The following is a 55,074-nucleotide window of genomic DNA, read 5'->3' on the forward strand; positions in this document are numbered from 1 at the left end:
GACATGAACCGCAAGCAGCGGCGTGCCGAGGCCGAGGAACTGCTCGAGATCGTCAAGGTCGGCCGTCAGCGTGTGCGCTCCTTCCCGCACGAGCTCTCCGGCGGCATGCGCCAGCGCGTCATGATCGCCATGGCCCTGGCGCTCCGTCCGCAGCTGATGGTCATGGACGAGCCGACGACCGCGCTCGACGTGCTGGTGCAGCGGGAGATCCTCAAGCAGATCTCTCAGCTGCGGCACGAGTTCGGCTTCTCGGTGATCTTCATCACCCACGACCTTCCGCTTCTGCTGGAGATCAGCGACCGGATCGCGATCATGCGCGAAGGAGAGATCATCGAGCTCGATACGGCAGAGCGCATCTGGACGCAGCCGGAGCACGAGTACACGAAGACGCTGTTGTCGTCGTTCCCCCGGCTCACCGGGGAGAGAGGGGTGCTGGTGCGATGACCACCCTCGAGTTCCGCAATGTCACGAAGGCGTACAACGTCCGAGGCGCCGGGCAGATCAAAGCCCTCGACGACGTGAGCTTCACCCTGACGTCCGGCCAGACGATCGGCCTGGTCGGCCAGTCCGGCAGCGGCAAGTCCACGATCGCGAAGATCCTCACCCAGCTCGAGACCCCGACCAGCGGCGAGGTGCTGCTCGACGGCAAGCCCATCCCGCGCCGCGGCAGGGGCCTGCGGAAGTACCGCCAGCAGTTGCGCATGGTGTTCCAGGACCCGTTCGCCTCGCTCAACCCGTACCACTCGATCCGCTACCACCTGGAGCGTCCGATCCGCCTCGACGACGTGGTGCCGAAGAAGGAGACCGAGAACGAGGTGCGTCGGCTCCTCGACCGGGTGCGCCTCGATGCGGACGCGGTGATCGACCGCCGCCCCCACGAGCTGTCGGGCGGCCAACGGCAACGCGTTGCCATCGCCCGTGCCCTGGCCTCGCGTCCCTCGCTCCTCGTCGCCGATGAGCCGGTGTCGATGCTCGACGTCTCCATCCGGCTCGGCGTGCTGAACCTGCTCGCCGATCTGCAGCGCGAAGAGGGACTCGGTGTGCTCTACATCACGCACGACCTGGCGACCGCCCGGCACTTCAGCGACGAGATCATGGTCCTCAACCAGGGGCGCGTGGTCGAGTACGGAACCGCCGACGATGTGATCCTCAACCCGCAGGATCCGTACACCCGCGAGCTGCGCGCGGCCTCTCCCGATCCGGAGAAGCACTTCGCTGCAGCGGCATCGAACGGAGGCGCGCTGTGAGCTCCGCTCTCCCCCAGCTCGACGACAACGACCTCGTCGCCCGCGATGCCCTCGAGGTCGGCACCACGGCGACCACGGCAGAGCGCACCAGGCGGCCGGTGCCATGGCGCTTCTTCGCCGGTCGCGCGGCGTTCTACCTGTTCACACTGTGGGCGGCGATCACGATCAACTTCTTCCTGCCCCGCCTCATGAAGGGCGACGCGGTCAGCTCGTACCTCGCGCGCAACCGCAACGTGAGCCCCGAGGCGGCAGACGCGCTGCGCGTGCTGCTCGGCATCGACACCGACAAGTCCATCTGGCAGCAGTACCTCGAGTACTGGGGGATGCTGCTGCGCGGCGACCTCGGCATCTCGACCCTGCACGGCCTGCGGCCGGTCGCCGAGGTGCTCGCCGCCGCCCTGCCCTGGACGCTCGGGCTGGTCGGCATCGCGACCATCATCTCCTTCGCGATCGGCACGCTGCTCGGAGCCGTCGTCGGATGGAAGCGGGGCAGCAGGCTCGACGCGATCATCCCGGTGACCACGTTCTTCAACACGATCCCGTACTTCTGGCTCGGACTCATCGCGATCGCGATCTTCTCCTCGACCCTGAAGTGGTTCCCGTCATCGCATGCCTACGACAAGGGGCAGTCGCCGGAATGGAGTCTCGACTTCATCGGCCAGGTGATCATGCACGGCACGCTCCCGGCGCTGACCATCGTGGTCGCCTCGCTCGGCGGATGGGTGCTCGGCATGCGCAACATGATGCTGACGGTGCTCGACGACGACTACATCACGGTCGCGCAGGCGAAGGGCATGCCCAACAAGCGGGTGCTCTGGGGCTATGCCGCTCGCAACGCGGTGCTGCCGCAGATCCAGAGCTTCGCGCTGTCGATCGGCTTCATCGTGGGCGGCACGATCGTGATGGAGATGGTGTTCAGCTATCCGGGTGTCGGCAAGCTGCTGCTCGACGCGACCAACGCCAAGGACTTCGCCCTCATGCAGGGCGTGTTCCTCGTGATCACGCTGTCTGTGCTCGTGGCCAACATCCTCGCCGATGTCGTCTACGCCTACCTCGACCCGCGCACGCGCCAGATGGAGTCCTGACATGACCGTTCCCACCACTGCAGCGACCACAGCGCCCGACGGATCGGCCGTCGTCTCCGGCATGCCCGAGACCGCCACGCTGCGCACCCCGTCGACGGGAGCGCCGCCGCGCAAGACGTTCTGGTCGCAGCTCGCGCAGGCGTTCGCGATGTTCCGCAACCCCAAGTCGATCGCCGGGCTCATCATCCTCGGGGTGTTCGTGCTCATCGCGATCCTCGCTCCGTGGATCGCCCCGTACGGGCCGACCCAGAAGGACCGCACGGCGCTGCGTCAGCCGCCCTCCTGGGAGCACTGGCTGGGCACGACGCACATGGGCGAAGACGTGCTGAGCCAGATCATCTACGGCACCCGCGGTGTGATCGTCGTCGGATTCCTCGCGGCCTTCATCGCCACGATCATCGCGATCACGATCGGTGTGATCGCCGGCTACGTGCGCGGCTGGAAGAGCGAGTCGTTGTCGGCGCTGACCAACGTGTTCCTGGTGATCCCCGGCATCCCGTTGATCATCATCATCGCCTCGCAGTTCGAGAACCCGCCGCTGATCGTGATCGCCGCGGTGCTGGGGATAACCGGGTGGGCGTGGGGCGCCCGCGTGCTGCGCGCGCAGACCATGTCGCTGCGCAACCGCGACTTCATCCAGGCCGCGCGCGCGAACGGCGAGCCGCTGCGCCGCATCATCACGGTCGAGATGCTCCCGAACCTCATGGCGCTCATCGCCTCGAGCTTCGTCGGGACCGTGACGGCGGCCATCCTCGGTCTCACGACGCTGGCCTTCATCGGGGTGATCCCGGTGAGCAACCTCAACTGGGGGACCATCCTGTTCTGGGCGCAGCAGAACGGTGCGTTCCCGCGACTGTGGTGGTGGTACGTGCCGGCCGGGCTCTGCATCGCGATCATCGGCGTCGCGCTCTCGCTCATCAACTTCGGCATCGACGAGTACGTCAACCCGCGACTGCGTTCGGCGGGCGAGCGGGCCAGGGCGATGAAGAAGAAGGGGCTGAACGTGAACGACGCCGTCACCGCCGTCCGCAGCGTGCCCCTGCCGAAGAAGGCTCCCGATCCCGTAACGTCGGCGACCTCGTCCGACCCCTCCGGGCCCGGCGACGCCTCGACGACCCCGACACCGAACACGAACCAGAACACGAAGTGATGACCTCTCAGACTCTGACCACGCAGCTCCCGTACCAGGACCCCGCTCTCTCGATCCCCGAGCGCGTGGCCGACCTCCTCAGCCGCATGACGCTGGAGGAGAAGGTCGGGCAGATGCTTCAGCTCGACGCTCGCGACGACATCGACGACCACATCGCGCGGCGCCATGCGGGCTCGATCCTGCACACCTCGCCCGAGCGCATCCTGCGAGCGAACGAGCTCACGGCGCAGACCCGGCTCCGCATCCCGCTCCTGGTGGGGGAGGACTGCATCCACGGGCACTCGTTCTGGCCGGGGGCGACGATCTACCCGACGCAGCTCGGCATGGCCGCGTCGTGGGACTCCGCGCTCGTCGAACGCGTCGCCCGTGCGACGGCCGAGGAGGTCGCGGTCACCGGCATACACTGGACGTTCTCGCCCGTGCTGTGCATCGCCCGCGATCTGCGCTGGGGTCGCATCGACGAGACCTTCGGTGAAGACCCGTTCCTGATCGGCGAACTGGCTTCGGCCATGGTGCGCGGCTATCAGGGTGACGGACTCGACGACCCCACGGCCATCCTCGCGACCGCCAAGCACTTCGCCGGGTACTCCGAGACCCAGGGCGGGCGCGACGCGAGCGAGGCCGACATCTCCCGCCGCAAGCTGCGCTCGTGGTTCCTGCCGCCGTTCGAGCGCGTCGCCCGCGAGGGCTGCCGCACGTTCATGCTCGGCTACCAGACCACCGACGGCGTGCCGATCACCACCAACGACTGGCTGCTCAGCGACGTGCTGCGCGGCGAGTGGGGCTACACCGGCACGCTCATCACCGACTGGGACAACGTCGGTCGCATGGTGTGGGAGCAGCGGATCCAGCCCGACATCACGCACGCGGCCGCGGCTGCCGTGCGGGCGGGGAACGACATGATCATGACCACGCCCGGCTTCTTCGAGGGAGCGCTGGATGCCGTGGCGAAGGGGATGCTCGCCGAGGACGCCTTCGACGCCGCCGCCGCCCGCATCCTGACGCTGAAGTTCGAGCTGGGGCTCTTCGAGAACCCGCGCCTTCCTAGCACCGCGCTCGACACCGTGGTGGGCAGCGTGGAGCACGCGGAACTGAACCTCGAGGTCGCCCGCCGCTCGCTCGTGCTGCTCGAGAACGACGGCGTGCTGCCGCTAGACCCCGCGTCCGCGCTGAAGGTCGCGGTCACCGGCCCCCTCGCCGACGATGCGCAGACGCAGCTCGGCGACTGGGCCGGCGGCTCCGGTCAGGCGGGATGGCTCGACGGTCAGCCTCGCGAGATGATCACGACCGTGCTCGACGGCCTGCAGACGATCGACGGCTGGAGCGTCACCCACGCCCGCGGTGCCGACATCCTCACGCTCGAGGAAGACCCGCAGGGTCCGTTCTTCCCCGACAAGCAGCCGCGTCCGCCGGTGGTGAGGGCCTGCGAGCCCGACGCCGCTCTGATCGCGGAGGCCGTCTCGGCCGCATCCGACTCGGACGTCGTCGTGGCGGTCGTGGGCGATCGGATCGAGCTCGTCGGCGAGGGCCGCTCCACTGCGACCCTCGAGCTCATCGGCGGGCAGAACGCCTTGATCGATGCGCTCATCGCGACCGGGAAGCCCGTCGTGATCGTGCTGCTCGCCTCGAAGCCGCTCGTGCTCCCGGCGTCCGCATCGAAGGCGGCAGCGGTGATCTGGGCGGCGAACCCCGGCATGCAGGGTGGGCGCGCGCTGGCTGACATCATCTCCGGGGCAGCAGAGCCGTCCGGGCGCCTGCCGATCTCGTTCGCCCGCCACGTAGGCCAGCAGCCGACGTACTACAACCAGATCCGCGGACAACACGGCGACCGCTACGCGGACCTCACGCAGTCGCCCGCCTGGGCGTTCGGAGAAGGTCTGTCGTACACCACCGTGGAGTACTCCGACCTCGTGCTGGAGGAGACCTCGCTGGCGGAGTCCGACACGATCGTCGGGCACGTCACGGTGTCGAACACGGGGGTACGGCCTGCACGCGAGACGGTGCAGGTCTACGTGCGCGACTCGGTGACGAGCGTGAGCTGGACCGACAAGGAGCTCAAGACCTTCCGTCAGGTCGACGTCGCCCCGGGGGAGTCCGTACGGGTGCGCCTGGAGCTGCCGGTGTCCGACTGCACGATCGTCGACGCCGCGGGCACGCGTCTGGTCGAGGCCGGTACGTTCGAGCTGCTGGTGGGCCCGAGCTCCCGCGACGAGGTGCTCCTCTCCGCGGACTTCGAGGTCCGCTGACCCGCTCCCTGTCGAGACCCACTCTCCTCGCCCAGACCCACTCCCGCCGGCGCATGCGGCGATGGGTCTCGGCGGCGGGAGTGGGTCTCGCGGCGTTCGCAGGCGAGTGGGTCAGTCCTGCAGGCGGTGCGGGCCGGCGCCCTGAGTGCCGAGCGCGTCGTCGGGGTTGAGCAGGCCGCAGGCCTTCATCGACAGGCAGCCGCAGCCGATGCATCCGGTGAGTTCGCGTTCGAGCCGTTCGATGCCTTCGCGGCGTTTCTCCAGCTCGCGCTTCCAACGTCGGGAGGCCCGCTGCCAGTCCTCGTGGCTCGGGGTCTCGGTCAGTGGCACGTCGGCGAAGGCCGTCTGCACGTCGGAGAGCGGGATGCCGAGGCGCTTCGCGACCGTGATGAGCGAGACGCGGCGCAGCATGTGCCGTGCATAGCGGCGCTGGTTGCCCGGCGTGCGGGTCGACGCGATGAGGCCGAGGCCCTCGTAGAAGTGCAGCGCGGAAGCGGCGACCCCCGTGCGTCGGGTCATCTCGCCGATCGTGAGCGGTTCGTCGGGTGCATGCGGACTCATCCGGCCGCCTTTCCTTCGATTTGACCTCAAGTGTACTTGAGGTTTTACGGTAGTCATGTGGCCCGGCAAGGGCTGATCGACCCGAACGAGGACAGCGTGACCCGAACGAAGACCCTGCGATGACCTATGTGATCGCCCTGCCGTGCGTCGATGTGAAGGACAAGGCCTGTATCGACGAGTGCCCTGTCGACTGCATCTACGAGGGCGAACGCTCGCTCTACATCCACCCCGACGAGTGTGTGGACTGCGGCGCCTGCGAGCCGGTGTGCCCGGTCGAGGCCATCTTCTACGAAGACGATCTGCCCGATGAGTGGCAGGACTATTACAAGGCCAACGTCGAGTTCTTCGACGAGATCGGGTCTCCCGGCGGTGCCGCGAAGACGGGCACGCTGACGTTCGATCACCCGATCATCGCCGCGCTCGCGCCCCAGGGGGAGCACACATGACCGCCGCCGGATCACCCCCCGTGGAGCCGCGCATCGCCATCGTGGGGGCGGGCCCTGCGGGTATCTACGCCGCTGACATCCTGCTCGACCGTGTCCCCACCGCAGCGATCGACCTGTTCGAGAAGCTCCCCGCGCCCTACGGTCTCGTCCGCTACGGCGTCGCGCCCGACCATCCCCGCATCCGGAAGATCACCGACGCCCTGCACGAGGTGCTCGTGAACCCACGCATCCGGTTGCGGTGCAACGTCGAGATCGGCCGTGACGTCGAGATCGACGAGCTGCGTGCCGCATACGACGGAGTGATCGTGGCGACGGGTGCCGACCTCGACGTCGCGCTCGACATCCCCGGCATAGATCTCCCCGGCTCGTTCGGCGCCGCCGACTTCGTCGCCTGGTACGACGGGCACCCCGATGCACCGCGCACCTGGCCGCTCGCCGCCGAGTCGGTCGCCGTGCTCGGGGCCGGCAACGTGGCGCTGGATGTCACGAGGATCCTGGCCAAGCACGCCTCGGCGCTGACCCACACCGACACCCCTGATGCCGTGCTCGACCAGCTCGCGGCCAGCCCGTTGCGCGATGTGCACCTCTTCGCTCGGCGAGGACCGGCCGACGTGCGCTTCTCGGCCATGGAGTTGCGCGAGCTCGCCGAGCAGGACGACGTCGATGTGATCGTCGACCCCGAAGAACTCGCTCTCGACGAGCACGCCGAGCGGATGGTCGCGCAGTTCTCGCAGCGGCGCATCATCGTGCGCACCATGACCGAATGGGCCGCCGTCGACCCCGCGACGCGCACGGCCTCGCGCCGCATACACCTGCACCTGCGGCAACGCCCGGTGCGGCTGCTGGGGACCGACTCCGTGACCGGCATCGAGATGGAGCGCACCGCGTCAGACGAGCTCGGTCGCATGGTCGGCACCGGCGAGCTGCTGCACTACGACGTCGGAGCGGTCTACCGTGCCGTGGGATATCGATCGACGCCCGTGCCTGGGATGCCGTTCGACACTACGCTCGGAGTCGTGCCGCACATCGAAGGTCGAGTCGTCGACGCGGAGGGCGTCCCGATCCCCCGGCTGTACGCCACGGGCTGGATCAAGCGCGGGCCGGTCGGACTCATCGGCTCGACCAAGTCGGACGCCGCGCAGACCATCGGCCACGTCGTCGACGACCTCGGATCGGTCGAGCTGGAAGCGCGTGACGACGATCCGATCGCCCACCTGTCGCACGCGGTCGACCTCGATGGCTGGCTGCGGATCGATGCCGCGGAGCGTGGGGCGGGAGCAGCCCGTGGCCGTGAGCGGACGAAGATCGTCGAGCGCGAGGAGATGCTGACGCATGCGAAGCAAGAACAGATGATGGAGGCCGGTCGATGACCGCGACACCCGTGCCCACCCCGATCGGCGAAGGGCTCAAGGCCGCGTTCCGCACGCATCCCGCCGGCGTCGCGATCATCACCGCGAGCACTCCGGACGGGCCGGTCGGCCTCACGGCGTCGAGCGTCGCCTCGGTGGCGGTCGACCCCGCGGCGATCGTGTTCTCCGTGACCAGGGCGACGGGGTCCGCGGGAGCGATCCTCGGAGCGGACACCTTCGTGGTGCATCTGATCGACGACGAGCACTCCGACCTCGCGCAGAGCTTCGCGGTCAGCGGCTCCGAGCGCTTCACCCCCGAGCAGGGGTGGGCGACGCTGCCGACCGGAGAACCGCACCTCCCCGAGGCCAGGGCGGCGCTGCGGTGTCGCACCATCGAGACCGTCGCAGTGGGGTCGTCGACTGTGGTCATCGCCGAGGTCATCGAGGTGCTGCCCGGTCCGTCCGGGCGTCCTCTGGTCTACCTCGACCGCCGATTCCACTCGCTCCCGCACGACCCCGAGCACTGATCCGCACCCACCGATAGCACCATCGAAAGGAAGCACAATGTCCACTCTCTACACGCTCCCCGAGCTCCCGTACGACTACTCCGCGCTCGAGCCGCACATCTCCGGCAAGATCATGGAGCTGCACCACTCCAAGCACCACCAGGCGTACGTGACCGGCGCGAACACCGCGCTCGAGCAGCTCGCCACCGCACGCAGCGCCGGCGACCTCGCGAACGTCAACAAGCTCGAGAAGGACCTCGCGTTCAACCTCGGCGGCCACATCAACCACTCCGTCTTCTGGCAGAACCTCTCGCCCGAGGGCGGCGGCGCTCCGGAGGGCGAGCTCGAGGCCGCGCTCGTCGACGCATTCGGATCGATCGATGCGTTCCGGGCGCACTTCACCGCGACCGCGCTCGGTGTGCAGGGATCGGGCTGGGCCGTGCTCGCCTGGGACAGCGTGGGCGCCCGCCCCGTGATCTTCCAGCTCTTCGACCAGCAGGGGAACGCACCGCTCGGCGTGACGCCGCTGCTGCAGCTCGACGTCTGGGAGCACGCCTACTACCTCGACTACCTCAACGTGCGCGCCGACTACGTCAAGGCGTTCTGGAACCTCGTGAACTGGCCTGACGTGCAGCGCCGCTTCGAGGCTGCTCGCACGGCGACCGAGGGCCTCATCGTCGCGAGCTGATCGGTGACGACGGCTCGCCTCGACCTACAGGAGGCGGGCCGTCGTCCCGCGCACGTTCAGCTCGTACGGAAGTGCAGACGGGATGTGCACGGCATCCGGGGTGGCGAGCTTGGCAAGCACCGCATCCGCTGCCCGCTCGCCCTGCCCGAGCGGGAACTGATCGACCGTGGTCAGGCGGAAGAACTCGCCGAGCTCGTGCCCGTCGATGCCGACGATCGACAACTCCTCCGGCACGTTGAAGCCGAGGTCGCGCGCGGCGAGGATCGCCCCGATCGCCATCTCATCCGACGCCGCGAAGACCGCGGTCGGGCGGGGGCCCGGCCTGCCGAGCAGCTGTTTCGCCGCCCGGTAGCCGCCCTCCACCGTGAAGTCGGCTGGTTCGAGGAAGGCGTGGTTCAGCGGGATCCCTGCCGTGGCGAGTGCCTTCTCGAAGCCCAGACGGCGGTTGGTCGGGATGTGGAAGTCGATGTCGAACTCGGGGTTGGCTCCGATGTGCGCGATGTCGGTGTGGCCGAGGCTGATCAGGTGCTCGGTGGCCAACTGCGCGACGGCGACGTCATCGACGGTCATGGTGTCGAGCTTCGGGTTCGGACCGCCGATCGCGATCACGGGGAGTCCGAGGTCGAGCAGGTACTGCGTCTCGTCCTCGTCGAGCTCGATCGACACCGCGATCACGGCGTCCACGCGCTGCCGTCGCAGGAAGGTGTCGAACACGTGTCGGCGCACGTCCTTGTCGGCGGTGATGTTGTACAGCGTGATGTCGTAGCCCTCGCGCATCAGTGCGGCCGAGACGCCGGAGAGCACCGTGCTGAAGAACCACCGGTCGAGGAACGGGACGATGACCCCGACGTTGCGGGTGCGACCCGATGCCAGGCTCGACGCACGGGACGACACCACGTAGCCGAGAGTCTGCGCTGCGGCCTGCACCCTCTCCTTCGCGGATTCGGACACGTGGCCGCGACCGCTCAGTGCGCGCGAGACGGTCGCGGTGGAGACTCCGGCGAGCCGGGCGACCTCATCGATGCTGGCCATGGTTCCTCTGTCGAAAGGCTCCGGTCGCGGTGTGTGTCGCTTCACGCAGGCGTGGGCGACGACAACCGCGACCGGAGGGTGTCAGGCGTGGGTCGCGGTGGTGTACCAGACGGCCGTGTCGACCGGGATCGCGGCTCCTTCAAAGGGCTGGCTCTGCAGCAACACCAAGGCGTCTGCCGGCAGCTCGACGGGGGCGGTACCGAGGTTCGCGACCACGTGCACGTCACCACGGCGGAACGCGACCGCCTCGGGACCGGCGTCCTCCCACACCAGAGAGCCGCTGCCGAAGCCGTGCTCACGCCGTCCGGCCAGCAGGCGCTTGTACAGCGCGAGCGTCGACGCCGGGTCGACCTCTTCCACGTCGCGCGCGTAGGTCGCCCAGTCGGCGGGCTGGGGAAGCCACGACAGTCCGGTGTCGTTGAAGCCGAAGGCCGGAGCCTCTGCGTTCCAGGGCAGCGGCACGCGGCACCCGTCACGTCCGTAGCGTGCGCCGTTCGTGCGGAACCACGTCGGGTCCTGACGGTACTCGTCCGGGATCTCCATCGCCTCGGGCAGCCCGAGCTCTTCGCCCTGGTAGAGGTAGGAGGAACCGGGCAGAGCCAGCATCAGGGTCGTCGCAGCGCGAGCGCGAGCCAGTCCGGTCGCGGTGTCCGGCTTGTCAGGGGTGTTCGGTCCGATGCCCTCGCCCTGGGGGTTGTCGGAGGTGAGTGCGAGGCGCGTCGCGTGGCGCACCACATCGTGGTTCGACAGCACCCACGTGCTCGGGGCGCCGACCTCACCGAACGCGTCCAGCGACTCGCGGATCACGTCGCCGAGCTTCTTCGCGTCCCACTCCGTCATCAGGTACGGGAAGTTGAAGGTCTGGTGCATCTCGTCCGGGCGCACCCAGAGCGCGGTCTGCTTGAGGGTGGGCATCCAGGCCTCGCCGCACAGGGCGCGGTCGCCGTCGTACTCGGCGAGCACCTTGTGCCAGTCGCGGTAGATCTCGTGCACGCCGTCCTGGCCCCAGTACGGCACGTTCGACTCGCCGCCGCCCATGGAGTCCGCGTCGGTCGGGGGCGTGTAGTCGGGCAGGCCCTCGGTCTTGATCATGCCGTGGGCCACATCCACACGGAAGCCGTCGACACCGCGGTCGAGCCAGAAGCGCAGGATCGAGCGGAACTCCTCTTGCACCTCCTCGTTGTTCCAGTCGAAGTCGGGCTGCGTCGCGTCGAAGATGTGCAGGTACCACTGGCCGGGGGTTCCGTCGGCCTCGGTCACGCGCTGCCACATGCCGCCGCCGAACACCGACTCCCAGTTGTTCGGCGGGAGCTCGCCGTTCTCGCCCTTGCCGTCGCGGAAGATGTAGCGCGCGCGCTCGGGGCTGCCAGGTGCGGCCTTCAGTGCCTCCTGGAACCAGGGGTGCTGGTCGGACGAGTGGTTGGGGACGAGGTCGACGATCACGCGGATGCCGCGGGCGTGCGCAGCCTCGAGCATGTCGTCGAAGTCGCCCAGCGTGCCGAACAGCGGGTCGACGTCGCGGTAGTCGGCCACGTCGTAGCCGGCGTCGCGCTGCGGGCTCGTCATGAAAGGACTGAGCCAGATCGCGTCGACGCCGAGCTCCTGCAGGGCATCGAGCCGGCTCGTGATGCCCGGCAGGTCGCCGATGCCGTCGCCCGAGGCGTCCGCGAAGGAGCGGGGGTAGATCTGGTAGATGACGGCGCTGCGCCACCACTCGGAACCGGGGGCTGCGATCTGCTCAAGCTGTGCCATGGGAACAGGCTAGTGCAAACGCTTACATTCATGCCAGGGCGGGGATCGAATCGGTTCGGCGTGCCCGACTTCCCTGGATCGCCCTGGCCGTTTGCATGACCGTTCCCCGCGTGCATGAGCGTCCCGGCTGTCCGAGTCATGCATCCGTCACAGGATCATGCAGGTGCCACCCGCACTTCCGCCCGTCCCGGGAGTATGGTGAGGCATCCGACGAGTGGAGGCTGTCATGGTTCCCGAGATCAACTACTGGGCGGTCCTGCTGGCCACCGCATCGAGCATGGTCGTCGGCTCGATCTGGTACGCGCCGAAGGTGTTCGGCACACGCTGGTCGAAGCTCGCGAACGTCGACATGGACCGGCCTGCCGCGACGGCGGTGTGGCCCATCGTCACCACCGTCATCGTGAGCTTCATCACGGCCTGGGTCCTCGCCGGTGCCTCGTCGATCGCCTGGCACTTCTACGGCGGATCCTTCTTCTGGGGAACGATCGTCACCGCGGTCACGCTGTGGGCCGGGTTCACGGCCGCACGCTTCATCACCCATGACGCTTTCGAGGGGCGATCGACCCGACTCACCACGCTCAACATCGCGCATGAGCTGGTCACGGTCGTGGTCATGGCACTGCTCATCGGCGTGTGGCCGCCGGCCCTCGCCTCCTGATCGCCCTGAGCGTCACGGGGTCGGCATGCCGCCGTTCACGTTCAAGGTCTCCCCGGCCACGTAGCTCGACTCCGCCGAGGCGAGGAACACGTATGCGGGAGCGAGCTCGGCCGGCTGTCCCATGCGCCCGAGGGGTGTGTCCTTCCCGAACTCGGGGAGCTTGTCCTGCGGCTGTCCGTCGCTGGGCTGCAGGGGCGTCCAGATCGGCCCCGGTGCCACGGCGTTCACGCGGATGCCCTTCGGCGCGAGCTGTTCCGCGAGGCCCTTCGAGAAGGCGTTGATCGTGGCCTTCGTCGAGGCGTAGTCCACCAGGATGCCGGAGGGCGAGTAGGCCTGGATCGAGGTGGTGTTGATGATCGTCGAGCCCGCGGGCAGATGAGGCAGGGCCGCCTTGGTGATCCAGAACATCGCGTAGACGTTGGTCTTGAAGGTGTCGTCGAACTGCTCGTCCGTGATGTCGGTCAGCGACTCCTGATACACCTGCTTGCCGCCGTTGTTGACGACGACGTCGAGGCCGCCCAGCTTCTCGACCGTCTCGGCGACGAGGGCACGGCAGTACTCCGGGTCGCGCAGGTCGCCGGGGATGGTGGCGACCGTCGCGCCGGCCTCCCGCAGGATCTCGGCGATCCGGCTCGCGTCCTCTTCCTCCTGCGGCAGGTACGAGATCGCGACATCGGCGCCCTCACGGGCGAACGCGATCGCGGTGGCAGCGCCGATGCCGGAGTCGCCGCCCGTGATCAGGGCCTTGCGTCCGGTCAGGCGCCCGGTGCCGCGGTAGGACTCCTCGCCCAGGTCGGCGCGCGGGGTGAGATCCGCGTCGAGTCCCGGCTCCGGCATGTGCTGCTTCCGCGGTTCGATGTCGGAGTAGAGCGCGGACGGGTCGGTGAAGGTGTACTGGTCGCGGGACATGGGCGATCCTTTCGAGGCTGTTCGGGGGCGGGGTGACCATGCTGAGCGCCGGGCCTGGATCGCGCAAACGCCTTGCACGGGGATGACCCGTGCGCTACGAGAGGCGGGCATCGTCATCCGGTGGCGAAGTGTGGCCGAAAGGCACTTCACCGATCGACCGCTGTCATGACAGGCTACGCATCGTCCCCCGTATCACCCGTGCGTCCCGCCCGCGGGGGCTGTCGCCTTCGAGAGGTCACGATGTCCGGTTCTGCCCGCCGATCCGCCCCCTGGGTGACCGTCGCCGCGCTCGTCGTCGGCGCCGTGCTCGTGGGTGCTGCGCCTGCGGTGTCGGATGCCTTCGCGGCGCGAGCCGACACCCCGGCGGACCCGGTCGCGGACCCGGCAGCCTCGGTCGCGCTGGCGTACGAGTTCCTGGACGCGCGCACCGACGAGTTCTGCGACGGGGATGGCCGCTGTCTGCCGCGCAGCTACGAGGGTGGCTTCTTCACGACTCCGACCTGGGATTTCACGCCCTCCTTCGTCTACGACGACGCCCTCGTGATCATCGCCTACACCGCCCGCGGCCTTCCGGACGACCTCCGGCGCGCACGGGCGATCGGCGACGCCCTCCTCTTCGTGCAGGAGAACGATCCGATCGGCGACGGGCGCACCAGAGCGTCGTACGAGCCGCACGGCATCCGTCAGGGGCGGGTGGAGATCACGGGAGCCGGCGCCTTCACCGGAAACCAGGCCTGGGTCGGGCTGGCCCTCGCCCGTCTCGCACACGCGACAGGGGACTCCCGATATCTCGACGGCGCGGTTCGGATCGGTGAATGGATCCAGGACCACACGGCGGACATGACCAGGGCGCCCTACGGCTACACCGGCGGTCAGCTCGAAGACGGCACTTCGCTGACGTGGAAGTCCACCGAGCACAACAGCGACATCGCCGGTTTCTTCACCCAGCTCGGCCAGCTCACCGGCGCCCGGGTCTGGACGGATCGGGCGGCGGTCGCCGCGGACTTCGTCGCCGCCATGCAGAGCGCAGACGGCCACGTGAACACCGGCACGGGCCTGGACGGCTCGACGATCAACACCCGTCCGATACCGCTGGACGCCCAGACCTGGAGCTCCCTCGCCACGGGCGACCCACGCTACGGTGCGGCGCTCGACTGGACGCTCGCCAACCTGCTGGCAACAGATGGTCCGTACACGGGGCCGTCGATCAGTGAGGTCGATACGTCCAAGGCGTGGTTCGAGGGCAGTGGACACCTCGCGCTCGCACTCACGCTGCGTGACGGCGACGGCGACGCCGACCGTGCTGAGACGCTTCTGAGCAGTATCCGGCTTGCGCAGCGCGATGCACCGAACGGCGATGGCAAGGGGATCGTCGCCACGTCGAGCGACGGCCTCGACTCCGGTTTCGGTGACCTGTACTACGCCAGCCTGCACACCGGCGCGACCGCCTGGTACCTGCTCGCAGCGGTCGGCGACAACCCGTTCGCCCTTCCGGTCGACTGAACAGACCGACCTGAACCGATTGGCGGCGTCGACTCGGTCCGATTCGCGGTACGGAGGCTAGGCGGCGACGCGGGCGACCGCGGCGATCGCGCTCGTGAAGAAGTCGACACCGTCGACTCCGCTGCGCATCGCGGCCGCGGTGTCGGGACCGAAGCCGGCCTCGGTGGCGTGCTCGGGGTGCGGCATCAGGCCGACGACGTTGCCCGCTTCGTTGGTGAGTCCGGCGATGTCGCGCAGTGATCCGTTCGGGTTGACCCCGGCGTAGCGGAACGCCACCAGACCATCGCCCTCGATGCGATCGAGCGTCTGCTCGTCGGCGATGTAGCCGCCGTCGGCGTTCTTCAGCGGGATCACGATCTCCTGCCCGGTGCGGAACGCATTGGTCCACGCGGTGTCGGAGTTCTCGACCGTGAGCTTCTGGTCGCGACGCACGAAGTGCTGGTGGTTGTTGCGGATCAGGCCGCCCGGCAGCAGGTGCGCCTCGACCAGCATCTGGAAGCCGTTGCAGATGCCGAGCACGGGCATGCCCTTGGCCGCAGCATCCTTGACCTCGCTCATGATCGGCGAGAGCGCGGCGATCGCGCCGGCGCGGAGGTAGTCGCCGTAGCTGAAACCACCCGGCAGGACGAGCGCGTCGACGCCTTCGAGGTCATGCGATCCGTGCCACAGGGCGACGGGCTCGGCGCCGGCGATGCGGACGGCGCGCTGTGCGTCGCGGTCGTCGAGCGAGCCCGGGAAGGTGATGACGCCGATGCGGACGGTCACTCCGCGACCTCGATGCCGACGACGTCCTCGATCACGGAGTTGGAGAGCACCTCGTCGGCGATGCGCTTGGCCTCAGCGAGAACCTCGTCGGTGACCTCGCCCTCGACGGTGAGCTCGAAACGCTTGCCGATGCGGACGTCGGTGAAGCCCTCGACGCCGAGACGGGCGAAGGCGCCGGAGACGGCTTTGCCCTGCGGGTCGAGCAGTTCGGGCTTGGGCATGACGTCGACGACGATGGTGGGCATGACGGCTCCAAGAGTCGCGGGCGGAGGGGCGCACCCAGTCTACTGCCCTCGCCGCATCCGCTCGGCGCCGTGGAAGAGTCAGGCGGAGTGGAAGACGGTGTGGAGGTCGCCGACCGCTTCGCGGCCGCCGAGGCCGTCGATCTCGAACAGCACGGAGATGCCGATCACGTGGCTGCCGAGGCGCTCGACCAGTTCGCGACCGGCGGCGAGAGTTCCTCCGGTCGCGAGCACATCGTCGATCAGCAGCACCCGCGAGCCGGCGGGCAGGTCGTCGTGCATCTCGATCGTGGCGGTGCCGTACTCGAGCGCATAGTCGACGGACGCCGCGGGCCTGGGCAGCTTGCCGGCCTTGCGGATCGGGATCAGGCCGACGCCTGCGGCGATGGCGGCGGCGCTGGCGAGGATGAAGCCGCGCGCCTCGATGCCCGCGATCACGTCGAACTGTCCGGCGAAGGGCTCGATGATCGCCTCCGTCGTCACGCGGAGGGCCTCGGCATCGGCGAGAAGAGGCGTGATGTCGCGGAAGATGATGCCCGGCTGAGGGTAGTCCGGCACGTTGCGGATCAGGGCTTCGGCACGGACGAGGGCGGGGGAGAGGGTGGCGTCGGGCACTGCCCAAGGGTACCGCCGGTGCGCGACTCCTCAGAAACACCGGCCCCGCTCCCCGCGAGGGGCTCGAGGCGGTGCCAGGAGCGAATTCTTGAGGAGCTGTGCACGGCCCCGGGCCCCCACCGGCGCGGCTTGACACCCGTGGGAGCGCTCCCATAGAGTGACTGCTCAATGCGTGGGAGCGCTCCCACGCGTCCCGAAGCACCACACCGCACGACCACCACAAAGGAGTGAACTGTGAACACACGTGCCCGCCACCGGATCCTCGCGATCGCCGCCGTGGCCTCCGCATCCGCCCTCGCCCTCGCCGGCTGCTCCGGCGACAACGGCGGCAGCGGTGACGCGAACGGCGACGAAGAGGTCACACTGACCGTGACCACGTTCGGAACCTTCGGCTACGAAGACCTCTACAAGGAGTACGAGAAGGCGCACCCGAATGTGAAGATCGAGGCGACGAACATCGACACCGGCGGCAACGCCCGCACCGATGCCTTCACCAAGATCGCTGCCGGCTCCGGTCTCAGCGACGTCGTCGCGATCGAAGAGGGCTGGCTCGGCGCGATCATGGACGTCTCGGACACCTTCGTCGACCTGCGTGACTACGGCATCGAAGACCGCAAGGACGATTGGGTCGACTGGAAGTACGGCCAGGCCACCGACGCCGAGGGCCGCGTGATCGGCTACGGCACCGACATCGGCCCGAGCGGCATCTGCTACAACGGCGCCGCGTTCGAGGCCGCCGGCCTCCCGAGCGACCGCGAGTCGGTGGCCGAGCTGCTGAACGGCGACTGGGCGAACTACTTCAAGGTCGGAGCCGACTACACCGCGAAGACCGGCAAGGCCTGGTACGACCACTCCGGCTTCGTCTGGAACGCCATGGTGAACCAGCTCGACGAGGGCTACTACACGAGCGACGGCAAGCTGAACGTCGAGGACAACGCCGAGCTCAAAGAGCGCTTCGAGCAGCTCGGGGCCGCGACCGAGGGCGGCCAGTCGGCCGCGCAGACGGCCTGGGACTGGAACGGCGGCAAGTCGTTCGTCGACGGCACCTTCGCCACCTTCGTCTGCCCGGGCTGGATGCTCGGTGTGGTGCAGGGTCAGGTCGAGGCCGGCGGCGGTGACGCATCGACCGGATGGGACTTCGCCGACGTGTTCCCCGGAGGTGCGGCCAACTGGGGCGGCGCGTTCCTGTCGATCCCGGAGTCGTCGCAGCACAAGGAGGCGGCGGCCGAGCTGGCCGACTGGCTGACCCAGCCCGAGCAGCAGGTGAAGCAGTCCGCTGCGGCGGGCAACTTCCCCTCGACGATCGAGGCGCAGGAGACTCTCGCGGCCGACGCGACGCCGAACGCGTTCTTCAACGACGCTCCCACCGGCGCGATCCTCGCCGAGCGTGCCAAGGGAGTCGTCGCGCAGTTCAAGGGCGCCGACGACTCGGTCATCCAGGAGAACGTCTTCGGGCCGGCGCTCAGCAGCCTCGACCGCGGTGACACCGACACCCAGGGCGCCTGGGACCAGGCCATCGGCCTGCTGAACGACCTCGTCGGCTGATCGTCTCCGCTCCGACAGGCTCAGCGACCCCGCAGATCGGGGGGCTGAGCCTGTCGGAGCCCCGGCAAAGGACCCTCATGACTCTCACCGCACCGCCGGCGCAGCAGCAGCGCACCGCATCCGCGACCTCGGACGCCCCGGCGAGACGCTCCTGGCGCCACCGCCTCTCCCGGTTCGACCAGAACGCCTCGCCGTACTTCTACATCTCGCCGTTCTTCCTGCTGTTCGGGCTGGTCGGCCTGTTCCCGCTGCTCTACACGGTCTGGGTGGCCGTGCACGAGTGGGACCTGCTCAAGGGCGAGGGGGAGTTCGTCGGCGTCGGCAACTTCGCCAAGATCCTCGGCGATGCCATGTTCTGGAACTCGATCGGCAACACCCTGAGCATCTTCCTGCTCTCCGCGATCCCCCAGCTCGGGGTCGCGCTGGTGATCGCCTACCTCCTCGACCGCGGGCTGCGCGCCCCGACGTTCTGGCGCATGAGCGTGCTCATCCCGTTCGTGGTCACCCCTGTCGCGGTCGCCATCATCTTCTCGAGCATCTTCAACGAGGCCGACGGCCTGGCGAACAACCTGCTCAACCTCATCGGCATCGCAGACCAGGAGTGGAAGCACAACACCGCCCTGTCGCACATCGCGATCGCCGTGATGGTGAACTTCCGCTGGACGGGCTACAACGCCCTCATCCTGCTCGCCGCGATGCAGGCCGTGCCGCGCGACCTGTACGAGTCCGCCGCCCTCGACGGGGCCGGTGCCGCTCGCCGCTTCTTCTCCATCACGATTCCCACGATCCGTCCCACCCTGATCTTCGTGATCATCACCGCGACGATCGGCGGCTTGCAGATCTTCGCAGAGCCGCGTCTGTTCGACGTGTCGACGGCCGGGGGCATCGGCGGCAGCGACCGCCAGTTCCAGACGACGGTGCTGTTCCTGTGGGAGCTGGCGTTCTTCCGGCGCAACCTGGGTGAAGCGTCGGCGGTCGCGATCCTGCTGTTCCTGCTGATCGTGCTCATCGGCGTGATCAACTTCCTCATCTCCCGACGCATCTCCACCGGGGATGCACCGAAGGGCCGCGCCGCCCGCCGCAGCGCGCGCACCGCCGGCGCGGCTGCGACCGCAGCCGCAGCCGGCACGACGATCGCCATCACGACCGAGGAGAACGCGCGATGACCGCCACGCAGGCGCTGAGCGTCCCCGAGAAGATCCGCCGGCGCCGTGCCGCCACCGGAGGCACGGCCGGCATCGGCAGCCGCCCCGGCTTCCTCACCTATGGCCTCCTCGCTGCCTTCATCATCGGCAGCGTGTATCCGCTGTGGTGGTCGGTCGTGGTCGCGAGCGGCACCAACGCGACGCGCGGGGAGACGCTGCCCCTCATCCCCGGCGGCAACTTCTTCACCAACGCCGCCAAGGTGTTCGACGCGATCCCGTTCTGGCTGGCGCTGGGCAATTCGTTCCTCATCTCGGGCATCATCACCGTCTCGGTGGTCACGTTCTCGACGCTCGCCGGATACGCGTTCGCCAAACTGCGCTTCAAGGGGCGCGACGGACTCATGGTCTTCGTGATCGCGACGATGGCCATCCCGACGCAGCTGGGCATCATCCCGCTGTTCATGCTGATGCGCGAGCTGGGCTGGACCGGCTCGATCGGCGCCGTCATCGTGCCGACTCTCGTCACGGCATTCGGTGTCTTCTTCATGCGCCAGTACCTGGTGGACGTGATCCCCGACGAGCTGATCGAGGCTGCGCGCATGGACGGCGCGAACCAGTTCCGCACGTTCCTGACCGTCGGGCTCCCCGCGGCCCGGCCCGCCATGGCGATCCTCGGCCTCTTCACCTTCATGACAGCGTGGACCGACTACCTGTGGCCGCTGATCGTGCTCTCCCCCCAGAACCCGACCCTGCAGACGGCGCTCAGCCAGCTGCAGTCGGGGTATTACATCGACTACTCGATCGTGCTCGCCGGAGCGGTGCTCGCGACCCTTCCGCTGCTCGTGCTCTTCGTGGTCGCGGGTCGGCAGCTGGTCAGTGGCATCATGGCTGGCGCGGTGAAAGGATGACCCCTATGACCCGCTCCTTCCCCGAGAACTTCCTCTTCGGCGCAGCCACGGCCGCGTACCAGATCGAAGGGGCGGCGTTCGAGGACGGGCGCACCGCATCGATCTGGGATGCGTTCTCGCGTGAGCCGGGCGCCGTGATCGGAGCGGAGAACGGCGACGTCGCGTGCGATCACTACCATCGGTACCCGCAGGATGTCGCGCTCATGAAGCGGCTCGGCCTGCAGACCTACCGGTTCTCCACCTCGTGGTCCCGGGTGCGTCCTGACGGCGGAGCGGTGAACGCCACGGGCGTCGACTTCTACGAGCGCCTGGTCGACGAACTGCTCGCCGCCGACATCCTCCCCTGGCTGACGCTGTACCACTGGGACATGCCGCAGGCGCTGCAGGAGGTCGGGGGATGGACGAACCGCGACACCGTCGACCGCTTCCTGGAGTACGCGGGGACCATGCACGATGCGCTCGGCGACCGGGTGAACGTCTGGACCACGCTGAACGAGCCGTGGTGCTCATCGTTCCTCTCCTACACGGCGGGTGAGCACGCGCCGGGGCACACCAGCATCGCGGAGGGGCTGCTCGCCGCGCACCACCTGCTGCTCGCACACGGCAAGACGGTACAGGAGCTGCGGGGGCGCGATGCCTCGCTCAATCTCGGCATCACGCTCAACCACACGGTCGCCGATCCTGCCGACCCGCAGAACCCGGCCGACGTCGACGCCGCCCGCCGCGTGGACGGACAGTTCAACCGCTGGTTCCTCGACCCGATCTACCGCGGCAGCTATCCGGCCGACATCGTCGAGGACATCCGTGGGGTGGACTTTGAAGCCGTCGCGACGTTCGAAGCGGCTGTGCACGACGGCGACCTCGATACGATCGCGCAGCCCATCGACACCCAGGGCGTGAACTACTACCACGGCGACTTCGTCTCGGGCACGGCACCGACCGAGGAACCCGTCTCGGCCGAGCCCGACACCGAGCGCGTGCGCCGCAGCCCGTATCCGTCGAGTGAGGGCATCCACGCGGTCGAGCGAGGTCTGCCCCGCACGGCGCAGAACTGGGAGGTGCAGCCCGAGGGGCTCACCCGTGTGCTGCAGCGGGTCTGGACGGAGTACGCCGAGCCCGCGGGAACGGTGCTCTACATGACCGAGAACGGCGCGGCCTACGACGACGTCGTGGTGGTCGAAGACGGCGAGCCACGCGTGCACGATACCGACCGTGCCGAGTTCCTCCGGCTGCACCTGGGTGCCGTGCTCGACGCGGCGGAGGCGGGTGTCGACGTGCGCGGCTACTTCTACTGGTCGCTTTTCGACAACTTCGAGTGGGCCTGGGGCTACGACAAGCGCTTCGGCATCGTGCGCGTCGACTATGACACCCAGGAGCGCACCCTCAAGGACTCCGCCCACGAGTACACCCGCATCATCGCCGCTCGCGCGCTCTGAGCCGGGCGCCGGGGATAGTCTGACGGCATGACGCGTGTGTGGCTCACGCCGTGGGAGTGGGCGTGCTGCGGAGACCCGTTCGAGATCGGCGGCGAGGTCGACTTCGGGATCCGGTCGCGTGATCCGGAGGGTCTGGTCGACGAGCTGGGGGCGGAACTGGCTGGCACCGTCGATGCGCTGGAGTCGCATCACGAAGAGGAGCACGCGGATCGGGTTCGCGGCAGAGTCATCGCGGTGCATGAGGTCAGTCGGGAGGTGGTCGAGCGCAGGTTCGAGCACTTCGTGGACCCATTCGCCCGGGCCCGGACCGCCGGTAGGCTGCAGCTTCCGAATGGCGTGTCCGCGGGGGCGAGATTCTCGCGGCAAGGGTCCAGCATCGAACGGGTGCCCGGCACGACCCGCCTGTCTTCCGTCGGCGGACTACCGGTCGCGGCCGTCGAGTATCACGGGCCGTCGACCCGACCCGCTGACGCCGAGGATTCGCCGGTCGAGGAGCGGCGACGTCAACGGATCGGTTGGCTCGTCGACGTCGACGAGCTCCAGCCCGCCCCTCGAATCGCGTGAATGGTTCGATCCGCAGTCGAGATGCGACCATTTGCGCGATTCGAAGCGAGATGGCCGCGTGACCGGTGAGAATAGGGCGATGGAAGAGGACGTGCGTTGATGTCGCCCCGAGCGACCATCGAAGAGGTGGCGTCGGCTGCCGGTGTCTCCCGGTCCACCGTGTCGCGGGTCGTGAACGGCTCGACGGCCGTGAGTCCCGAGGCCCTCGCCGCCGTGCGCGCAGCCATCGACGAGCTCAACTACGTGCCCAACCGTGCGGCACGCTCACTCGCGTCGCGTCAGACGCACGCCATCGCGCTGATCGTTCCGGAGGACACCACGCGCTTCTTCGGGGACCCGTTCTTCGCTGCGATCGTCGCGGGCATCACCGGGGCGCTGGGCGGCTCGGACTACCTGCTCAACCTGCTGATCGCGAGCGATGACCCCGGCGACAAGATGACCAGCTTCGTGCGCAACGGCGGAGTCGACGGCGCGCTCATCGTGTCGCACCACACGAGCGATGCGTTCGTCGATCGGATAGCGGATGCGGTGCCCGTCGTGTTCGGCGGACGCCCTGTGCGTCGAAACGAAGGCGACTACGTCGTCGACGTCGACAACGTCGCGGGGGCGAGGAATGCCACCCAGCGATTGATCGACATCGGTCGCACCCGCATCGCCACGATCTCGGGTCCGCTCACGATGGTCGCCTCCGAGGATCGCGTACAGGGCTTCCGGGCCGCTCTCGCCGGTGCGGGGCTCACCCCGTACGCGGAGGAAGAGGGCGACTACAGCGAGAGCAGCGGGGCAGAGGCCGCGAGGCGCTTGCTCGACGGGGGCCGACCTGATGCGATCTTCGTCGCGAGCGACCTGATGGCCCGCGGTGCGCTGACAGCCCTGCGCTCGGCCGGCCTGCGGGTGCCGGAGGACATCGCGCTGGTCGGCTTCGACGACTCCTCGGTCGCCGTCACGACGGACCCGCCGCTCACCACGATGCGCCAGCCGATGTACGCGCAGGGTGAGGCCATGGCGCGGGTGCTGCTGTCACGTCTCGCGGGCGAGAATCCGCCGACCACGACGATCCTTCCGACCGAGCTGGTCGTCCGCGGCTCCGCCTGAGCGTCGCGCGGCCGTCAACGAGGGGAAGGACACGGCTGCGGCCCTGGCGCCCCCTCCGGGCCAGGCCCACAGCCGTGCGTCTGAGGGCTCAGTCGACGAGCGAACTGAGCAGATCACCGCCGAACAGGGAGATGGCGGTGATGCCGGCCGAGAGCAGCAGCACCGCGGCGGTGCCTGCCACGGCGAAGACGGAGATCCCGCGACCTCCCAGCCGCTGACCGCGGAGGCCGATCGAGACGCCGGCCCTGGCGGCGAGGCCCCCGGCGTCGTCGTCGCGATACAGCTCGGTGCGTGCGGTGAAGCGCCGGTGGAACTCCTCGGCCAGGGTGACGGCGGCCGCCATGGTCTCAGCCCGATCGAACCGTGTGCGCGACGGCAGGTAGACGTACAGGCGATCGGAGACGAGCTCGATCTCGGCACCGGAACCGAGGTCGAGCACCCGGGCCATCAGGTCGGGGGTGAAGATGTACAGGGCGTCCTGCTGATACCCCTCGGGAACGATGAGACGGAACGTCTTCGCGAAATCCCCCTCCAACTCCATGCGGGCTGCTCCGCGTCCGAGCCCGAGCGTGGGGACGATGCTGTGCTTCCGGTTCGCCAGCACGATGTGCGGGACGGATGCGGGCAGCGGCAGCTCGATGAAGGCGAACGGGCGCTGGATCGTCGCGCGCTCCTGCCCCCGCGAGACCGAATGGTGCATGCCCAGCTCGAACGGCATCCGCGCGTCATCGCAGGCGATGACCGCTCGTTCGCGACCGTGCACGACTCTGGTGAAAGCCGCGCCGGGGCGGCGGGTGCGCTCGAGGAGGTCGGCGTACGCCCAGCCGTTCTGCCACGCGAATGCGGCGATCTTCACCCGACGACTCAGGCCCACCGCCCACCAGAGGAAGCCGACGGCGGCGAGCACCGTGTACCCGATGACGAAGATCCCGAGGATCGGCGCGACCGTGAGGATGTCGCCGCGCCCGAGGAACCACAGCCCTGTCAGCATCGCGACGGCGAACAGCAGCACAGCCACCAGGATCACGAGGAATCGGCGGTGCGGCGGGATCCCGCAGATGCGCTCGTAGGTCAGGATGTCGCGGAGGCCGGCGCTTCGTCGCAGCGGTTCCAGGTCGACGGCTACAGGCTCCATGACAGCGTCGCCCACGGCCCGTTGCGCTTCTCCGTCGCAGCGGCCTTGAAGTCGGACCAGCCGTCTCCGAACTTCTCGAACGACTTCTCCTCGACGTTGCCGTCCGACCAGTGCATGACGCGACCCACGATGTAGCTCAGCCCGAAGTCGGCCCACGACTCGAAGGCCGGGCGGCCGTCGACGTTGATGCGGTGGATGATCGCCCGCGCTTCGGCGACATCGGCGTGCCCGAGCGCGACGCCCCACGTGGCCATCGCCACGGCCTGCCCGATCCCGTAGCCGTCGAGGGTCTTCACGAACAGGTCGGGCGTGACGATGTCCTTGCCGACGCGCTTGCGCACCTGTGCCTCCGCGTACTCGATCGAGGTGACGAAGGTGCGGGCGTCGCGCTTGTCCCCGCCCTCCTGCACGATCGCGGCGAGCCATTCCTTCGCCTTCGGGGCGCGGCCCAGACGCTGAGCGAGTTCGGTGCGCACGGCGAGGTAGAGCACCCACACCTCGCGGCGTCGACGCACGGTGCTGAGGCGCTCGATGTTGGCCAGCCACTCCTCGCGCGTGTGTACACCCCACTGGTCGACGAGCACCTTCTTCTCGCGGTCGCCGAGGAGCGAGGCCGTCGGATCGTTCCAGTGCCCGGAGGGGAGGTTGACGATCTGCAGGAAGCCGAGCGCGATCTCGTCGGCCTCCGCGCCAGTGGTGGAATACTCCGGCGACGCCTTGACCTTCGCGTCGGGGAGGATCCAGGTCACGAGGAAGAACAGCGCGATGACGCCGACGATCGCCCAGGCCCACCACTGACCGACGAGCCACTCGAAGATCGAGGTGATGCTGTTGAAGTCGACGCTCGCGAAAGAGTGCATTGAGGCTCCTGGGAGGGGGTGAATCCGCGCCTGTTCATAGATTGAACAAACATTCAGTGAGTAATCTATACGGCGGGGGGCGATTCGGAAAGACAGGCCGGCGGGACTCAGGAGGTGGATGCCGATGGCACGCTCCGACGAGCAGAACCGGGTGGCCAGGGAGCGCGCCAGGGAGAACATCCTGCAGGCGGCGATCGAGGCGTTCAGCGAGCGAGGCGTCGCGGGGGCGAGCATCGCCGAGATCACGAAGCGGGCCGGCGTCGCGCAGGGCCTCGTGAACTATCACTTCGGCGGCAAGGAGCAGCTCGTCGCCGCCGTGATCGACCGGTGGTTCGAGACCGTGCTCGGGTTCGCCCGTGTCGAAGGCACGCCGGATGAGATGCTCGCCGCGGTGATCGACGGCGCCCTCACCGCGACGGCGTATGCCATACCCCTGCAGCGGGCCGTGCTCGCGATGCAGCAGCAGCCGGCCACGCATCGGCTCTTCGCGGAGTCGGAGGCGCGGCACGAGGCGGGCGCCACCGCGGCGGAGGACGCGGTCCGCGACCTGTTCCGCGCGCGCGGGGCTGAGGACCCGGCGCTGGAAGAGGTCATGCTGCGCAGCACCATCGAGGGCGTCTTCGTGAAGTCCGCCGTCTTCGGCGAGACCTATCCGCTCGAAGAGGCGCGACGGTGGATGTTCCGTCGATACGGACTGCCGGAGCCCACCGCTCCCATCGCGCCCCCGGCTCCGCTCCGCGACGGCGAACCGCGGCCGCGGGCGACAGCGGCTCTGCGTCCGGATGAAGCTGTGCCGAACCCGCGCCTCTGATGCCGCGGCAGCCAGCGGGGCCCGGTCGAGAACGACCGGGCCCCGCTGTCTCCGGCGGTGCGGAGCGTGTCAGTTGCCGTAGAGGGAGACGACGCCGGCGGTGTCGACGCTCGTCATGGACAGGTCGTCAGAGGAGCCGTTGCACTGCGGGTAGTGCATGATCGACGAGGAGTCGTACGGCGTCAGCGGACGCCAGTTGTTGTCCTCGAAGCAGGTGCCGGCCTCCGGGCGGGTGTGCTCGTGGCGGAAGCCGAGAACGTGGCCGAGCTCATGTCCGAGGACGTTCGTCGGGGTCCAGGACGACCCGGGGGTCCAGATCGAGTCGTCGATGAGCACGTTCTGCAGACGCGGTGCCGTGCTCGGGAAGAACGCCCTGGCGATGTACTGCGTCGTCTGGACCGGCTCGACCGAGAACAGGACGGCGTTGTTACGCGTCGTGCAGTTGGCGTCGGCGCTGCTGTCGTAGATGAAGTTCACCTTCGACGACGCGGCCTCCCAGAGTGCGGCGCCGCTCTCCATCGCGTTGACCACGTCGGCGTGACGAGCACCGAAAGCGGTGCTGACGCAGTACGTGAGGTTGCCCACCTGGGTGTTCGACCACTTGTCGTCGATGTTGTTGACCGTGTTGACGATCAGGCCGTTGGTCACGGGGTCGGCGCCGAGGAGCTGCTCGTAGAACGATCGCAGCTCGCCCTGGTTGGAGATCACCTCGTCTCCGTTGACGACGTAGGCGCCGTCGACGTCTCGGTAGGTCGACGCCTCGAACTCCTGGAAGGTGGGGATGTCGTCGGCGTCGGGCGTGGAGTTTGCGGCAGCGGGGATGACCGTGCCGAGGCAGAGCGCAGCAGCCGCGGTAGCGGCGAACGCCAGTTTTCTCGTGAGTCGCAAAGTAGTAGTCCTTTTCGATCTGAACGATTCCGCGCACCCCCTCGGTACGCGGCCTCCGGGTGGACGAGGGAGCAGCTCTGCGTCCCGATCCGTCCGAAGTCCGCTCACGGTAAGCACCGCTTTCACGGGATGGCAAGGCATTTCCCGGCACGTTCACAGATTTATGCACTCAGGTCAGAAATACCGAACATTGTTCTGGTCGAAGGTGCTGCCAGGAGCCGCGAGAGGTCAGGGGTCAGGCATGACCCATGCGGGCGAAGGCGCCGAGCACGCTCCGTTCGGATGCCGTGAGGTATCGCTCCAGCTCTTCCGCGGCCGCCTCGGGACCCCTCTCGAGGAGGGCTGTGAGCACCGCACGGTTCCGACGGACGAACGGCTCATGCAGGGACCGCGGCTCGTCGATCTCGAGGAAGACGAGCCGCAGTTCGGCGGCGACGTCGCGGTAGGTGCGGGCCAGGCGCGCGCTGTCGGCGAGGGCGACGATCGCATCATGGAAGGCCATGTTGGCGCTGCCGATGCGCCGCCAGTCCTCGTGCGGCAGCTGCTCCTCGGCCTCGGCGAGGGCGTCGTGCATGAGCTGTACGGCGGGGTGCTCCGGCTCTGACTGGCGCAGGGCCGTGCATTCGATCACGCGGCGGGCGCGGTAGATGTCGATCACGTCGGCGATGGTGGGGGAGGCCACCGAGACGCCACGGTGCGGGATGTGCTCGACGAGGCCCTGCTCCGCGAGGACGCGGAACGCTTCACGAAGGGTGTTGCGCGAGACGTCGAACTGCTCGGCGAGGGCAGACTCCGAAAGGCGGGACCCCGGCGCGAAGTCGCCGTCGATGATGCGCTGACGGAGCACGTCGGCGAGCGGACCCTGCTGGTTCATGCCTTCATCGTAGGCGTCGGTTCACGGGAGTCGTCGCCGATCGGGTGCCGGAAATCACACGACGGCAACCGTTCTGTAGCGCGGCCGTAACATGATTGTTGAACAATCGGGTTCTATCCGTTCTACACTGGGGGTCACCCGACACCCACCAACGACGATGGGAATCCCCCTCCATGTCTGAGCAGACCACTGCCTCCCTCTCGCCGGAAGACGAAGCCCGCCTCTCCTCCGCGAAGAAGCGCGCCGGGCGCAGCGCCGTCATCGGCGCGATCTTCCTCATGGCCACCAGTGCCATCGGTCCCGGCTTCATCACGCAGACCGCCACGTTCACGGCGACGATGGGCGCGGCGTTCGCGTTCGCGATCCTCGTCTCGATCCTCGTCGACATCGCGGTGCAGCTGAACATCTGGCGCATGATCACCTCTTCCGGAAAGCGCGCGGGTGAACTCGCCAACAGCGCCATCCCGTTCTCCGGGCATCTGATCGCGGTGCTCGTCGTGATCGGCGGGCTGGCCTTCAACATCGGGAACATCGCCGGTGGAGGTCTCGGCCTGAACGCGCTGCTCGGCATCGACGCGAAGCTCGGCGGGATCATCACCGCAGTCCTCGCGATCATCATCTTCCTCGTGAAGAAGGCCGGCCCCGTGATGGACGTCGTGCTCGTGGTGCTCGGCATCGGCATGATCGTCATGACTGTGGTCGTGGCCGTGATCGCGCAGCCGCCGATCGGCGAGGCGCTGCGTCAGACCTTCGTGCCCGATGAGCTCAACTTCGCCACCATCACCACGATCGTCGGCGGAACCGTCGGCGGATACATCACCTACTCCGGCGCCCACCGCTACCTCGACTCGGGTCACACGGGTCCGGAGCACGCCGGCCCCGTGATGCGCGCGGCGACCAACGGCATCCTCGTGACGGGCATCATGCGCTACGTGCTGTTCCTCGCGATCCTCGGCGTCGTGGCCTCCGGCGTCACCCTCGACCTCTCCGGGCAGGGTGCGAACCCGGCCGGTCAGGCGTTCGGTGCGGTGCTCGGCGACGCAGGCCTGCGCATCTTCGGTGCGATCTTCTGGGCCGCGGCGATCAGCTCGGTCATCGGCGCCGCGTACACCTCTGCGACCTTCCTCTCCACGTTCACGAAGAAGCTCAAGGGCGGATGGCCGCTGCAGCTCGCGACCGTCGCGTTCATCGTCGTGTCTCTGGCGGTGTACCTGTCGATCGGCACGGCCCCGGCTGCGATCCTCGTCTTCGTCGGCGGCTTCAACGGCCTGATCCTGCCGATCGGACTCACGGTATTCATGTACATCGGCTGGTTCCGGCGCGATCTGCTCGGCTCGAAGAAGTACCCGATGTGGCTGCTCGTCGCCGGTACGCTCGTGACGCTGCTCACCTGGTACATGGGGATCGTGTCGATCGGTCCCATCTTCGCCTTCCTCGGAATCGGAGCGTGATCGCATGACGTCGATCGACCTGAACTCGGACCTCGGCGAGAACGTCGCCGAGCGGATCGTCAGCGACGACGAGAGCATGCTGCGGCTGGTCACGAGCGCGAACGTGTCGTGCGGCTTCCACGCCGGGAGCCCGGAGGGCATCCGAGAGACGCTCGCGGCCGCGGTGCAGGGCGGCGTCGTGATCGGTGCGCACCCCGGCTACCGTGACTACGAGAACTTCGGACGGACGAAGGTCGACATCGACTCGGCCGCACTGCAGGCGCACGTCGAGTACCAGCTCGGTGCGCTCATGGGTCTGGCCTCGGCGGTCGGCGGCAGGGTGTCGTACGTCAAGCCTCACGGCGCGCTGTACAACACGATCGCGCGTGACGAACGGCAGTCGAAGGATGTCGTCGCGGCCATCAGGGCGATCGACCCGAAGCTCGTGCTGCTGGGGCTCTCCGGTGGTGTCGTGCTCGATGTCGCCCAGCGTGCAGGACTCGAGGTCGCGGCCGAGGCCTTCGCCGATCGCGCCTATCAGCCGGACGGGCAGCTCGTCTCCCGCACCGAGGAGGGGGCCGTGCTGCACGACCCCGCCGAAGTCGCCGAGCGCATGGTGCGCCTCGCCGTCGACGGCGTGATCCGCGCGATCGACGGCACCGATGTACCCGTGGTCGCGCAGTCGATCTGCGTGCACGGCGACAGTCCCGGCTCGGTGGCGATGGCGGCGGAGACCAGACGAATGCTGCAGGATGCGGGCATCACGATCGCCCCGTTCGCGGGAGCCTGACGTGTCCGTCCTCGCCTCCGCCGCTCAGCTCGCCGATACTCGCAGAGCTCGGGCCGCCATCCGTGCCGGGCATGCCGAGCCGACCAGTGGCGTCGCGGTCGGGCTGACGCAGGCGAACCTGATCGCGGTGCCGGCCGACTGGGCGTTCGAGACGCTGCTGTTCGCCCAGCGCAACCCGAAGCCGTGCCCCGTACTGGAGGTCATCGAGCAGGGTCAGGTGGAGTCTCGGCTCGCGCCCGGCAGCGACATCCGCACCGACATCGGCCGGTATCGCGTCTGGCGCGACGGCGAGTTGGCGGAGGAGGTCGGCGACGCGAGAGCGGCCTGGGCCGAGCACCCTGATCTGGTCGCCTTCCTCATCGGATGCAGCTTCACCTTCGAATCCGGGCTCGTGCAGGCCGGCATCCCGATCCGGCATCAGGAGCTCGGACGCAACGTGCCGATGTACCGCACCGATGCGGCGTGCGCTCCCGCGGGACGACTGCGCGGCGAGATGGTCGTGTCGATGCGCCCCATCCCCGCGTCCCGGGTGGCGGACGCGGTGCAGATCTCCGGGCGGACTCCCGCTGTGCACGGTGCTCCCGTCCACATCGGCGACCCGGCCTCGCTCGGCATCGACGACCTGGCGCATCCGGACTTCGGTGACGCCCCCGAGGTGCGCGACGGCGAGGTCCCGGTGTTCTGGGCGTGCGGTGTCACTCCGCAGGCAGCGATCATGGCCTCGAAGCCGCCGTTCGCCATCACCCACGCTCCGGGCTACATGTTCATCACCGATGTCCCCGATGCGGAGTACCTCGTCTGATGCGCATCCTCACCGCATCCGATCACGCCCTGCTCGTCGAGGCGGCCGACCTCGACGAGGCGATGCGCCTGAACCTCGCCTGGGACGGACTGCCCGGAGTCCTCGAGCGCATCCCCGGCGCCAGGACCGTCCTGGTGCGTTTCGACCCCGTCCGCATCTCCGCGGATGATCTGAGCACCGTGCTGGAGGCGACGGAGGTCGATGCGGCGCACCTCCCGGCGACCGGCGATGCCGTCATCCCCGTGCGGTACGACGGTGAAGACCTCGACGAGGCGGCGTCGCTGCTGGGCGTGTCGGCGGAAGAGCTCGTCAACAGGCATCTCGCTGCCGATTGGCGGGTCGCGTTCTCCGGGTTCGCCCCCGGCTTCGGATACGTGGTGAGCAGCGATCCGCTGTTCGACGTGCCGCGCCGATCGTCGCCGCGTACGCGCGTGCCCGCCGGCTCGGTCGCGCTCGCCGGACAGTTCACCGGGGTGTACCCCCGCGAGAGCCCGGGCGGATGGCAGCTGATCGGTCGCACGGATGCCGTGATGTGGGACATCGACCGCACGCCGCCTGCGCTGCTGGCGCCCGGCGCGACCGTGCGCTTCGAGCCCGTGCGGGAAACCGCTCGGCTGGCAGAAGGTCATCCAGGCCGAAACGGAGATGACCCGGCGCGGCCTGGGCGCGTCGCGGCGCAACACGCGGCGTCGGCTGCGGACGGTCTGGGTTTCGGCACTGATGCCGCGGTCGAGGTGGTCCGCCCGTCGCTGCAGCTGCTGGTGCAGGATGCCGGTCGCCCCGGCTATGCGGCGCTCGGGGTCTCGGCATCGGGGGCGGCCGACCGTCGGGCGATGCGCGATGCCAACCGGGCTGTGGGCAACGCGACCGATGCCGCGGTGCTTGAGAGCGTCGGGGGAACGGTCCTGCGGTTCCGGGGTGCCGGTGTCGCGGCGGTCACCGGTGCTCTCGGTGCGCTCACTCTGCAGGACGCCGAGGGGCGCGAGCGCTCTGTCGCACACGGTGAACCCTTCGCCACGGTCGACGGCGATCACCTCACTCTCGGGCACCCCGAACGCGGACTGCGCTACGTCGTCGCCGTCCGTGGGGGCCTGGACGCGGCGCCGGCGCTGGGAAGTCGCGCGGCGGACACGCTCGCCGGTCTCGGACCGGAAAGGCTCGGAGCCGGTGCCGTCATCCGGGTCGGCGATGCCGGCGTGCATCCCGTCGAGCCCGATGCCCTTCCGCGCGATCTGCCGGCCCCCGGCGAACTCATCGAGCTCGAGATCACGCTCGGTCCGCGCGACGACTGGTTCACGGCGTCGGCACTCGCCACCCTCACCGACCAGGAGTGGACGGTCACGCCACGGTCCGATCGCGTCGGCATCCGCCTGCACGGTGAGGTGCCTCTGGAACGTGCGCGCGTGGGCGAACTCGCGAGCGAGGGTGCCGTCACCGGTGCGATCCAAGTGCCGCCCGACGGACAGCCGGTCCTGTTCCTCCCCGACCATCCGCTCACCGGGGGATACCCCATCATCGGTGCACTCACGGATCGCAGCCTCGACCTCGCGGGTCAGCTGGCTCCGGGAGTGCGTCTTCGTCTCACCGTCAAGGAGCCCTCATGACCACGGCGTCACCCACGCAGAAGGTGCTGATCGCGAATCGCGGAGAGATCGCGGTTCGTGTGATCCGTGCCTGCGCTGAAGCCGGATACACCTCGGTCGCGGTCTATGCGGATCAGGATGCCGATGCCCTGCACGTGCGCCTGGCCGACGAGGCCGTGGGGCTGGGCGGCTCCACGGCGGCCGAGACGTACCTGTCCGTCGACGCGCTGCTCGCGGCCGCGCGGCAGTCAGGGGCGACTGCCGTGCACCCCGGATACGGATTCCTGTCGGAGAGCGCGGGCTTCGCCCGTGCCGTGGAGGATGCGGGGCTGGTCTGGATCGGACCGACCCCCGAGAGCATCGACGCGCTCGGCGACAAGATGACGGCCCGCCGGATCGCCCAGCAGGTCGGCGCACCGCTCGCCGCCGGCACCGACGAGCCTCTGGCAGGGCCCGCGGAGGCGGTGGCGTTCGCCGAGGAACATGGCCTCCCGATCGCGATCAAGGCCGCGTTCGGCGGCGGCGGACGCGGGCTCAAGGTGGTGCGTGAGCTTTCCGAGGTCGCGGGGGCCTTCGACGCGGCCACTCGCGAGGCGGTCGCGGCTTTCGGCCGAGGAGAGTGCTTCGTGGAGCGCTTCCTCGAGAGCCCGCGCCACATCGAGGTGCAGGTGCTCGGCGACGGACTCGGCGGTGTCGTGGTGGTCGGCGACCGCGACTGCTCGATGCAGCGCCGCAATCAGAAGCTGATCGAGGAGGCGCCTGCTCCCGGGCTCTCCGTCGAGCAGCGTGCGCGGTTCCACGATGCAGCGCGCTCGATCTGCGGTGAGGTGCAGTACCGCGGGGCGGGCACCGTGGAGTTCCTGCTCGCCGCCGACGGCACCATCTCGTTCCTCGAGGTGAACACCCGGCTCCAAGTGGAGCATCCGGTCACTGAAGAGGTCACCGGCGTCGATCTGGTGCGCGAGCAGTTCCGCATCGCGTTCGGGGAAGGCCCATCGTTCGTCGAGACGCCCACGCCGGCCGGGCACGCGTTCGAGTTCCGCATCAATGCCGAAGACCCCGGGCGCGGATTCCTGCCGAGCCCCGGTCGTGTCGAGAGGCTGCGGATCCCCGGCGGCCCTGGCGTGCGCTGGGACAGCGGCATCGAAGAGGGCGACGTCGTGCAGCCGGCCTTCGACTCGATGATCGCCAAGCTGATCGTGCACGCCGACTCCCGCGATGCCGCCATCGTGCGCGCGCGGCGGGCGCTGCGGGAGCTCACGGTCGATGGACCGGCCACCGTCATCCCGTTCGACGTGATGGCGCTCGACGAGCAGGCGTTCGCCACGGCGACCTTCGCGGTGCACACCCAGTGGATCGAGAAGGCGCTGCTGCCGAAGCTCGAGACTCAGTCGCGACCTGCAGCGGTGCCGGAAGACGTGCTGCAGCGCTTCCCGGTCGAGATCGACGGTCGACGTGTGATGCTCGGGATCCCCGCCGGATTGTTGTCGGGCCTCGGTCGTCCCGTCGACCCTGCGGCCGCAGCACCCACGACCGATCCGAGTGAGCTGCGCTCGCCGGTTCCCGGCACTCTCGTGCGGTGGCTCGTCGACGACGGCGCCGAGGTCACGGAGGGCGAACCCGTCGCGGTGCTCGACGCCATGAAGATGGAGACCACGGTGACCGCGCACCGGACCGGGACCCTTTCCTACCGAGCTGAGGTCGCGGAGATGGTGTCGGCGGATCAGGTTCTCGGGGCCATCGGCTGAGCGCTCCACGGCGAACGCAGCGATCCCGGATGCCTCAGGAGGGGCATCCGGGATCGTCGTCTGTGGGACCGGCTTACTCGGGATCGCCGCCGAGCGGGCCGACGGCCTCCAAGGGCTTGGGGTCGTCGGCGCCTGTCTTGCGCAGGCGGGCGATGAGGTTGCCCAGGTGGTAGATCAGGATCGCAGCGACGGTGGCGATGACGATGCCGCCCAACTCGAAGCCGGATGCCTCGTCCTTGATCATGAAGCCTCCGACGGCCATGATCAGCGCGACAGCTGCCGTGTACTGATTGACCGGGCGCGAGAAGTCGACCCGGTTGTCGACCCAGATCTTGATGCCGATGACGCCGATCAGGCCGTAGAGCGCCGTGGTCACGCCGCCGAGCACTCCCGCGGGCACCGAGTTGATGACCTCGCCGAACTTGGGGGAGAGGCTGAGGAGGATCGCGGCCGCGCCGGCCACCCAGTACGCGGCGGTCGAGTAGACGCGGGTGGATGCCATCACGCCGATGTTCTCGCCGTAGGTCGTCGTGCCCGAACCGCCGAAGAATCCCGCGAGCGTGGTGGAGACGCCGTCTGCGATCAGGGCCTTGCCGGTCTGCTGGTTCACGGTCATGTCACCCGTCATGGTCGCGACGCCGCGCACGTGTCCGACGTTCTCGGCGATCAGGACCAGGACCACGGGAAGGAACATCGCGAGCGCGGTGAGGGTGCCGGGCTCGGTGAAGTTCGGGAAGTGGAAGGTGGGAAGGCCCACCCAGTCGGCCTTCTCGACGGCCGAGAAGTCGAGCTCTCCCCGGAACGCCGCGAAGATGTAGCCGGCGATCACGCCGAGGAAGATCGAGATGCGGCCCAGGAATCCGCGGAAGACGACGGCGAAGAGGATGGTGATGGCGAGCGTGAACGTCGCCGTCACGGGCGCTGCCGCGTAGTTGTTGTGCGCGGCACCGGCGAGGTTGAACCCGATGAGGGCGACGATCGTGCCGGCGAGGACCGGCGGCAGGAAGCGGTCGACCCACTTCACCCCGACCGTGTGCACCACGACCCCGATGATCGCCAGCAGTACGCCGACCGCGACGATCCCGGCCAGGGCCGTGCCCATGTTCGCGGAGGCGGTGGCGGCGGTCACGGGCGCGATGAAGGCGAACGACGAACCGAGGTAGCTGGGCAGCTTGTTGCGTGTGACCAGCAGGAACAGGATCGTTCCCACACCGCTGAAGAGAAGCGTGGTGGCGACCGGGAACCCGGTGATGATCGGCACCAGGAACGTGGCCCCGAACATCGCCACGACATGCTGGAGTCCGATCGCGATCGTCGCGGGCCAGTTCAGGCGCTCGTCGGGACGGACGACGGCGCCGGGCTCGACCGTGCGGCCGTTTCCGTGCAGCTTCCACAGGGCCATGCGGGCTCCTCAGGTTCGGGGGATGGCAGGAGTGCCGGAGCAACACTACCGATTCCTGAGTTTTCACTGAACGTCTTCTACCATGGTAGACGGCGAGGTAGAATGGTAGACATGAGCCTGAACATCAAGAACGAGACGACGCATGAGCTGGTGCGCCGGCTCGCGGCGCTCACCGGGCAGAGCCAGACCAGTGCGGTGGAAGATGCCGTTCGGCGGCGCCTCGCCGAGTTGGAGGAGCAACGCTCGGGCGAAGAAGAGGAGCGCCGTCGCCGTATCCGTGCGGTGATCCGCCGGGCGCAGCAGATTCCCTCCACCGGACGCACGACCGAGGAGATCATGGACGAGCTCTACGACGAGACGGGTATGCCGCGTTGATCGTCGATTCCTCGGCCCTCGTGGCTGTCTTGATGGCTGAGCCCGAAGCTGCCGAGATGAGCGAACTGTTGGAGGAGGGTCCCTTCTCACTGTCCGCGGCCACGCTCACGGAGTGCATGATCGTGCTCCGCGGCAAGGGAGGCGAGGCGAAGGTGCTCGCGCTGGACGAGCTTCTGGAAGCGACGGGTGCGACCGTCGTTCCGCTCGACGAGGCCCAGGCGCGTCTGGCGGCCAGGGCGTTCGTCAGATTCGGACGCGGTTCCGGGAGCGCGGCTCGGCTGAACTACGGCGACTGCTTCTCTTATGCGCTCGCGATCAGTCGCGACGAGCCTCTGCTCTTCAAGGGTGACGACTTCATCCACACAGACGTGCGCCGGGTGGAGCTGAGCTGAGTCGTCAGGCCTGAAGCGTCAGGCGCCGAGGCGCTCGATCAGCTCGCGGTAGCGGTCGGCGGTGCGCTCGACCACGTCGTCCGGGAGCAGGGGGGGCTCGCCCTCCTGGTCCCAGTTGGCGGCGAGCCAGTCGCGCACGATCTGCTTGTCGAAGCTCGCCATCCGCGCGCTCGGTGTCGTGCCGGTGCGCCAGGCCTCGGCATCCCAGTAGCGGGACGAATCGCTCGTGAGCACCTCGTCGGCCAGGCGCAGCGTGCCGGCGGCGTCCGTGCCGAACTCGAACTTGGTGTCGGCGAGGATCAGACCCTTCTCCTCGGCGATGGCGGCCGCAGCCGTGTAGATGGCAAGGGAGGTGTCGCGCAGCTCGGCCGCGCGCTCGGGGCCGACGAGCTCGACCGCGCGCTCGAACGTGATGTTCTCATCGTGTTCGCCCATCGGGGCCTTGTATGCCGGAGTGAAGAGAGGTTCGGGCAGTCGGTCGCCGTTCTGCAGGCCGGCCGGCAGCGGGATGCCGCACACCGTCCCGCTCTCCCGATACTCCGCCCATCCGGAACCGGTGATGTAACCGCGTACGACGCACTCGATCGGCAGCATCTCGAGCGACTGGGCGAGCATCGCGCGATCCGCCACGGCCTCTGGCAGCTCGCCCTCGGCGATGTGGTTTGGGAAGGCGGAGAGCTGCGCGAACCACCAGCGGCTCAGTCGCGTCAGCAGGGCGCCCTTGTCGGTGATACCGGGGGAGAGGACGAAGTCGAAGGCGCTCACCCGGTCGGAGGCGACGACGAGGATGCGCGTATCCGCCGGATCCTCGGAGGCGTACAGGTCGCGGACCTTGCCCGAGTAGATGTGCCGCCAGCCGGGAATGCTCTGTGCCGTGCCTTCTGAAGGTGTGCTCACCCGCCCATTATCCCGGTTCCCTCGCGATGCTCTCGCCCGCGCTCCTTCGCGACCCATGCTCCGCGCCGACACCCATCCCCGCACACGCCGGGGGGTGTGGGTCTCGACGGAGAGCATGGGCCTCGGTGAGAAGTTCGACCCCGTCTGTTCAAGGGGCGGAAACAGGCGTATAGTCCACATGGACTATTTGAGGTGGGACATGAAGAAGGATGCGGTCGACCGGCTCACTCCCATGGGGGTGATGGTGCTCGCGCTGCTGCGCGAAGGCGACATGCACCCCTATGAGATGGTGCGTCTCATGCGGGCGCGGCATGATGATCGCCTGCTCACGATCACCAACGGGACGCTGTACCACACGGTGTCCCGGCTGCACCGCGCCGGCCTGATCGACGAACTCGGCATCGACCGCGAGGGAAATCGGCCCGAGCGGACGACCTACTCCTTGACGGAGACCGGACGTGAGGCCGTCGTGACGTGGGTGCAGCGTGAGCTGCCCCGCATCGATCACCCGGCCGACTTCCGCATCGCGCTCGCCGAGGCGCACAACCTCGAGCGCCCGGAGGTCATGGACCTCCTGCGCGCGAGGCGCGTCGCGCTCGTCGAGGATCACGCTCGCCACCGCGACGGGCTCGGCAACGCGAGGGAGAAGCACGTGCCCGAGCAGGTGCTGGTCGAGATCGAGCGTCAGGAAGCTCTGCTGGCGGCCGAGCTCCGCTGGCTCGACTCCCTCCTCGATCGTCTCGAAGCCCGTGTCCTGCCGTGGGGTCCCACGGCATTCCAGAACTCAGACCGCTACCGCGCTCAGCGAAAGGCTGCACAGCAATGACAGATATCCCTCGCGACGGAGACCGCCCGCCGGTCTCCGCGCCCTCCACCTCCGGTCCGTCGACCGGTACCTACTCGGTCGGGCACAAGCCCGCGAGCCCCTGGCCCGCCCTCTGGGCGCTGGTCATCGGCTTCTTCATGATCCTGGTCGACACCACGATCGTCTCGGTCGCGAACCCGGCGATCAAGGCCGCCCTCGACCCCGACACGAACAACCTCGACAACGTCGTGTGGGTCACGAGCGCCTACCTGCTCGCGTATGCGGTGCCGCTGTTGATCACCGGGCGCCTGGGTGACCGCTTCGGCCCGAAGAACATCTACCTCATCGGCCTCGCGGTGTTCACCCTCGCCTCGCTGTGGTGCGGGCTGTCCGATTCGCTCGAGATGCTCATCGCCGCACGTGCCGTGCAGGGTCTCGGCGCCGCTTTCATGACCCCGCAGACCATGGCCGTGATCACCCGCACCTTCCCGCCCGAACGTCGAGGCGCGGCGATGGGCCTGTGGGGTGCGACCGCCGGTGTCGCCACGCTCGTCGGTCCGCTCGTGGGTGGTCTGCTCGTGGACGGCTTCGGCTGGGAGTGGATCTTCTTCGTGAACATCCCGGTCGGCATCGTCGCCTTCGTGCTCGCTTGGCGCCTGGTCCCGAAGCTGGCCACGCACCCGCACCGCTTCGACATCGTGGGTGTGGTGCTCAGCGCCGTGGCGCTGTTCCTCATCGTGTTCGGACTCCAGGAAGGCGAGAAATTCGACTGGGGCGTGATCTGGGGCCCGATCTCGGTGTGGAGCCTGATCATCGCCGGACTCGTCGTGCTCGGGTTGTTCATCTTCCAGCAGGCGAAGACACGCAGTGAACCTCTTGTTCCGCTCGAACTGTTCCGCGACCGCAACTTCTCCGGAGCGAACGTGGCCATCGCCGCCGTGGGCTTCACGGTGACGAGCATGTCGCTGCCGATGATGTTCTTCCTGCAGACCGCGCGGGGGCTCACCCCGACGGAGGCGGCGCTGCTCCTCATCCCGATGGCGGTGCTGTCGGGAGTGCTCGCTCCGGTCGCGGGCAAGATCCTCGACCGCGTGGACCCGCGCATCATCCTCATCCCCGGGCTGCTCTGCGTCGCCGCCGCACTGATCTGGTACTCCGCTCTGATCAACATGGACACCCCGATCTGGATGTTCCTGCTGCCCTCGGCGCTGATGGGTATCGGCAACGCCGGCATGTGGGGTCCGCTCGCCACCACCGCGACGCGCAAGCTGCCCCCGCGCCAGGCGGGTGCAGGTGCCGGCATCTACAACACCACCAGGACCATCGGATCGGTGATCGGGTCGGCCTCCATCGCCGCGTTCATGCAGTCCCGTCTCGAAGCGAACCTTCCGGGGCTCGCTGACGCACCGGCGGGCATCTCCACCGGGGGTGCACTGCCGCCGCAGGTGGCGGACGGGTTCGCTGCGGGAATGTCGCAGGCGATCCTGCTGCCGGCGTGCGTCATGGCGGTCGCGCTCATCGCCTCGCTGTTCCTCGGTCGTTACGACAAGACGGAGCCGGCAGTGCCCGCATCCGCGCGCACCGAGTAATCGAACCAGGGGAGGGGCCGTGTCCGTCGGTTTGCGGATGCCGCCCCTTTCTGGTGTCATCGGGCGATGACGATCGCACTCTCTCGACCGAACATCGACCTCTTCGACTCCTGGGCCGCCGCAGTGGCCGAGTTCGAGGGTGGACACGTCGACGGGGGCGGTCTCGAGAAGGGCTTCGTGCCGGACCGGGCCGCTTTCGAGGCGTTCGTCGAGCGTGCAGAGCTCTACGCCACACCTGGCGCGGTGCTCCCGGAGGGGCACGTGCCCTGCGACTACTACTGGATCACCGAGGGCGATCAGGTGGTCGGCTTCCTCTCCTTCCGCCGAGAGCTCAACGACTACCTGCGTCGCTTCGGCGGCCACATCGGTTATTCGGTGATCCCTTCCCGTCGCCGCGAAGGGATCGTTCGCGAGGCGATGCGGCAGGTGCTCCGCCAGGCGAAGGCGGAGGGCTACGAACGGGTCATGCTCACCTGTGACGACGACAACGTCGGGTCCATCCGCACCATCGAGGGAGCCGGTGGCGAGCTCGAAGACGTGATCGAGGCACCGCAGGCGGGGCAGCCTCTCGTCCGCCGGTATTGGATCGACGTTTCGGGCACCCGACTCGCCGCGAGCTAGGGTAGTTCCTCGGCGGTCGTCCGGTCGCTGCTGTCGACCCGAGGAGCACACGTCGTGATCCGAAATCCATCCACCGCGGCTGGCCGTCTGCGCCGATCGGTGCGCACCGCCGGCGCAGCCGCACTCGTCGCCTTCGTCGGCGTCGGGGCGCTCCTCGCCGGTGCCGCCCCCGCCGCCGCAGCGAACGACGGCGACAAGTACGTCATCGGCACCGACACGACGTTCGCGCCGTTCGAGTTCACGAATGCCGACGGCGACCTCGTCGGCATCGACATGGACCTGCTCCGCGCGATCGCGAAGGACCAGGGGTTCGAGGTCGAGATCCGCCAGCTCGGATTCGACGCCGCCGTCCAGGCGCTGCAGTCGAACCAGGTCGATGCGGTCATGGCCGGCATGTCGATCACCGAGGAGCGGCAGAAGACGTTCGACTTCAGCGAGCCCTACTTCACCAGCGGCATCCAGCTCGGCGTGCTCGAGTCGAGCGACATCACGTCGCTCGACGACCTCGACGGCAAGGCCGTCGCGGTCAAGACCGGTACGCAGGGGCAGACCTTCGCCGACGAGAACAAGGACGAGTACGGGTTCAAGGTCACCCCGTACCAGGACACGACCGACATGGTCGACGCGGTGAAGGCCGGCCAGGCGGTCGGCTACTTCGAGGACTTCCCGGTGCTCGCATACGGCATCCAGCAGGGCTCCGGCTTCCGCCTCGTGGGTCAGCCCGAGCTCGGCGGCGAGTACGGATTCGCGGTCAACAAGGGGCAGAAGCCCGAGCTGATCGAGATGTTCAACGCCGGGCTCGCGAACCTGAAGGCTTCAGGGGAGTACGACAAGATCGTCGACACCTACCTGTCGGGTGGCGAGGAGTCCACGCAGCCGACCGACATCTTCTCCGTCGCGGTGAAGTACTGGCCGGCTCTCATGGAGGGCCTGTGGCTCACGATCCTCGCGACGATCGTCGCCATCGTGGCCGCGTTCATCCTGGGGCTCATCTTCGGCTTCGGACGGGTCTCGAAGTTCGCGCCGTTCCGCTGGGTCGCGACCGCCTACGTGTACGTCTTCCGCGGCACTCCGATCCTCATCCAGGCGTTCTTCGTGTTCTTCGCGATCCCGCAGCTGTTCCCCGGCCTCACCTTCAACCCGTTCGTCGCCGGAGCGATCACGCTCTCGCTCAACACGGGTGCCTACATGACCGAGATCATCCGCGGTGGCATCCAGGCGGTCGACCCCGGCCAGAACGAGGCCTCGCGTTCGCTGGGTCTGAGCCACTGGAAGACCATGCAGAAGGTCGTGCTCCCGCAGGCGTTCCGCATCATGGTGCCCTCGTTCGTCAACCAGGGCATCATCACCCTCAAGGACACGTCGCTGATCAGCGTCATCGGCCTCGCCGAGCTGACGTTCGTCTCCCGCCAGATCATCGCCTCGACGTATCTGTCGGCGCAGGTGCTGACGATCGTCGCCATCATCTACTTCGTCGTGATCACGCTGCTGACGCTGCTCGCGAACCGCCTGGAGAGGACGTTCAACGCATGAGCAAGATCCTGGTGCAGGACCTGCACAAGTCGTTCGGTGACAACGAGGTGCTCAAGGGCATCGATCTGGCCGTGGAGGATGGCGAGGTCGTCGCGGTCATCGGCCCGTCCGGCTCGGGGAAGTCCACGCTGCTGCGCTGCCTGAACAAGCTCGAGGAGCCCACGTCGGGGCACGTCATCATCGATGGCGTCGACCTGACGGACAAGAGCGTGAAGCTCGATGAGGTGCGCCAGCGCATCGGCATGGTGTTCCAGCACTTCAACCTCTTCCCGCACATGACCGTGCTCGAGAACATCACTCTCGCCCCGGTCGAGTGCGGCAAGCTGACCAAGGCCGAGGCGAAGGAGCGGGCGCTCTCGCTCCTCGAGCGTGTCGGCCTGTCGGAGAAGGCGGGCGCGAAGCCGGCATCCCTCTCCGGCGGTCAGAAGCAGCGCGTGGCGATCGCCCGTGCGCTGGCGATGGACCCCGAGATCATGCTGTTCGACGAGGCGACGAGCGCGCTCGACCCGGAGATGGTCGGCGAGGTGCTCCAGGTCATCCGCGACCTCGCCTCCGGCGGCATGACCATGGTGCTGGTGACGCACGAGATGGGCTTCGCGCGTGAGGTCTCTGGCCGCACGGTCTTCATGGACGGCGGCGTCGTGGTGGAGGAGGCCCCGCCCGCCGAGCTGTTCGGCGCCCCCAAGAACGAGCGTCTGAAGGACTTCCTCTCCAAGGTGCTCTGACGCCCTTCCTCGTCACCAATCGCGCAAATGGTTGCATTCCGCCCCGGGATGCAACCATTTGCGCGATACGAACGAGGGTCAGGGTGCGGGATGCCTGCGGATGGTCGCGCTGACCAGGGCGGCGACCGCGCAGAGACCCGCGGCGGCGAACCACGCGACCGTGTACTGGCCGGTGTGGTCGCGCACGACACCGGCGAGGATCGAGGCGATGCCGGCGCCGATCTGATGCGCCGCGAACACCCAGCCGAACACGAGCGGACCCTTGTCGCCGAAGACCTCACGGCAAAGCGCGATGGTCGGCGGTACGGTCGCGACCCAGTCGAGCCCGTAGATGACGATGAACACGACGATGCTCGGCTGCACCTCCGCCGAGAGCAGGCTCGGCAGGAAGAGCAGGCTCACCCCGCGCAGCGCGTAATACGCGGCCAGGAGGATGCGTGGATTCACGCGGTCGGTGAGCCAGCCGGAGAACACGGTGCCGACGATGTCGAAGACGCCCACGACCGCGAGAAGGCCGGCCGCGGTGGTCGTCGCCATGCCATGGTCGTGGGCGCTCGGGATGAAATGCGTGCCGATCAGTCCGTTGGTCGTCGCTCCGCAGATCGCGAAGCCGATCGCCAGCGCCCAGAAGGTCTTGGTGCGCGCGGCTTCTCTCAGCGTCGAGAGGGCGAGCTTCGCTGCGCCCCAGGCAGAGCCGCGACGGACGGGTGCAGGGGCGGGCGCGAGTGAGGTCTCGCCGTAGCGGGCGACGCCGAGGTCGCTCGGCCTGTTGCGCAGGAAGATCCAGACCAGGGGCACGACGGCGAGAGCTCCGCCCGCGATGATGAGTGACGCTCCGCGCCAACCGACGTCCTCGGCAGCGGCCGCGATCACGGGGAGGAAGATGAGCTGACCTGTCGCGCTGCCTGCGGTCAGAACGCCCGAGACGAGTCCGCGCCGGGTGGCGAACCAGGTGTCGGTGATGGTCGCCGCGAACACGAGCGCCATCGAGCCCGTGCCGAGTCCGATCAGCACGCCCCAGGTCAGGATGAGCTGGCCGGGGGTCGCCACGAACACGCTCAGCGCTGAGCCCGCCCCGATCACGAAGAGAGCGACGACCGTGACCGCGCGGATCCCGAACCGCTGCATGAGGGCTGCTGCGAACGGGGCGATGAGTCCGTAGAGCAGCAGATTGATGGAGACGGCGAGCGACAACTCCGCCGTGGTCCATCCGAACTCCTCCTCGAGTGGCACCATGAGCACGCCGGGAGCTGCGCGGAAACCGGCGGCGCCGATCAGGGCGATGAGAGCCACGAGGGCCACAGTCCACGCGGGGTGGAATCGACGCTGCCGAGTGCCGAGGGGTTCCTCGATCGGCCCGTCGAGCGATTCGGCGGTCATGCTGCGCGTCCGGTGAGGAGGGGGAACGGCTCCCCGCCCATGCTGTGTCGCGCCCAGTGGGTGCTGTCGACGTCGAGGGGTGCCGCGCACGTGACGCACCAATCGACCGAATCCGAGATCTCGCCGCATCGACCGCAGCTCACCGTCAGACCCCAGGGGCCATCGGGGTCGGTCACGCGGGAGAACCGTGCGTAGGCGTGCAGGATCGGGAGTGTCTGATGCCCCGCGGTCGTCACGCGGTAACCGCTGCGCGCATCGGCGGGGTCTTCGCGCTCGACGAGTCCTGCCTCGCTCATCGCCGTGAGTCGCCGGGACAGTACGGAGTCGGCCGCGCCGGTGGCTTCGCGCAGCTGGTCGAACCGAGTGCGTCCGGAGAAGAGCTCACGCAGGATGAGCAGCACCCAGGGGTCGGCGAGGATGTCGGCGGAGCGCGCGATGGGGCAGGTCGCAGACGACCAGTCGGAGCGGAGCGGCATGCGACAACTTTCTTGAAGAAAGCGTCGAGTGTCAATCGCGTTCACACACGTTGGCAGTCATCCGCCCCGTATTCGGCAGATTTCATGCGCTACGCCGCGAACTTCTCCGGCTCCCCGAGCCCGCCGACTGCCCGTGCACTCGCCGAGCGCACGGGCGGTCGGCGTGGGGAAGCCGTGCGTTCGTGAAGACGCCGAGCGTCCGGCGGCACGGCAAGCGCGACGACGCGGCGGGCGTGACGACGCGGGCGGCGCCGGTTACTCGGCGACGCGGGCGGCGATGTCGGTGCGGTAGTGGGAGCCGTCGAGGCGGATACGGGCGATCGCGTCGTAGGCGCGGTCCCGCGCGGTGCGGAAGTCGGAGGCGACAGCCACCACGTTCAGCACCCGACCGCCCGTGGCGATGAGCGATCCGCCCGGGGCATCGGGGCTCGCAGTGGCGGCGTGCACGATCCGGACGCCCTCGACGGCTGCGGCGTCGGCCAGGCCCTCGATCGGGCGGCCGGTCTGCGGCGACTCGGGATATCCCTCGCTGGCCAGCACGACCGTGATCGCGACGTCGTCGCTGAACACGGGCTCCGGCTGATCCTCGAGGGTGCCGGATGCCGCGGCGAACAGCAGTTCCGACAGCGGGGTGACCAGGCGCGGAAGCACGATCTGCGTCTCGGGGTCTCCGAAGCGGGCGTTGAACTCGATCACGCGTACGCCGGCGGGGGTGAGGATCAGCCCCGCGTAGAGGAGTCCGATGAACGGGGTGCCCTCCGCGTCGAGCTGCCGCACGACGGGAAGTGCCACGTCGCGGGTGACCTCTTCGACGAAGGCCCGCTCGCTGCCGAACTGCTCGTCGAGCCACGGGAGCGGCGAGTAGGCGCCCATGCCTCCCGTGTTGGGCCCTTCGTCGCCGTCGAGCGCACGCTTGAAGTCCTGTGCGGGGCTGAGTGCGCGCACGGTGTCGCCGTCGCTCAGGAAGAACAGGGAGACCTCGGGGCCGGAGAGGAATTCCTCGATCAGCACGGGGCCTGCGGGAAGATACTGCTCGGCGTGTGCGAGGGCGTGCGCGCGGTCGGACGTGACGATGACGCCCTTGCCCGCAGCGAGTCCATCGGCCTTGACCACGTAGGGGGCGCCGAGGTCGTCGAACGCCGACTCGACATCGGCCGTGGTCGCGGCGCGGACAGCGCGGCCGGTGGGGACGCCTGCGGCATCCATCACGCGCTTCGCGAACGACTTCGAGCCCTCCAGCTGGGCGGCGGCCTTCCCGGGGCCGAACACCGGGATTCCGCGGACACGCAGTGCATCGGCGACCCCGGCGACGAGCGGGGCCTCAGGACCGACGACGACCAGATCGATCGCGTGCTCATGGGCGAAGGCGGTGACCGCTCCACCATCGAGCGGATCGACCGAGACCGGGGTGGCATCCTGAGCGATGCCGGCGTTGCCCGGCGCGACGAAGATCTCGTGCTCCGTCCGCTCTGCCCGCAGGGCGAGGATGATCGCGTGCTCACGGGCACCGGAACCGAGGACGAGAATCTTCACCCGTCCAGACTACCGAGGGTCGTGGACCGGGTTTCGGCGGTCTGTGGCGTGCGGCCCTCTGGCGACGTTCAGAGCTCTACGGGGCGCTCTATCGTGGAGTCCCACGGCACGGTCCAGCCGGCCGCGTCGAAGAGCGCGTCGAGCACCATCGCGGTGAAGCCCCAGACGATCGTGCCGTCGACATCGAACGCCGGGCCGCGGAAGGTGTGGCCCATGCGGGTGATCGTCGAGGTGAACCTGGTCTCCGGATCGAGCAACTGCGCGACAGGGACTCGGAACACCTCGACCGTCTCCGCATGATCGACCGCCACGACCCGGGACGGCGACTGCCACCACGCCAGCACGGGGGTCACGAGATGGTTGCTCGCGGCGAGCGGGATCTCGGGCAGGGTGGCCAGGATCTCGACACCGGCCGGGTCCAGTCCGGTCTCCTCTTCCGCCTCGCGCAGGGCCGTGGCGACCACGTCGGCATCTTCCGTTTCCACCCTCCCGCCGGGGAAGGAGACCTGTCCGGGGTGCGACGAGAGCGTGGGGGCGCGCCGCTGCAGCAGCACGTCGAGGTCTCGGGCGACGGCCGCGACGGTCGTGGAGGCCGGGACGCTGTCGAGCACACCGAACAGGATGAGGACAGCCGCGTCGTGGGCGCTCTGCGGGTCGGACAGCGGGGGAATGCGCACGCCCCACGAGTGGTCGGCGACCGCCGCGAGCAGCTCGGCGCGGGCGCCCTGGGGATGCATGCTCATGCGTTCGAGCATAGGACTCGGCGCGCCGCGGCCGGTCGTAGTCTGGAGCAATGGCCAAGAAGATCGACATCGTGGACGGACGCGCGGCGCTCGACGCTGTCCGCACCGCGGAGGCCTCCGGTGCGAAGCCGCAGCGCACCGACCTCGCCACGGCCGTGCGCTACCTGCTGCAGCTCCTCGACGAGAAGGCGCCGGGCAACAGCGTCGAGGTGCGCGTCCCACCCTTCGGTGCGGTACAGGTCATCCAGGGGCCCCGGCACACGCGAGGTACACCGCCGAACGTGGTCGAGATGGATGCGGCGACGTGGATCGCCGTCGCGACGGGTGCGGAGCGATGGGTGGATGCCGCTTCCGGCGGACGCATCCACGCCTCCGGCACCCGCGCCGATCTGAGCGATGTGCTGCCGGTGCGCCCGTAGCGCGGCGCGGGCAGAGCCTCGATCTCGGATCAGTGCTTCCGGCGTCGTTCGATCTCGTCGACGAGCTGCTGCACTCTGGTGGCGTCTGCGTCCTTGGCGAGAGCGACGTAGTGGTCCATGACGGCGGGTCGATACCGCACCGGCATCGTCTGCCCTGGAGCGAGTCGGGTCAGCTCGGTGATCGTGAAGTCCTCATCCGCGATACCGCGGAACGAGGCGCCGTCCGCCGTCGTCACATCGAGCATCAGCACCAGGCGGACGCCTCCGTCGCTGCTGACTTCGCGCCAGTCGACGAGCACCCCGAGAGCGAGGGTCCCTGCGCGCAGTTCGGCGTTTCGTCGTCGAGCCTCACCGCTCAGGAGCGGGTTCGGGGCGACGCCGGGAAAGGCGGGTCCGACGCCGAGCGACTCCCGGCTCAGGTCGGGTCGTAACTGCTCCATCAGCTCGCTGAATCGCTGTTGCTTCTTCTTGGACCCGAACATTCTGCCCTCCCTCGCGCCGGCGCGGACACATCCGTCCGATGCTGCGCCTCATCGAGAGTGTATGGGTCTTCATGGTCCGACGGGTCTGCGAGGTTGCCCCCTCATCGCAGACCTCCCGGACGATGGACCTGCCTCCGTGGCGGCAGGCTCGCGCGGAGGGGCGTCAGGCGCGGTCGTGGAGGGTGATCCGGTAGCCGTCGGGATCGGCGAACGTGAAGGTCCGGCCGAACGGGCCGTCGATCGGCTCCGCGACGATGGTGTGTCCGTCGGCGAGGAGTGCATCGTGGATGGCCTGGACATCGGTGGCGTGCAGCCAGATGGCGGCGCCGATGCCGGGCTGGGCTACGCCGGTCAGGTCGGTGCCCGGTGCGATGTCACGCAGCGCGAATGCGATCGGGGCTGTGTCGAACACCACGGCGTGGGGAGGGCCTGCGGGAGAGCGGACGAGGCCGAGGTAGCGCTCGTAGAACGCCTGGGAGGCGGCGAGGTCGCGCGCCTGCAGGGAGATGAAGTCGGGGCCGGTGACGGGCATGGGAGAATCCTTCTCTTCGTGTCAGTTTTCTGACATAGGCGAGTGTATGTCAGAATACTGACATGAGTCAAGACCGCGCAGGCATCGACCTCGACACGTCGTTGGGCTACCTGCTGAAGGAGGCATCGAGCGCTCTCCGCACCGCGATGGAAGAGGTGCTGCGTCCGCTCGGCATGACCATCACCCACTACTCCTGTCTCGAACTGCTCTCCCAGCGGCCCGGCCTGTCGAACTCCGATCTCGCACGGGGCGCATTCGTGACGAGGCAGTCGATGAACGTCCTGCTCCAGGCGCTCGAACGCGAGGGGTTCGTCACCAGGCCGTCGGAAGCGCCTGTCGGAAAGACCCTCCCCGCCCGCCTCACCGAGCGTGGCCGTGAAAGTCTCGCGACGGCGACCGCGGCCGTCCGCTCCGTCGAGGTCCGGATGCTGTCCGGTATGACGCAGGAGGAGCAGACGGGAGCACGGGAGATCCTCCGAAGCATGATCCGCTCGCTTCGCGAAGAGTCCTAGCCCCGCAGGGTTCAGCGCCGAGCGACCACGAGCGGCACACCGGTCGTGGGGTGGGGGAACACGTCGACCGCCTGGCCGTACACCTGCTCGATCCGCTCGGCAGTGAGCACCTCGCTCGCTGTGCCTGTCGCCGCGACACGGCCGCCCGTGAGCAAGGTGACGCGGTCGGCGTGCGCGAGTGCGGCGTTGAGGTCGTGCAGCACGATCGCCACCGCGATCCCCGTGTCAGCGAGTCCCCGGATCAACCGCATGACGTCTTCGTGGTGCTTGAGGTCGAGAGCAGCGGTCGGTTCGTCGAGCAGCAGGACGCCGGTGGCCTGGGCGATCACGCGGGCGAGGGCGACCCTTGCGCGCTCGCCGCCGGACAGTGAGGGCACGGCTCGCGATCCGAGCGCCGTCACCTCGGTCTGTGTCATCGCTGCGGACACCAACTCGTCGTCCTCGTCGGCCGCGGGTGTGCGTGCCCACGGAGTACGCCCCATGCGCACGACCTGTTCGGCGCTGAAGGGAAACGTGACGGTGTTCTCCTGCAGAAGGACAGCGCGTTGCTGGGCGAGCGTGCGCGGCTTGATCCGGTCGATCGACCGCCCGTCGAGCTCGACCGTCCCTGCGTGAGCCGGCACGTCTCCGGCGAGCACTCCGAACAGGGTGGACTTGCCGGCCCCGTTCGGCCCGACCAGGGCGTGGATCTCTCCGCGGTGGATCTCGATGGAGGCGTCGTCGAGGATCGTCCGTCCTTCGCCCACGCGAACCGTGAGCCCCGATCCGCGCAGCCGCACGTTCATGCCCATCCTCCCGAGCGACGGCGGGTGCGCACGAGCAGCCACAGGAAGAAGGGCCCGCCCACGAGCGAGGTGATCATGCCGATGGGCAGATCGGCGAGCGGTACGGCCGTACGCGCGACGAGGTCGGCGACGGCGATGAGCAGTGCGCCACCGAGAGCCGAGGCGATCACGAGCGGCAGGTGGGCCGGCCCGATCAGCATGCGCATCAGGTGCGGGACCACGAGCCCGGCGAAGCCGATGATCCCCGCGAACGCGACCGCCGCGCACACCAGCAGCGCGACGGTCACGATGACGACGATCCGCAGCAGCTCGACATTGACGCCGAGGTGCCTGGCGGTGCGCTCGCCGAGGGCGAAGAGGTCGAGGCTGGGCGCGACGATCAGCGCGATGACGATGCCGATCAGCACGAGGGGTGCGACGAGCTGGATGTTCGACCACAACGCGCCGTTCAGCGATCCCAGCTGCCAGAACACGATCTGCTCGCGCGTCGACGTGGTGCCGAGGAACGTGAAGAACGCCATGCCGGCGCCCGCGATCGCGTTGATCGCGATGCCCGTCAGCAGCAGGGTCACGACCTCGGTGCGACCACCGGACCGACTGATGAAGTACACCGAGAACACTGCGACCAGCCCCCCGAGGAACGCGAACGCCGGCGTGGTCCACATGCCGAACGTCGCGAGTCCGAAGGTGATGCTCGCTGCCGCGCCGAGCGCTGCGCCCGAGGAGACCCCCACGACACCGGCGTCCGCGAGGGGGTTGCCGAAGATCGCCTGCATGAGCACACCCGAGACGGCGAGGGCGGCGCCGACGAGCAGCCCGAGCACGATGCGCGGCATCCGCAGATTGAAGATCACGCCGTAGTCGGTGGAAGCCGTCGGCGCCCACGCGGTGTCGATGCCGACACCGCGCAGCAGCACTCCGATCAGCGATGCGGGGGAGAGGTCATACTGTCCGCTCGTGATCGACACGATGCAGGTGACGGCGAGCGCGACGGTCAGGCCGACCGCCACCAGCGCGAAGCGCAGACCCCGGTGTCTCGAAGGGGTCGGGGTGACGACCTCGCCGGTCACGTCGCGGGCTCGGGGGCGTAGAGGGCGCGAGCCAGGGCCCCGATCACGTCGGCGGTACGTGGACCGAAGCTGAGGATCTCGCTGTCCGCCATGTCGATCACGCGGCGATTCGCTCCGGCGGGGGTCTCTGCCACGGCGGGGATCCGCTCGATCAGTCCGTCGATGCCGCCGACCGACTCCAGGCCGTCGGTCATCATCACGAGGACGTCGGGCTGTGCGGCGACCAGGGCTTCCGCGGTCATCGGCTTCATACCCTCCCAGCCGATCTCGGCCGCCACGTCGACACCGCCGACGGCGTCGATCAGCGAATCGGCTCCGGAGTCCTCGCCGAAGATGTAGTAGACGTTCGCGCTGCCGCGCACGTACAGGAACAGCATCCGTGCGCGTTCGGCTTCGTCGGCGGGAACGACCTCGGCGATCTCCGCGAGCGTCTCGTCGACCGATGCATCCAGCCGCTGGATGAGTGCTTCACCGCGGCTCGGCACACCGAGAGCGGCGGCGATCTCGGTCACCAGCTCGTCGGTGGTGTCGAGTCGCCGGTCGCTGGAGATCACGACGACCGCGATTCCCGCGTCGCGCAACTGCTGACGCACCTCCTTCGGGCCGATCGTGGTGTCGGTGAGGACCACGGTCGGGGCCAGCTCGAGGATCGCCTCGGCATTGAGCGTGTGACCGGTCTTCGTCACGACGGGAAGGTCTTCGGTACCGGCGAAGACGGTGGAGGCGTCGCGACCGACGACCTGATCGCCGAGGCCGAGCGCGAACACGGTCGATGCGATCGTGCCCGAGATGTCGATCGGGAGGATGCGGTCGACGTCGCTGATCTCGACCTCGTGGCCCTCGCTGTCGGTCACGGTCACAGGCAGCTTCGGAGCGCTGTCGTCGTCGACGGGCTCGATCGCGTGACTCGACAGGCAGGCGGTCGAGGGGCCTTCGTGCGTGCGCACGTCGTCGATGAGATCAAGCGAGGCGAGCGGGACGGATGCCTGCGGGCAGTCGTCATCGGCGACGGAGGCCGGTGCCGCGGTGGCCTCCGGTTCTGCGCAGGCGGTGAGCCCGAGGGCGAGAACGACGACGAAGAGGAGGGCGGGAACTCGACGCATTAGGCAAGGCTATCCTAAAACTTGACGCGCGATGATCCGCACCTCTACGCTCGGGACCGGCGGCTTGCTTAGCTAAGCCTAACCAAAACTCCTTCCTCGCCCGACTGCATTGCGGCACCGCCGGCGCGCCTGCTTCTCGGTGCGCCCGGAGCCGTGGAGAACCGTGAACACCACAGCCCCCGCACCCTCGGTGAGCACCCGCATACGCGTGCTGCTCGCCGCTTTCGTCTCCCTTCTCCTCGTCGCCGCCGGCGCGGTGATCGTCCCGCCAGCGCATGCCGCCGGCGCTGCGGTCACCGCGACGGTCGCGTCGGCAACCACCTCCGGCGTGAGCGTGCAAGTGCAGGCCGCCGGCCTGCCCGAGGTCGAAGGCACGTACGCCGCGCTGATCATGAAGGGCACGGAGTCGGGACTCAGCGGCGGGGGCGGGTATGCCGCGTTCGTGATGCCGACCGTCGCCGCCGGCGCGAGCTCGTTCACGCTCGATGCACCGGCCGGATCGCTGGATCGGACGAAGTCCTACGAGGTGCTCGTGTGGCAGAAGCACTCGAACCCCAGCGACGCCACCATCTACGGTCGCGGCGATGTCGTCATCTCGTCCGGACAGTGGGACGCCGTGTTCGGTCCCGTGCCGACCGATCCCGGTACCGACCCTGGCACCGATCCTGGCACCGACCCCGGCACCGATCCTGGCACCGACCCCGGCACCGATCCTGGCACCGACCCCGGCGCCGATCCTGGCACCGACCCCGGTACGGACCCCGGCACCGATCCGGGTACCGATCCGGGCACCTCGCCGAAGTCTGCGGCGATCGAGGTCTTCCTGGCCGATGGCACGACTCCGGCTGCCGGGGTGCCGCTCAAGGCGGGCGACAGGGTCGTGGTGAAGGGATCCGGCTACGACCCGACGGCGAACCTCGGCACCGAGGGGCGTGGTGTGCCGATCCCGAAGCACCTCCCCCAGGGCACCTACGTGGTCTTCGGCAACTTCGCCTCCACGTGGCAGCCGTCCGCCGGTGCCGCATCGTCGGCCCGTTCGGTGGGCGCGCAGGTCTGGGCACTCGCCGAGGGCGTGCTGAATCAGGTTCCGGCGCAGTACCAGGGCGCGATCCGCGCGCAGTGGGTCGACATCGCGGCCGACGGCACGTTCCAGACCACGCTGACGCTGAAGGATGCGTCCGCGACTCCTGGCTCCTACGGTGTCTACACGTACGCGGCCGGTGGGGTGGTCAACGCCGATCAGGAGCGCAGTGTCGCCCTGAACTACGGTGTCGCGTCGGGCGTGACCACGACGGTGAAATCTGCGAGCGCGAGCGGCGGGCTCACCGTCACCGCCTCCGCCTCCCAGCTCGGCGCGATCACCGGCGCGTACGTCGCGCTGATCGAGAAGGGCACCGAGGCGAACGTCACCGGCAGCAGCGGCTTCCTGGCCATGCAGTACGTGCGGAACATCTCTGGTGGCGCGCTCTCGGTCGACTTGACCGCAGCCACCGACACGCTCGACCGCGCGAAGTCGTACGAGGTCATCGTGTGGAAGCAGCACTCGATGCCCGATGCGAGCACGATCTACGGGCGGAGCACCGTCACGGTGACCGGCGCGCAGTGGGACACGCTGTTCCCTGCGGGGCCGACGACGACGACGACGGTGAAGACGGCGACGGCGAAGGACGGCCTGACCGTCAACGCCGCAGCCACGAACCTCGGCGAGATCCCCGGCGCCTACGTCGCACTGATCGAGGCCGGGACCGAGGCGGAGGTGAGCGCCGACGGCGGTTTCCTCGCGATGCAGTATGTGCAGAAGGTCACGTTCGGTGCCTTCGCGGTCGACCTCACGACCGCGGCGAAGAACCTCGACCGCACGAAGTCGTACGAGGTGATCGTGTGGAAGCAGCACTCGATGCCCGATGCGAGCACGATCTACGCGCGCTCCACCGTGACCATCACGCCGGCGCAGTGGGATGCCCTGCTCGACGTGAAGAACCCTGAAGTACCGGAGACACCGGGCACACCGGTCACGCCGACCGCTCCGGCGGCGAGCGTTCCGGGCGGCTCCCTCCGCTGGGCCATCTCCTCGTCGTTCACCGACTACATCACGGGCAACATCGCGAAGGGGTCCATCGCGGTCTCCGACGGCGCGACCCGTTCCGGCGGTCAGTTCCAGTTCGGCCAGACCGTCGGGGGCGACTTCGACGTGAACACCGGTCTCGGCAGCGTCGTGTACCGCGGATCCGTGCGCTTCACCGGACACCAGGGCGTGCTGGACGTGACGGTCTCGAACCCGTCGATCCGCATCACCTCGACGAACGCCGCGACTCTGTACGTCACCAGTGGCGGCGCGCAGGTGCCGTTCGCGACGCTCGACCTGTCCGGGGCGGCGCGCGTCGCTGCCAACGGCGCGGTGACCTACACGGCGGCTCCCGCGGCGCTGACCGCTGAGGGACGCGATCGGGTGCTCTCGGGCTACGGCACGGCACTGAACCCGGTGACCTTCACGATCGGCTCGGTCGCCTCAGCGCCCGCCGGATCGAGCGGCACGGTCGCCGCAGCGGTCGTGAAGCCGAAGGTCACGCTGCCGTCGACCCCGCCGGCGACCGCGGGAATCGAGGCCGACGAGGCCGCTCTGGCCGCACTCGCCGCGGGGCAGCCCGCGACGGTGTCCGCATCCGGATTCCGGGCGAACGAGCAGGGGATCAAGGTCGTCGTGTACTCGACCCCCGTGCTCCTCGACACGGTGGCGGCCGATGAGAACGGTGTCGCGACCTGGTCGGGTGCCCTTCCCGCCGCCCTCGAGGACGGCGAGCACACGCTCACGTTCCAGGGCTCCGTCAACCGTGGTCTGGTGTTCACCCTGAACAGGGCGACGGCGGCGATCGGCGTCTGCACGGTGGAGGGCGCCACGCTCAAGTGGGGCTACAAGGAGTCGTTCCGCACCTACATCGAGGGCATCGCGAAGGGGGGCTGGACCCTGACCGACGTGACCTATGAGTACCCCGACTACGTGTGGGGGAACGGGGCGGGATCCCTGGACGACGAGAGCCTCGCCGGCCTGATCACCTTCGGCGGCAGCATCACCTTCACGGGTCATGACGGCGCGCTGAACACGACACTCGCGAACGCGGCGGTCGAACTCGCGGGAGACAAGGGCTACCTCGTCTTCGACGTGACCGGCACCACGCAGGGCGGGGAGAGCATCGATCAGAAGGGGGTCCGCCTCGCGGAGTTCGCCCTCGGTGATGCCGCAGTCGTCGACGGCGCGCTGACGCTCGACGCGATCCCCACGACGCTGACCGAGGCCGGGGCCTCAGCCTTCGGCACCTACGCCGCGGGGGAGG

At 68.5% G+C, this 55,074-nt stretch carries 55 protein-coding genes (2 of these 55 running past the window's edge); 33 read left to right on the forward strand and 22 right to left on the reverse strand.

All coding sequences use genetic code 11. The annotated features are described in order from the left end of the window. The 5 genes in view from ILP86_RS16165 to ILP86_RS16185 are tightly spaced (at most 1 nt apart) and all read left to right on the forward strand, a layout consistent with a single transcriptional unit that may run on beyond the window. On the forward strand, window positions 1-444 hold the 3' portion of the coding sequence (locus ILP86_RS16165; RefSeq protein ID WP_061015111.1) for an ABC transporter ATP-binding protein. 381 nt of this gene lie to the left of the window's left edge; 444 of the gene's 825 nt are visible here — the last part of the coding sequence; its start codon lies off the left edge, out of view; its stop codon occupies window positions 442-444. Then, window positions 441-1,247 carry an ABC transporter ATP-binding protein gene (locus ILP86_RS16170; RefSeq protein ID WP_046746802.1) on the forward strand — a complete coding sequence of 269 codons (807 nt, stop codon included), beginning with the start codon at window positions 441-443 and terminating at the stop codon, window positions 1,245-1,247. The genes ILP86_RS16165 and ILP86_RS16170 overlap by 4 nt, the downstream gene beginning before the upstream one ends. Further along, complete coding sequence (locus ILP86_RS16175; RefSeq protein ID WP_046746803.1) at window positions 1,244-2,332, forward strand: ABC transporter permease; 1,089 nt, start codon at window positions 1,244-1,246, stop codon at window positions 2,330-2,332. The genes ILP86_RS16170 and ILP86_RS16175 overlap by 4 nt, the downstream gene beginning before the upstream one ends. A gap of 1 nt (window position 2,333) precedes the next feature. Next, window positions 2,334-3,482 (forward strand): ABC transporter permease, encoded by a 1,149-nt coding sequence (locus ILP86_RS16180; protein WP_058631602.1) that lies wholly within the window; start codon window positions 2,334-2,336, stop codon window positions 3,480-3,482. Beyond that, window positions 3,482-5,728, forward strand: a complete 2,247-nt coding sequence (locus ILP86_RS16185; protein WP_193762448.1) for a glycoside hydrolase family 3 N-terminal domain-containing protein — start codon at window positions 3,482-3,484, stop codon at window positions 5,726-5,728. Before ILP86_RS16180 ends, ILP86_RS16185 begins: the two co-directional genes overlap by 1 nt. 111 nt (window positions 5,729-5,839) lie before the next feature. Here the strand turns inward: ILP86_RS16185 and soxR are convergent, their stop codons facing one another. Next, window positions 5,840-6,289, reverse strand: coding sequence for a redox-sensitive transcriptional activator SoxR (gene soxR, locus ILP86_RS16190; RefSeq protein ID WP_082108542.1), 450 nt, complete (start codon window positions 6,287-6,289; stop codon window positions 5,840-5,842). A 119-nt stretch (window positions 6,290-6,408) separates the two neighbouring features. Here soxR and fdxA point away from each other — a divergent pair, with 119 nt between their 5' ends. The 4 genes from fdxA to ILP86_RS16210 are packed head-to-tail and all read left to right on the forward strand — an operon-like array spanning window position 6,409 to window position 9,278. Next, a complete protein-coding gene (gene fdxA, locus ILP86_RS16195; RefSeq protein WP_061015108.1) occupies window positions 6,409-6,735 on the forward strand; it encodes a ferredoxin in 327 nt (108 codons plus the stop codon). Next, the gene (locus tag ILP86_RS16200) at window positions 6,732-8,105 is read left to right on the forward strand and encodes an FAD-dependent oxidoreductase (RefSeq protein WP_193762449.1); all 1,374 of its coding nucleotides are present in this window, start codon (window positions 6,732-6,734) and stop codon (window positions 8,103-8,105) included. The genes fdxA and ILP86_RS16200 overlap by 4 nt, the downstream gene beginning before the upstream one ends. Then, window positions 8,102-8,611, forward strand: a complete 510-nt coding sequence (locus ILP86_RS16205; RefSeq protein WP_046746807.1) for a flavin reductase family protein — start codon at window positions 8,102-8,104, stop codon at window positions 8,609-8,611. Before ILP86_RS16200 ends, ILP86_RS16205 begins: the two co-directional genes overlap by 4 nt. A 37-nt stretch (window positions 8,612-8,648) precedes the next feature. Then, window positions 8,649-9,278, forward strand: coding sequence for a superoxide dismutase (locus ILP86_RS16210; protein WP_058631605.1), 630 nt, complete (start codon window positions 8,649-8,651; stop codon window positions 9,276-9,278). Window positions 9,279-9,302: 24 nt separating this feature from the next. Here the strand turns inward: ILP86_RS16210 and ILP86_RS16215 are convergent, their stop codons facing one another. Further along, the gene (locus ILP86_RS16215; RefSeq protein WP_058631606.1) at window positions 9,303-10,310 is read right to left on the reverse strand and encodes a LacI family DNA-binding transcriptional regulator; all 1,008 of its coding nucleotides are present in this window, start codon (window positions 10,308-10,310) and stop codon (window positions 9,303-9,305) included. A gap of 81 nt (window positions 10,311-10,391) precedes the next feature. Further along, window positions 10,392-12,062 (reverse strand): glycoside hydrolase family 13 protein, encoded by a 1,671-nt coding sequence (locus tag ILP86_RS16220; protein WP_046746812.1) that lies wholly within the window; start codon window positions 12,060-12,062, stop codon window positions 10,392-10,394. A gap of 226 nt (window positions 12,063-12,288) precedes the next feature. Here ILP86_RS16220 and ILP86_RS16225 point away from each other — a divergent pair, with 226 nt between their 5' ends. Next, window positions 12,289-12,720: a DUF1761 domain-containing protein gene (locus ILP86_RS16225; protein WP_046746813.1), complete on the forward strand. Its 432-nt coding sequence runs from the start codon at window positions 12,289-12,291 to the stop codon at window positions 12,718-12,720. A 12-nt stretch (window positions 12,721-12,732) separates the two neighbouring features. Here the strand turns inward: ILP86_RS16225 and ILP86_RS16230 are convergent, their stop codons facing one another. Then, window positions 12,733-13,629, reverse strand: a complete 897-nt coding sequence (locus ILP86_RS16230; RefSeq protein WP_193762450.1) for an SDR family oxidoreductase — start codon at window positions 13,627-13,629, stop codon at window positions 12,733-12,735. 240 nt (window positions 13,630-13,869) lie between these two features. On the opposite strand from ILP86_RS16230, the gene ILP86_RS16235 reads away from it, so the two are divergent. Beyond that, window positions 13,870-15,132, forward strand: a complete 1,263-nt coding sequence (locus tag ILP86_RS16235) for a hypothetical protein (RefSeq protein WP_046746815.1) — start codon at window positions 13,870-13,872, stop codon at window positions 15,130-15,132. Window positions 15,133-15,189: 57 nt separating this feature from the next. Here ILP86_RS16235 and purQ read toward each other — a convergent pair whose 3' ends face one another. From purQ to ILP86_RS16250, 3 genes are all read right to left on the reverse strand, one after another. Further along, window positions 15,190-15,897, reverse strand: coding sequence for a phosphoribosylformylglycinamidine synthase subunit PurQ (gene purQ, locus ILP86_RS16240; protein ID WP_061015104.1), 708 nt, complete (start codon window positions 15,895-15,897; stop codon window positions 15,190-15,192). Next, window positions 15,894-16,142, reverse strand: a complete 249-nt coding sequence (purS, locus tag ILP86_RS16245) for a phosphoribosylformylglycinamidine synthase subunit PurS (RefSeq protein WP_017831295.1) — start codon at window positions 16,140-16,142, stop codon at window positions 15,894-15,896. Before purS ends, purQ begins: the two co-directional genes overlap by 4 nt. Before the next feature lie 78 nt (window positions 16,143-16,220). Continuing rightward, on the reverse strand, window positions 16,221-16,754 hold the full coding sequence (locus ILP86_RS16250; RefSeq protein ID WP_058631608.1) for an adenine phosphoribosyltransferase: 534 nt from the start codon (window positions 16,752-16,754) through the stop codon (window positions 16,221-16,223). A gap of 234 nt (window positions 16,755-16,988) precedes the next feature. Between ILP86_RS16250 and ILP86_RS16255 the strand changes: the two genes are divergently transcribed. From ILP86_RS16255 to ILP86_RS16280, 6 genes are all read left to right on the forward strand, one after another. Further along, window positions 16,989-18,299 (forward strand): ABC transporter substrate-binding protein, encoded by a 1,311-nt coding sequence (locus ILP86_RS16255; protein WP_113681443.1) that lies wholly within the window; start codon window positions 16,989-16,991, stop codon window positions 18,297-18,299. Between the two features lie 77 nt (window positions 18,300-18,376). After that, window positions 18,377-19,465 carry a carbohydrate ABC transporter permease gene (locus tag ILP86_RS16260; RefSeq protein ID WP_193762451.1) on the forward strand — a complete coding sequence of 363 codons (1,089 nt, stop codon included), beginning with the start codon at window positions 18,377-18,379 and terminating at the stop codon, window positions 19,463-19,465. After that, window positions 19,462-20,352, forward strand: a complete 891-nt coding sequence (locus tag ILP86_RS16265; RefSeq protein ID WP_046746820.1) for a carbohydrate ABC transporter permease — start codon at window positions 19,462-19,464, stop codon at window positions 20,350-20,352. The genes ILP86_RS16260 and ILP86_RS16265 overlap by 4 nt, the downstream gene beginning before the upstream one ends. 5 nt (window positions 20,353-20,357) lie before the next feature. Next, window positions 20,358-21,788, forward strand: coding sequence for a GH1 family beta-glucosidase (locus ILP86_RS16270; RefSeq protein ID WP_193762452.1), 1,431 nt, complete (start codon window positions 20,358-20,360; stop codon window positions 21,786-21,788). 27 nt (window positions 21,789-21,815) lie between these two features. Beyond that, on the forward strand, window positions 21,816-22,352 hold the full coding sequence (locus tag ILP86_RS16275; protein WP_113681092.1) for a DUF6578 domain-containing protein: 537 nt from the start codon (window positions 21,816-21,818) through the stop codon (window positions 22,350-22,352). Between the two features lie 99 nt (window positions 22,353-22,451). After that, complete coding sequence (locus ILP86_RS16280; RefSeq protein WP_193762508.1) at window positions 22,452-23,447, forward strand: LacI family DNA-binding transcriptional regulator; 996 nt, start codon at window positions 22,452-22,454, stop codon at window positions 23,445-23,447. Window positions 23,448-23,535: 88 nt separating this feature from the next. Here ILP86_RS16280 and ILP86_RS16285 read toward each other — a convergent pair whose 3' ends face one another. Both ILP86_RS16285 and ILP86_RS16290 read right to left on the reverse strand, forming a co-directional pair. Continuing rightward, window positions 23,536-24,597, reverse strand: coding sequence for a hypothetical protein (locus ILP86_RS16285; protein WP_193762453.1), 1,062 nt, complete (start codon window positions 24,595-24,597; stop codon window positions 23,536-23,538). Beyond that, a complete protein-coding gene (locus ILP86_RS16290) occupies window positions 24,570-25,442 on the reverse strand; it encodes a DUF1266 domain-containing protein (protein WP_193762454.1) in 873 nt (290 codons plus the stop codon). Before ILP86_RS16290 ends, ILP86_RS16285 begins: the two co-directional genes overlap by 28 nt. Window positions 25,443-25,566: 124 nt before the next feature. Between ILP86_RS16290 and ILP86_RS16295 the strand changes: the two genes are divergently transcribed. Then, a complete protein-coding gene (locus ILP86_RS16295; RefSeq protein ID WP_046746825.1) occupies window positions 25,567-26,253 on the forward strand; it encodes a TetR/AcrR family transcriptional regulator in 687 nt (228 codons plus the stop codon). A 69-nt stretch (window positions 26,254-26,322) separates the two neighbouring features. Here the strand turns inward: ILP86_RS16295 and ILP86_RS16300 are convergent, their stop codons facing one another. Together ILP86_RS16300 and ILP86_RS16305 are read right to left on the reverse strand one after the other, a co-directional pair. After that, complete coding sequence (locus ILP86_RS16300) at window positions 26,323-27,141, reverse strand: matrixin family metalloprotease (protein WP_193762455.1); 819 nt, start codon at window positions 27,139-27,141, stop codon at window positions 26,323-26,325. A gap of 235 nt (window positions 27,142-27,376) precedes the next feature. Next, the gene (locus tag ILP86_RS16305; protein ID WP_061016961.1) at window positions 27,377-28,015 is read right to left on the reverse strand and encodes a GntR family transcriptional regulator; all 639 of its coding nucleotides are present in this window, start codon (window positions 28,013-28,015) and stop codon (window positions 27,377-27,379) included. Window positions 28,016-28,188: 173 nt separating this feature from the next. On the opposite strand from ILP86_RS16305, the gene ILP86_RS16310 reads away from it, so the two are divergent. Genes ILP86_RS16310 through ILP86_RS16330 form a run of 5 tightly spaced genes read left to right on the forward strand, consistent with a single transcriptional unit; the run spans window position 28,189 to window position 34,368 of the window. Continuing rightward, entirely contained in the window at window positions 28,189-29,466 is a 1,278-nt protein-coding gene (locus tag ILP86_RS16310; RefSeq protein WP_046746828.1) for an NRAMP family divalent metal transporter, read from the forward strand. Between the two features lie 4 nt (window positions 29,467-29,470). Next, on the forward strand, window positions 29,471-30,235 hold the full coding sequence (locus ILP86_RS16315) for a LamB/YcsF family protein (protein ID WP_113681097.1): 765 nt from the start codon (window positions 29,471-29,473) through the stop codon (window positions 30,233-30,235). A gap of 1 nt (window position 30,236) precedes the next feature. After that, window positions 30,237-31,037, forward strand: coding sequence for a putative hydro-lyase (locus ILP86_RS16320; protein WP_308431962.1), 801 nt, complete (start codon window positions 30,237-30,239; stop codon window positions 31,035-31,037). Continuing rightward, on the forward strand, window positions 31,037-32,641 hold the full coding sequence (locus tag ILP86_RS16325) for an urea amidolyase family protein (RefSeq protein WP_193762457.1): 1,605 nt from the start codon (window positions 31,037-31,039) through the stop codon (window positions 32,639-32,641). Before ILP86_RS16320 ends, ILP86_RS16325 begins: the two co-directional genes overlap by 1 nt. Continuing rightward, window positions 32,638-34,368: a biotin carboxylase N-terminal domain-containing protein gene (locus tag ILP86_RS16330; protein WP_193762458.1), complete on the forward strand. Its 1,731-nt coding sequence runs from the start codon at window positions 32,638-32,640 to the stop codon at window positions 34,366-34,368. Before ILP86_RS16325 ends, ILP86_RS16330 begins: the two co-directional genes overlap by 4 nt. 73 nt (window positions 34,369-34,441) lie before the next feature. Here ILP86_RS16330 and ILP86_RS16335 read toward each other — a convergent pair whose 3' ends face one another. After that, window positions 34,442-35,770 carry a uracil-xanthine permease family protein gene (locus ILP86_RS16335; RefSeq protein ID WP_193762459.1) on the reverse strand — a complete coding sequence of 443 codons (1,329 nt, stop codon included), beginning with the start codon at window positions 35,768-35,770 and terminating at the stop codon, window positions 34,442-34,444. 111 nt (window positions 35,771-35,881) lie between these two features. Between ILP86_RS16335 and ILP86_RS16340 the strand changes: the two genes are divergently transcribed. After that, window positions 35,882-36,145, forward strand: a complete 264-nt coding sequence (locus tag ILP86_RS16340; RefSeq protein WP_045262550.1) for a type II toxin-antitoxin system VapB family antitoxin — start codon at window positions 35,882-35,884, stop codon at window positions 36,143-36,145. Continuing rightward, on the forward strand, window positions 36,142-36,537 hold the full coding sequence (locus ILP86_RS16345) for a type II toxin-antitoxin system VapC family toxin (protein ID WP_141370683.1): 396 nt from the start codon (window positions 36,142-36,144) through the stop codon (window positions 36,535-36,537). Before ILP86_RS16340 ends, ILP86_RS16345 begins: the two co-directional genes overlap by 4 nt. An 18-nt stretch (window positions 36,538-36,555) precedes the next feature. Here the strand turns inward: ILP86_RS16345 and ILP86_RS16350 are convergent, their stop codons facing one another. Further along, window positions 36,556-37,434, reverse strand: coding sequence for a phosphoribosylaminoimidazolesuccinocarboxamide synthase (locus ILP86_RS16350; protein ID WP_193762460.1), 879 nt, complete (start codon window positions 37,432-37,434; stop codon window positions 36,556-36,558). Window positions 37,435-37,633: 199 nt separating this feature from the next. On the opposite strand from ILP86_RS16350, the gene ILP86_RS16355 reads away from it, so the two are divergent. The 5 genes from ILP86_RS16355 (at window position 37,634) to ILP86_RS16375 (ending at window position 42,707) form a co-directional block, all read left to right on the forward strand. Continuing rightward, complete coding sequence (locus ILP86_RS16355; protein WP_046746836.1) at window positions 37,634-38,260, forward strand: PadR family transcriptional regulator; 627 nt, start codon at window positions 37,634-37,636, stop codon at window positions 38,258-38,260. After that, window positions 38,257-39,828 (forward strand): MFS transporter, encoded by a 1,572-nt coding sequence (locus tag ILP86_RS16360; protein ID WP_113681477.1) that lies wholly within the window; start codon window positions 38,257-38,259, stop codon window positions 39,826-39,828. The genes ILP86_RS16355 and ILP86_RS16360 overlap by 4 nt, the downstream gene beginning before the upstream one ends. A 66-nt stretch (window positions 39,829-39,894) precedes the next feature. After that, a complete protein-coding gene (locus tag ILP86_RS16365; protein ID WP_058631625.1) occupies window positions 39,895-40,449 on the forward strand; it encodes a GNAT family N-acetyltransferase in 555 nt (184 codons plus the stop codon). 54 nt (window positions 40,450-40,503) lie between these two features. Beyond that, entirely contained in the window at window positions 40,504-41,982 is a 1,479-nt protein-coding gene (locus ILP86_RS16370) for an amino acid ABC transporter substrate-binding protein/permease (RefSeq protein ID WP_058631626.1), read from the forward strand. Beyond that, window positions 41,979-42,707, forward strand: a complete 729-nt coding sequence (locus ILP86_RS16375; RefSeq protein WP_058631627.1) for an amino acid ABC transporter ATP-binding protein — start codon at window positions 41,979-41,981, stop codon at window positions 42,705-42,707. Before ILP86_RS16370 ends, ILP86_RS16375 begins: the two co-directional genes overlap by 4 nt. Window positions 42,708-42,785: 78 nt before the next feature. Here ILP86_RS16375 and ILP86_RS16380 read toward each other — a convergent pair whose 3' ends face one another. From ILP86_RS16380 to ILP86_RS16395, 4 genes are all read right to left on the reverse strand, one after another. Further along, window positions 42,786-44,087 (reverse strand): MFS transporter, encoded by a 1,302-nt coding sequence (locus ILP86_RS16380; protein ID WP_058631628.1) that lies wholly within the window; start codon window positions 44,085-44,087, stop codon window positions 42,786-42,788. Continuing rightward, window positions 44,084-44,563, reverse strand: coding sequence for a helix-turn-helix domain-containing protein (locus ILP86_RS16385; protein WP_061016948.1), 480 nt, complete (start codon window positions 44,561-44,563; stop codon window positions 44,084-44,086). The genes ILP86_RS16380 and ILP86_RS16385 overlap by 4 nt, the downstream gene beginning before the upstream one ends. Window positions 44,564-44,818: 255 nt before the next feature. Then, on the reverse strand, window positions 44,819-46,096 hold the full coding sequence (gene purD / locus ILP86_RS16390; protein WP_193762461.1) for a phosphoribosylamine--glycine ligase: 1,278 nt from the start codon (window positions 46,094-46,096) through the stop codon (window positions 44,819-44,821). Window positions 46,097-46,164: 68 nt separating this feature from the next. Continuing rightward, complete coding sequence (locus tag ILP86_RS16395) at window positions 46,165-46,839, reverse strand: CoA pyrophosphatase (RefSeq protein ID WP_193762462.1); 675 nt, start codon at window positions 46,837-46,839, stop codon at window positions 46,165-46,167. Window positions 46,840-46,889: 50 nt separating this feature from the next. On the opposite strand from ILP86_RS16395, the gene ILP86_RS16400 reads away from it, so the two are divergent. Then, entirely contained in the window at window positions 46,890-47,258 is a 369-nt protein-coding gene (locus ILP86_RS16400) for a sterol carrier family protein (protein ID WP_193762463.1), read from the forward strand. Window positions 47,259-47,287: 29 nt separating this feature from the next. Here the strand turns inward: ILP86_RS16400 and ILP86_RS16405 are convergent, their stop codons facing one another. Together ILP86_RS16405 and ILP86_RS16410 are read right to left on the reverse strand one after the other, a co-directional pair. Beyond that, window positions 47,288-47,740, reverse strand: a complete 453-nt coding sequence (locus ILP86_RS16405) for a hypothetical protein (protein ID WP_058631631.1) — start codon at window positions 47,738-47,740, stop codon at window positions 47,288-47,290. A 163-nt stretch (window positions 47,741-47,903) separates the two neighbouring features. Next, window positions 47,904-48,272 (reverse strand): VOC family protein, encoded by a 369-nt coding sequence (locus tag ILP86_RS16410; protein WP_046746852.1) that lies wholly within the window; start codon window positions 48,270-48,272, stop codon window positions 47,904-47,906. A 62-nt stretch (window positions 48,273-48,334) separates the two neighbouring features. On the opposite strand from ILP86_RS16410, the gene ILP86_RS16415 reads away from it, so the two are divergent. After that, window positions 48,335-48,784, forward strand: coding sequence for a MarR family winged helix-turn-helix transcriptional regulator (locus ILP86_RS16415; RefSeq protein ID WP_113680440.1), 450 nt, complete (start codon window positions 48,335-48,337; stop codon window positions 48,782-48,784). An 11-nt stretch (window positions 48,785-48,795) separates the two neighbouring features. Here ILP86_RS16415 and ILP86_RS16420 read toward each other — a convergent pair whose 3' ends face one another. The 3 genes from ILP86_RS16420 to ILP86_RS16430 are packed head-to-tail and all read right to left on the reverse strand — an operon-like array spanning window position 48,796 to window position 51,742. After that, window positions 48,796-49,569, reverse strand: coding sequence for a heme ABC transporter ATP-binding protein (locus ILP86_RS16420; RefSeq protein WP_058631633.1), 774 nt, complete (start codon window positions 49,567-49,569; stop codon window positions 48,796-48,798). Beyond that, the gene (locus tag ILP86_RS16425) at window positions 49,566-50,639 is read right to left on the reverse strand and encodes an iron ABC transporter permease (protein WP_193762464.1); all 1,074 of its coding nucleotides are present in this window, start codon (window positions 50,637-50,639) and stop codon (window positions 49,566-49,568) included. The genes ILP86_RS16420 and ILP86_RS16425 overlap by 4 nt, the downstream gene beginning before the upstream one ends. Beyond that, a complete protein-coding gene (locus ILP86_RS16430; RefSeq protein ID WP_193762465.1) occupies window positions 50,636-51,742 on the reverse strand; it encodes a hemin ABC transporter substrate-binding protein in 1,107 nt (368 codons plus the stop codon). The genes ILP86_RS16425 and ILP86_RS16430 overlap by 4 nt, the downstream gene beginning before the upstream one ends. Window positions 51,743-51,905: 163 nt before the next feature. On the opposite strand from ILP86_RS16430, the gene ILP86_RS19945 reads away from it, so the two are divergent. Further along, window positions 51,906-55,074 carry the 5' portion of an HtaA domain-containing protein gene (locus tag ILP86_RS19945; protein WP_193762466.1) on the forward strand. Its footprint extends 251 nt past the window's final position, so 3,169 of the gene's 3,420 nt are visible here — the first part of the coding sequence; it begins with the start codon at window positions 51,906-51,908; the stop codon falls past the right edge of the window.

Origin of the sequence: Microbacterium sp. R1 (genome assembly GCF_015159725.1) — a bacterium.
Lineage (GTDB): Bacteria > Actinomycetota > Actinomycetes > Actinomycetales > Microbacteriaceae > Microbacterium > Microbacterium oxydans.

What these genes read in the sequence shown, in the direction of transcription:
- ILP86_RS16170 (WP_046746802.1), top strand. Translation starts at nt 441, where the DNA reads ATGACCACCCTCGAGTTCCGCAATGTCACGAAGGCGTACAACGTCCGA.
- ILP86_RS16180 (WP_058631602.1), top strand. Translation starts at nt 2,334, where the DNA reads ATGACCGTTCCCACCACTGCAGCGACCACAGCGCCCGACGGATCGGCC.
- ILP86_RS16185 (WP_193762448.1), top strand. Translation starts at nt 3,482, where the DNA reads ATGACCTCTCAGACTCTGACCACGCAGCTCCCGTACCAGGACCCCGCT.
- soxR (WP_082108542.1), bottom strand. Translation starts at nt 6,289, where the DNA reads ATGAGTCCGCATGCACCCGACGAACCGCTCACGATCGGCGAGATGACC.
- fdxA (WP_061015108.1), top strand. Translation starts at nt 6,409, where the DNA reads ATGACCTATGTGATCGCCCTGCCGTGCGTCGATGTGAAGGACAAGGCC.
- ILP86_RS16200 (WP_193762449.1), top strand. Translation starts at nt 6,732, where the DNA reads ATGACCGCCGCCGGATCACCCCCCGTGGAGCCGCGCATCGCCATCGTG.
- ILP86_RS16205 (WP_046746807.1), top strand. Translation starts at nt 8,102, where the DNA reads ATGACCGCGACACCCGTGCCCACCCCGATCGGCGAAGGGCTCAAGGCC.
- ILP86_RS16210 (WP_058631605.1), top strand. Translation starts at nt 8,649, where the DNA reads ATGTCCACTCTCTACACGCTCCCCGAGCTCCCGTACGACTACTCCGCG.
- ILP86_RS16215 (WP_058631606.1), bottom strand. Translation starts at nt 10,310, where the DNA reads ATGGCCAGCATCGATGAGGTCGCCCGGCTCGCCGGAGTCTCCACCGCG.
- ILP86_RS16220 (WP_046746812.1), bottom strand. Translation starts at nt 12,062, where the DNA reads ATGGCACAGCTTGAGCAGATCGCAGCCCCCGGTTCCGAGTGGTGGCGC.
- ILP86_RS16225 (WP_046746813.1), top strand. Translation starts at nt 12,289, where the DNA reads ATGGTTCCCGAGATCAACTACTGGGCGGTCCTGCTGGCCACCGCATCG.
- ILP86_RS16230 (WP_193762450.1), bottom strand. Translation starts at nt 13,629, where the DNA reads ATGTCCCGCGACCAGTACACCTTCACCGACCCGTCCGCGCTCTACTCC.
- ILP86_RS16235 (WP_046746815.1), top strand. Translation starts at nt 13,870, where the DNA reads ATGTCCGGTTCTGCCCGCCGATCCGCCCCCTGGGTGACCGTCGCCGCG.
- purS (WP_017831295.1), bottom strand. Translation starts at nt 16,142, where the DNA reads ATGCCCACCATCGTCGTCGACGTCATGCCCAAGCCCGAACTGCTCGAC.
- ILP86_RS16260 (WP_193762451.1), top strand. Translation starts at nt 18,377, where the DNA reads ATGACTCTCACCGCACCGCCGGCGCAGCAGCAGCGCACCGCATCCGCG.
- ILP86_RS16265 (WP_046746820.1), top strand. Translation starts at nt 19,462, where the DNA reads ATGACCGCCACGCAGGCGCTGAGCGTCCCCGAGAAGATCCGCCGGCGC.
- ILP86_RS16270 (WP_193762452.1), top strand. Translation starts at nt 20,358, where the DNA reads ATGACCCGCTCCTTCCCCGAGAACTTCCTCTTCGGCGCAGCCACGGCC.
- ILP86_RS16275 (WP_113681092.1), top strand. Translation starts at nt 21,816, where the DNA reads ATGACGCGTGTGTGGCTCACGCCGTGGGAGTGGGCGTGCTGCGGAGAC.
- ILP86_RS16280 (WP_193762508.1), top strand. Translation starts at nt 22,452, where the DNA reads ATGTCGCCCCGAGCGACCATCGAAGAGGTGGCGTCGGCTGCCGGTGTC.
- ILP86_RS16290 (WP_193762454.1), bottom strand. Translation starts at nt 25,442, where the DNA reads ATGCACTCTTTCGCGAGCGTCGACTTCAACAGCATCACCTCGATCTTC.
- ILP86_RS16295 (WP_046746825.1), top strand. Translation starts at nt 25,567, where the DNA reads ATGGCACGCTCCGACGAGCAGAACCGGGTGGCCAGGGAGCGCGCCAGG.
- ILP86_RS16305 (WP_061016961.1), bottom strand. Translation starts at nt 28,015, where the DNA reads ATGAACCAGCAGGGTCCGCTCGCCGACGTGCTCCGTCAGCGCATCATC.
- ILP86_RS16310 (WP_046746828.1), top strand. Translation starts at nt 28,189, where the DNA reads ATGTCTGAGCAGACCACTGCCTCCCTCTCGCCGGAAGACGAAGCCCGC.
- ILP86_RS16315 (WP_113681097.1), top strand. Translation starts at nt 29,471, where the DNA reads ATGACGTCGATCGACCTGAACTCGGACCTCGGCGAGAACGTCGCCGAG.
- ILP86_RS16325 (WP_193762457.1), top strand. Translation starts at nt 31,037, where the DNA reads ATGCGCATCCTCACCGCATCCGATCACGCCCTGCTCGTCGAGGCGGCC.
- ILP86_RS16330 (WP_193762458.1), top strand. Translation starts at nt 32,638, where the DNA reads ATGACCACGGCGTCACCCACGCAGAAGGTGCTGATCGCGAATCGCGGA.
- ILP86_RS16335 (WP_193762459.1), bottom strand. Translation starts at nt 35,770, where the DNA reads ATGGCCCTGTGGAAGCTGCACGGAAACGGCCGCACGGTCGAGCCCGGC.
- ILP86_RS16340 (WP_045262550.1), top strand. Translation starts at nt 35,882, where the DNA reads ATGAGCCTGAACATCAAGAACGAGACGACGCATGAGCTGGTGCGCCGG.
- ILP86_RS16355 (WP_046746836.1), top strand. Translation starts at nt 37,634, where the DNA reads ATGAAGAAGGATGCGGTCGACCGGCTCACTCCCATGGGGGTGATGGTG.
- ILP86_RS16360 (WP_113681477.1), top strand. Translation starts at nt 38,257, where the DNA reads ATGACAGATATCCCTCGCGACGGAGACCGCCCGCCGGTCTCCGCGCCC.
- ILP86_RS16365 (WP_058631625.1), top strand. Translation starts at nt 39,895, where the DNA reads ATGACGATCGCACTCTCTCGACCGAACATCGACCTCTTCGACTCCTGG.
- ILP86_RS16375 (WP_058631627.1), top strand. Translation starts at nt 41,979, where the DNA reads ATGAGCAAGATCCTGGTGCAGGACCTGCACAAGTCGTTCGGTGACAAC.
- ILP86_RS16380 (WP_058631628.1), bottom strand. Translation starts at nt 44,087, where the DNA reads ATGACCGCCGAATCGCTCGACGGGCCGATCGAGGAACCCCTCGGCACT.
- ILP86_RS16385 (WP_061016948.1), bottom strand. Translation starts at nt 44,563, where the DNA reads ATGCCGCTCCGCTCCGACTGGTCGTCTGCGACCTGCCCCATCGCGCGC.
- ILP86_RS16395 (WP_193762462.1), bottom strand. Translation starts at nt 46,839, where the DNA reads ATGAGCATGCATCCCCAGGGCGCCCGCGCCGAGCTGCTCGCGGCGGTC.
- ILP86_RS16400 (WP_193762463.1), top strand. Translation starts at nt 46,890, where the DNA reads ATGGCCAAGAAGATCGACATCGTGGACGGACGCGCGGCGCTCGACGCT.
- ILP86_RS16405 (WP_058631631.1), bottom strand. Translation starts at nt 47,740, where the DNA reads ATGTTCGGGTCCAAGAAGAAGCAACAGCGATTCAGCGAGCTGATGGAG.
- ILP86_RS16410 (WP_046746852.1), bottom strand. Translation starts at nt 48,272, where the DNA reads ATGCCCGTCACCGGCCCCGACTTCATCTCCCTGCAGGCGCGCGACCTC.
- ILP86_RS16415 (WP_113680440.1), top strand. Translation starts at nt 48,335, where the DNA reads ATGAGTCAAGACCGCGCAGGCATCGACCTCGACACGTCGTTGGGCTAC.
- ILP86_RS16420 (WP_058631633.1), bottom strand. Translation starts at nt 49,569, where the DNA reads ATGAACGTGCGGCTGCGCGGATCGGGGCTCACGGTTCGCGTGGGCGAA.
- ILP86_RS16430 (WP_193762465.1), bottom strand. Translation starts at nt 51,742, where the DNA reads ATGCGTCGAGTTCCCGCCCTCCTCTTCGTCGTCGTTCTCGCCCTCGGG.